The 45,194-nt window shown below is 67.9% G+C and carries 45 protein-coding genes; 30 read left to right on the top strand and 15 right to left on the bottom strand.

Going from position 1 to position 45,194, the window contains the following annotated elements:
• Positions 1-294 precede the first annotated feature (294 nt).
• Positions 295-2,070: an HNH endonuclease signature motif containing protein gene (locus tag DWV11_RS07000; protein ID WP_115788171.1), complete on the bottom strand. Its 1,776-nt coding sequence runs from the start codon at positions 2,068-2,070 to the stop codon at positions 295-297.
• A 510-nt stretch (positions 2,071-2,580) separates the two neighbouring features.
• On the opposite strand from DWV11_RS07000, the gene DWV11_RS07005 reads away from it, so the two are divergent.
• Positions 2,581-3,507, top strand: a complete 927-nt coding sequence (locus tag DWV11_RS07005; protein WP_115788172.1) for an SDR family oxidoreductase — start codon at positions 2,581-2,583, stop codon at positions 3,505-3,507.
• A 24-nt stretch (positions 3,508-3,531) separates the two neighbouring features.
• Positions 3,532-3,858, top strand: a complete 327-nt coding sequence (locus tag DWV11_RS20060) for a hypothetical protein (RefSeq protein WP_168404594.1) — start codon at positions 3,532-3,534, stop codon at positions 3,856-3,858.
• Between the two features lie 166 nt (positions 3,859-4,024).
• On the opposite strand, the gene DWV11_RS07015 is transcribed toward DWV11_RS20060, so the two are convergent.
• Entirely contained in the window at positions 4,025-5,377 is a 1,353-nt protein-coding gene (locus tag DWV11_RS07015) for a uracil-xanthine permease family protein (protein WP_115788173.1), read from the bottom strand.
• A gap of 120 nt (positions 5,378-5,497) precedes the next feature.
• Positions 5,498-6,526, bottom strand: a complete 1,029-nt coding sequence (locus DWV11_RS07020) for an NAD(P)/FAD-dependent oxidoreductase (RefSeq protein ID WP_115788174.1) — start codon at positions 6,524-6,526, stop codon at positions 5,498-5,500.
• A 77-nt stretch (positions 6,527-6,603) separates the two neighbouring features.
• Between DWV11_RS07020 and DWV11_RS07025 the strand changes: the two genes are divergently transcribed.
• The 3 genes from DWV11_RS07025 to DWV11_RS07035 all read left to right on the top strand — a co-directional run bounded on the left by DWV11_RS07025 (position 6,604) and on the right by DWV11_RS07035 (position 8,557).
• Positions 6,604-7,194, top strand: a complete 591-nt coding sequence (locus DWV11_RS07025) for a helix-turn-helix domain-containing protein (protein WP_245953480.1) — start codon at positions 6,604-6,606, stop codon at positions 7,192-7,194.
• A 129-nt stretch (positions 7,195-7,323) separates the two neighbouring features.
• On the top strand, positions 7,324-7,929 hold the full coding sequence (locus tag DWV11_RS07030; protein ID WP_115788176.1) for a malonic semialdehyde reductase: 606 nt from the start codon (positions 7,324-7,326) through the stop codon (positions 7,927-7,929).
• A gap of 103 nt (positions 7,930-8,032) precedes the next feature.
• Positions 8,033-8,557, top strand: a complete 525-nt coding sequence (locus DWV11_RS07035; RefSeq protein ID WP_115788177.1) for a 2'-5' RNA ligase family protein — start codon at positions 8,033-8,035, stop codon at positions 8,555-8,557.
• On the opposite strand, the gene pgm is transcribed toward DWV11_RS07035, so the two are convergent.
• A complete protein-coding gene (gene pgm / locus DWV11_RS07040; RefSeq protein ID WP_115788178.1) occupies positions 8,554-10,206 on the bottom strand; it encodes a phosphoglucomutase (alpha-D-glucose-1,6-bisphosphate-dependent) in 1,653 nt (550 codons plus the stop codon). The two genes, DWV11_RS07035 and pgm, sit on opposite strands and share 4 nt — an antisense overlap.
• Before the next feature lie 160 nt (positions 10,207-10,366).
• Between pgm and DWV11_RS07045 the strand changes: the two genes are divergently transcribed.
• Positions 10,367-10,993, top strand: a complete 627-nt coding sequence (locus DWV11_RS07045; RefSeq protein WP_115788179.1) for a DUF4190 domain-containing protein — start codon at positions 10,367-10,369, stop codon at positions 10,991-10,993.
• An 87-nt stretch (positions 10,994-11,080) separates the two neighbouring features.
• On the opposite strand, the gene DWV11_RS07050 is transcribed toward DWV11_RS07045, so the two are convergent.
• From DWV11_RS07050 to DWV11_RS07060, 3 genes are all read right to left on the bottom strand, one after another.
• Entirely contained in the window at positions 11,081-12,550 is a 1,470-nt protein-coding gene (locus DWV11_RS07050; protein ID WP_115788180.1) for a peptide MFS transporter, read from the bottom strand.
• Between the two features lie 105 nt (positions 12,551-12,655).
• Positions 12,656-14,089: an amidase gene (locus DWV11_RS07055; protein WP_115788181.1), complete on the bottom strand. Its 1,434-nt coding sequence runs from the start codon at positions 14,087-14,089 to the stop codon at positions 12,656-12,658.
• The gene (locus tag DWV11_RS07060; RefSeq protein WP_115788182.1) at positions 14,082-14,810 is read right to left on the bottom strand and encodes a Type 1 glutamine amidotransferase-like domain-containing protein; all 729 of its coding nucleotides are present in this window, start codon (positions 14,808-14,810) and stop codon (positions 14,082-14,084) included. Before DWV11_RS07060 ends, DWV11_RS07055 begins: the two co-directional genes overlap by 8 nt.
• Before the next feature lie 125 nt (positions 14,811-14,935).
• Here DWV11_RS07060 and DWV11_RS07070 point away from each other — a divergent pair, with 125 nt between their 5' ends.
• The 3 genes from DWV11_RS07070 (at position 14,936) to DWV11_RS07080 (ending at position 16,595) form a co-directional block, all read left to right on the top strand.
• Positions 14,936-15,262 carry a rhodanese-like domain-containing protein gene (locus DWV11_RS07070; RefSeq protein ID WP_115788184.1) on the top strand — a complete coding sequence of 109 codons (327 nt, stop codon included), beginning with the start codon at positions 14,936-14,938 and terminating at the stop codon, positions 15,260-15,262.
• Between the two features lie 42 nt (positions 15,263-15,304).
• Complete coding sequence (gene pheA, locus DWV11_RS07075) at positions 15,305-16,282, top strand: prephenate dehydratase (protein WP_115788185.1); 978 nt, start codon at positions 15,305-15,307, stop codon at positions 16,280-16,282.
• A 103-nt stretch (positions 16,283-16,385) separates the two neighbouring features.
• Entirely contained in the window at positions 16,386-16,595 is a 210-nt protein-coding gene (locus DWV11_RS07080; protein WP_115788186.1) for a hypothetical protein, read from the top strand.
• 47 nt (positions 16,596-16,642) lie between these two features.
• Here DWV11_RS07080 and DWV11_RS07085 read toward each other — a convergent pair whose 3' ends face one another.
• Complete coding sequence (locus DWV11_RS07085) at positions 16,643-17,692, bottom strand: diacylglycerol/lipid kinase family protein (protein ID WP_115788187.1); 1,050 nt, start codon at positions 17,690-17,692, stop codon at positions 16,643-16,645.
• A gap of 89 nt (positions 17,693-17,781) precedes the next feature.
• Between DWV11_RS07085 and serS the strand changes: the two genes are divergently transcribed.
• A complete protein-coding gene (gene serS, locus DWV11_RS07090; protein WP_115788188.1) occupies positions 17,782-19,062 on the top strand; it encodes a serine--tRNA ligase in 1,281 nt (426 codons plus the stop codon).
• 117 nt (positions 19,063-19,179) lie between these two features.
• Positions 19,180-20,025, top strand: a complete 846-nt coding sequence (locus DWV11_RS07095; RefSeq protein ID WP_115788189.1) for an HAD family hydrolase — start codon at positions 19,180-19,182, stop codon at positions 20,023-20,025.
• Positions 20,026-20,072: 47 nt separating this feature from the next.
• On the opposite strand, the gene DWV11_RS07100 is transcribed toward DWV11_RS07095, so the two are convergent.
• Complete coding sequence (locus DWV11_RS07100; RefSeq protein WP_115788190.1) at positions 20,073-20,813, bottom strand: GAF and ANTAR domain-containing protein; 741 nt, start codon at positions 20,811-20,813, stop codon at positions 20,073-20,075.
• 172 nt (positions 20,814-20,985) lie between these two features.
• Between DWV11_RS07100 and DWV11_RS07105 the strand changes: the two genes are divergently transcribed.
• The 4 genes from DWV11_RS07105 to DWV11_RS07120 all read left to right on the top strand — a co-directional run bounded on the left by DWV11_RS07105 (position 20,986) and on the right by DWV11_RS07120 (position 24,591).
• A complete protein-coding gene (locus DWV11_RS07105; protein WP_115788191.1) occupies positions 20,986-21,783 on the top strand; it encodes a sigma-70 family RNA polymerase sigma factor in 798 nt (265 codons plus the stop codon).
• A 141-nt stretch (positions 21,784-21,924) separates the two neighbouring features.
• A complete protein-coding gene (locus DWV11_RS07110; protein WP_115788192.1) occupies positions 21,925-23,007 on the top strand; it encodes a glycosyltransferase family 9 protein in 1,083 nt (360 codons plus the stop codon).
• A 30-nt stretch (positions 23,008-23,037) separates the two neighbouring features.
• Positions 23,038-23,736 (top strand): SDR family oxidoreductase, encoded by a 699-nt coding sequence (locus DWV11_RS07115; RefSeq protein ID WP_115788193.1) that lies wholly within the window; start codon positions 23,038-23,040, stop codon positions 23,734-23,736.
• 114 nt (positions 23,737-23,850) lie between these two features.
• Positions 23,851-24,591 carry a hypothetical protein gene (locus DWV11_RS07120; protein ID WP_245953482.1) on the top strand — a complete coding sequence of 247 codons (741 nt, stop codon included), beginning with the start codon at positions 23,851-23,853 and terminating at the stop codon, positions 24,589-24,591.
• Positions 24,592-24,745: 154 nt separating this feature from the next.
• Here the strand turns inward: DWV11_RS07120 and DWV11_RS07125 are convergent, their stop codons facing one another.
• The 6 genes from DWV11_RS07125 to DWV11_RS07150 all read right to left on the bottom strand — a co-directional run bounded on the left by DWV11_RS07125 (position 24,746) and on the right by DWV11_RS07150 (position 29,114).
• On the bottom strand, positions 24,746-25,345 hold the full coding sequence (locus DWV11_RS07125) for a MarR family transcriptional regulator (RefSeq protein WP_115788195.1): 600 nt from the start codon (positions 25,343-25,345) through the stop codon (positions 24,746-24,748).
• A gap of 79 nt (positions 25,346-25,424) precedes the next feature.
• Positions 25,425-26,057 carry a hypothetical protein gene (locus DWV11_RS07130; protein ID WP_115788196.1) on the bottom strand — a complete coding sequence of 211 codons (633 nt, stop codon included), beginning with the start codon at positions 26,055-26,057 and terminating at the stop codon, positions 25,425-25,427.
• Positions 26,044-26,670 carry a hypothetical protein gene (locus tag DWV11_RS07135; protein ID WP_115788197.1) on the bottom strand — a complete coding sequence of 209 codons (627 nt, stop codon included), beginning with the start codon at positions 26,668-26,670 and terminating at the stop codon, positions 26,044-26,046. Before DWV11_RS07135 ends, DWV11_RS07130 begins: the two co-directional genes overlap by 14 nt.
• Before the next feature lie 34 nt (positions 26,671-26,704).
• Positions 26,705-27,481, bottom strand: coding sequence for a hypothetical protein (locus DWV11_RS07140; RefSeq protein WP_115788198.1), 777 nt, complete (start codon positions 27,479-27,481; stop codon positions 26,705-26,707).
• Positions 27,478-28,455 carry a WXG100 family type VII secretion target gene (locus DWV11_RS07145; RefSeq protein ID WP_115788199.1) on the bottom strand — a complete coding sequence of 326 codons (978 nt, stop codon included), beginning with the start codon at positions 28,453-28,455 and terminating at the stop codon, positions 27,478-27,480. Before DWV11_RS07145 ends, DWV11_RS07140 begins: the two co-directional genes overlap by 4 nt.
• A gap of 170 nt (positions 28,456-28,625) precedes the next feature.
• Complete coding sequence (locus tag DWV11_RS07150; RefSeq protein ID WP_070348382.1) at positions 28,626-29,114, bottom strand: inorganic diphosphatase; 489 nt, start codon at positions 29,112-29,114, stop codon at positions 28,626-28,628.
• 136 nt (positions 29,115-29,250) lie between these two features.
• On the opposite strand from DWV11_RS07150, the gene dacB reads away from it, so the two are divergent.
• From dacB to DWV11_RS07225, 15 genes are all read left to right on the top strand, one after another.
• Complete coding sequence (dacB, locus tag DWV11_RS07155) at positions 29,251-30,777, top strand: D-alanyl-D-alanine carboxypeptidase/D-alanyl-D-alanine endopeptidase (RefSeq protein ID WP_425452048.1); 1,527 nt, start codon at positions 29,251-29,253, stop codon at positions 30,775-30,777.
• A gap of 57 nt (positions 30,778-30,834) precedes the next feature.
• Positions 30,835-31,971 carry a zinc-dependent metalloprotease gene (locus DWV11_RS07160; protein WP_425452049.1) on the top strand — a complete coding sequence of 379 codons (1,137 nt, stop codon included), beginning with the start codon at positions 30,835-30,837 and terminating at the stop codon, positions 31,969-31,971.
• Between the two features lie 110 nt (positions 31,972-32,081).
• Entirely contained in the window at positions 32,082-33,131 is a 1,050-nt protein-coding gene (tilS, locus tag DWV11_RS07165) for a tRNA lysidine(34) synthetase TilS (RefSeq protein WP_115788212.1), read from the top strand.
• Positions 33,132-33,162: 31 nt separating this feature from the next.
• Positions 33,163-33,714 (top strand): hypoxanthine phosphoribosyltransferase, encoded by a 552-nt coding sequence (gene hpt / locus DWV11_RS07170; protein WP_115788213.1) that lies wholly within the window; start codon positions 33,163-33,165, stop codon positions 33,712-33,714.
• A gap of 277 nt (positions 33,715-33,991) precedes the next feature.
• Positions 33,992-36,106, top strand: a complete 2,115-nt coding sequence (gene ftsH / locus DWV11_RS07175; RefSeq protein ID WP_115788200.1) for an ATP-dependent zinc metalloprotease FtsH — start codon at positions 33,992-33,994, stop codon at positions 36,104-36,106.
• A 10-nt stretch (positions 36,107-36,116) separates the two neighbouring features.
• Positions 36,117-36,776: a GTP cyclohydrolase I FolE gene (gene folE, locus DWV11_RS07180; RefSeq protein ID WP_425452050.1), complete on the top strand. Its 660-nt coding sequence runs from the start codon at positions 36,117-36,119 to the stop codon at positions 36,774-36,776.
• A gap of 7 nt (positions 36,777-36,783) precedes the next feature.
• Positions 36,784-37,689: a dihydropteroate synthase gene (folP, locus tag DWV11_RS07185; RefSeq protein ID WP_115788201.1), complete on the top strand. Its 906-nt coding sequence runs from the start codon at positions 36,784-36,786 to the stop codon at positions 37,687-37,689.
• 34 nt (positions 37,690-37,723) lie between these two features.
• On the top strand, positions 37,724-38,083 hold the full coding sequence (gene folB / locus DWV11_RS07190) for a dihydroneopterin aldolase (protein ID WP_115788202.1): 360 nt from the start codon (positions 37,724-37,726) through the stop codon (positions 38,081-38,083).
• The gene (gene folK / locus DWV11_RS07195) at positions 38,080-38,646 is read left to right on the top strand and encodes a 2-amino-4-hydroxy-6-hydroxymethyldihydropteridine diphosphokinase (RefSeq protein WP_115788203.1); all 567 of its coding nucleotides are present in this window, start codon (positions 38,080-38,082) and stop codon (positions 38,644-38,646) included. Before folB ends, folK begins: the two co-directional genes overlap by 4 nt.
• On the top strand, positions 38,643-39,164 hold the full coding sequence (locus DWV11_RS07200) for a DUF3180 domain-containing protein (protein ID WP_115788204.1): 522 nt from the start codon (positions 38,643-38,645) through the stop codon (positions 39,162-39,164). Before folK ends, DWV11_RS07200 begins: the two co-directional genes overlap by 4 nt.
• A complete protein-coding gene (locus DWV11_RS07205; protein ID WP_115788205.1) occupies positions 39,145-39,657 on the top strand; it encodes a PH domain-containing protein in 513 nt (170 codons plus the stop codon). Before DWV11_RS07200 ends, DWV11_RS07205 begins: the two co-directional genes overlap by 20 nt.
• A gap of 10 nt (positions 39,658-39,667) precedes the next feature.
• Positions 39,668-41,185 (top strand): PH domain-containing protein, encoded by a 1,518-nt coding sequence (locus tag DWV11_RS07210; RefSeq protein ID WP_245953484.1) that lies wholly within the window; start codon positions 39,668-39,670, stop codon positions 41,183-41,185.
• Positions 41,178-42,110 carry a Rossmann-like and DUF2520 domain-containing protein gene (locus tag DWV11_RS07215; protein WP_115788207.1) on the top strand — a complete coding sequence of 311 codons (933 nt, stop codon included), beginning with the start codon at positions 41,178-41,180 and terminating at the stop codon, positions 42,108-42,110. The genes DWV11_RS07210 and DWV11_RS07215 overlap by 8 nt, the downstream gene beginning before the upstream one ends.
• A 2-nt stretch (positions 42,111-42,112) precedes the next feature.
• On the top strand, positions 42,113-43,030 hold the full coding sequence (panC, locus tag DWV11_RS07220) for a pantoate--beta-alanine ligase (RefSeq protein ID WP_115788208.1): 918 nt from the start codon (positions 42,113-42,115) through the stop codon (positions 43,028-43,030).
• Between the two features lie 107 nt (positions 43,031-43,137).
• The gene (locus tag DWV11_RS07225) at positions 43,138-44,577 is read left to right on the top strand and encodes a DHA2 family efflux MFS transporter permease subunit (protein ID WP_115788209.1); all 1,440 of its coding nucleotides are present in this window, start codon (positions 43,138-43,140) and stop codon (positions 44,575-44,577) included.
• Positions 44,578-45,194: the final 617 nt, after the last annotated feature.

Raw genomic sequence — 45,194 nt, forward strand, 5'->3', positions numbered from 1 at the left:
CGGTGGGGCTGACGGCGGCGGCCGCGTGCGGTGGGGCTGACGGCGGCGGCCGCGTGCGGTGGGGCTGACGGCGGCGGCCGCGTGCGGTGGGCCGCGTGCGCGCGAAGGCGGTCCGGAGCTGCTGTGCTGGGCGCCTGACGACGGCCGGCGACGGCGGTCCGGCGGTGGCGCGCGGCTGCACAAGAGTGCCGAAAATAGCCAGCCACTCAGTACAAATAGCCAGCCACTCAGTACGCAATACGGTGGCAGACCAAGTGTGGTTGTCTTTCGTAGGCACCGATGCGTGGCTTGGGGTCAGAAAGGTGGCGGATCCGGTTCAGCGCTTGCGCTGGTTGCCGTGTGCATGGCCGGCGTTGGGGGTTGGTCTGTGTATCTGCGGCCTGTGAGGCTGGTCCACTCGAGGACCCCGGATCCGGCCTGCCGGACCGACCAGCCCGAGTGGTGCTTGAGCATGTGATGGCGCCGGCACAAGCCCGCGAGATTGCCCGCATCCGTGGGCCCGCCGAAAGCTGCGTCGAGGGTGTGGTCGAGATCCAATTCACTGGCCTTGATGCCGCACCCCGGGAAACGGCAGCGTGAATCGCGTGCCCTGAGCAGCCGCCGCAGGTCTTCGTTGGGCCGGTACCGGTCCACGGCCAGGACGGAACCGTTCGCAGGGTCCGTGAATATCCTGTTCCAGCCTGGTGCCATCCCGGCCAGGAATCGCGCGGTGTCTGTGTCGATCGGGTGGCGCCCGTCGAGCTCGGCCGGTAGAGGATTGACCGTCCCCGATGGCTTGGTGCGGGAACCGGCTCCGCTGGTTTGGCCTGTGCCAGATACGCCCGCTACCTTGGCCGCGACGTCTTCAATGCCGGCGCGCCGTCCAGGACCGGCGGACCGTCCAGCGCCGGTGGACTTCTCATCGGCGGATTTGTCACTGCCGGCGGGGGTCTCGCCGTTGCCGGCGGATTCTTTCTCGCCGAGCAGGGTCTGTGCCGGAACGGTGATGTCGATCCTGGCCGTGATCGCAGCCAGTACGCCCTCGACGGTGTCGTGCCCTGTGGGGGCCCCGCGCAGCATCACGTCCGCGAGGAGGTCCGCCCGGAGCTGATCCAGCGAGCGGGCCTGAGTGAACGGTCGGCAGCCCGCGTCGTCGCCAGGTCCGCGGCCTGTATTTGCGCCAGCAGGTGTGGTCGTGCGGTCACCGGCGCTCGAGGCGGCGGCCGTGGATGCTCTGCCATGGGTGCCCGTGCCAGTGGCCGTGCATGTGCGGCCACAGGTGTCCGAGGCGGCGGCCGTGGATGCTCTGCCAGGGGTGCCCGTGCCCATGCCAGTGGCCGCGCCTGTGCGGTCATCTTCGCCGCAGCGGTTGCCAGCGCCGGCAGGCGCAGTCACGGCTGCGTAGGCGCGGGCCATCCGGGTAAGCCGGTCGTGGATGCCGTACGCAACCGCAGCGGGCAGCACGGCCCCGAGTTCGGCCATGCCATCCGACAAGGGGTTCACCCACACCCTGCGTTCTTCCCGTGCCCGCTCGTGCCGACCGACCAATGGTTCAGAGTGGGCCTTCTCGGCCTCCCGGACCGCCACTCGCCGCAGCCGCGAGGGTGCCTGCCGCTCCGCGCATCCCACTACGGCCTCCTCGTACCGGACACGGGCGTCCACATCAGAGAGCACCGTCCCGGTGTCCTGGACGACCCGGGCATGCGCCAGGCTGATCCGCCCCGCAGCCAAGGCGTCGAAGGTCAACGGAAAGCCGGCAATGAGTTCGGACGCCTGGTTCATCTGGCGCTGCACGGTCCGGTCACTCATCCGGGTGGCGGCTGCGATCTCCGCCGCCACGGCGCGCTGGGCCAGCTCAGCGGAACGCGAGTCCCAGCCCGCAACCGGCACGCCGCCGTCGGGCTCCATCAACACCGCCACCCGAGAGGCCATGGCCAGCAACCCCTCACGGACCGCCTGCAAGCGGGCCAGCACAACCTCGACAGACTCCAGCGCGGATACCACCTCGGACAGCGCATCAACAGGGACGACGTCCGGCCCCTCCTGCGCTTCCCGGGTCAAAACCGCCCCGGCCTGGGTGGTGCTTTCCATGTCTTCATTCAAGCAAGGGGGTCGGACATTTTAGCGCCGCGGGCGGGGAGCGCGTTCGGCCGGAACCCCATGCTGAACTCAAGACCCGCCCCGCCCCCACCCCGCCCCGCGGCGGCGCGGCTGCCCCGCCCCCACCCCGCCCCGCGGCGGTGCGGCTGCCCCGAAGTAGTCGGCAGCGCAATGCCGAAGCCCGCCCCGGGCGGTCCCAACCCCGAAGTAGTCGGCAGCGCAATGCCGAAGCCCGCCCCGGGCGGTCCCAACGTTGCGCCGCCCCGCGCGGTGCCAACGTTGCGCCGCCCCGCGCCCAAGCAAAGCACCACCCAACCAAGCACCGCCCAGGCAAAGCACCGCCCAGGAAAATTTACTAAGTTTGCTGATTATTTTTCCGGAAACCATGGACTAGCTCCGTGCCCGCCGTTAGCGTCGAAAGGGTGGACGTGGTCCCAGCGGCAACTTCCACCGAACTCAGAATCCCTTGAGGACAGATCCCGGCAAACAAGCAGGTGGACTATGAGCGACTCGCATCAGCATGCATCGCAGACCCCCGAAGGAACCCTGGAGTCACCCCCGCAGGATCCGCGCGGCGGATACCACACAGGGCCTTTCCCCAGGCAGGCCCAGGAACAGCCAGGACTCACGGACAAGACCGATCCCACGCCGGACCACGGCGAACGCAGCTACGAAGGTCACGGCCGGCTGGACGGCAAGGCGGCCCTGATCACCGGAGGGGACTCCGGGATCGGGCGGGCAGTGGCGATTGCCTTCGCGCGGGAAGGGGCCGACGTCGCGATCTCCTATCTCCCGGAAGAAGAAGCGGACGCCAAGGCTACCGCGGCCCTCATCCAGGAAGCCGGCCGGCGTTCACTGTTGCTCGCCGGTGACGGACGCGAAGAGCAGTTCAGCACGGAGATCGTCGAAAGGACCGTGGACGAATTCGGCCGGCTGGACGTCCTGGTCCTGAACGCGGCCTACCAGAAAAACCGCGACAGCCTCGATTCGACGCCCACGGAGGAGTTCGACCGGGTCTTCAAGACCAACCTCTACAGCCTGATCTGGAGCGCGCAGGCGGCGATTCCGCACATGAAGCCCGGCGCCTCGATCATCACCACCGCGTCGATCCAGGCCTTCAACCCTTCGCCGGCCCTCTTCGACTATGCGATGACCAAAGCCGCGCAGGTGGCGTTCACCAAAGCACTCGCGCAGGAACTGGGGCCGAAGGGCATCCGTGTGAACGCGGTGGCGCCCGGACCCATCTGGACTCCTCTGATCCCGGCCACCGACTGGCCCGACCACCTGCCCGGGTTCGGGCAGGACACGCCGCTGGGCCGGCCGGGGCAGCCCGCCGAACTGGCTGCTGCTTACGTGCTTCTGGCGTCCAACGAGGGCTCGTACATCTCCGGCGCCGTGCTCCCCGTGACAGGCGGGAAAGGCCTTTAGTTGTCAACCAAAGGGAGGAACCCCATGGAGGATCGCAGGAACCCCGAAGAGGAAGCGGGCGGCTACGGAACGCCCACCGTGGAGCAGGAAATGGGCGGGGAGCAGTCCGCACAACCCCGTCCCGGGCAGGGGGGCGCCGGGCAGGGGGGCGCCGGGCAGGAGGGCGCCGGGCAGGAGGGCGCCGGGCAGGATAGCGCGGAGCCCGACGTCGACCTGCCGTCGGCCGAAGCTCCAATGGATGCCGGAAACACGGACGCTGATCCAAAGCCCGACGGCGGCGCCAGCGGCCTTCCGGCCGAAAAGTCGCCCCGTGATGACGAGGACGAAGACGAAAGGTTCGACGCCGGATAGCCGCCTGGCGTGCCCGGCACCGCCCGGCGGCCCACGCTCCCGGGCGGGCACCACCGTCCGTCCTGCAGATCAGGCGGGTCTCACGCGGCTCTGGTCGCCTGATCTGCGGGACCAATCTCCGCCTGCCGGACCCATTCGCTGGGCTCACATCGCCGCCGGGCTCGGCTTACCGCTTCTTCGGGTGCCGCTTCGCCGCCGCGTTGATCGCCGCCTTCGCAGCGGGCGGCAGCCCCGCGGTTTCCATTTCGGGCTCGGCGGCGGTGCCGCGCGCCTTCGCGACGCCCCGCATGCCGTGGTAGATCACCAGGGCCGCGGCGGAACCCAGCGCAATGCCGGTGAACTTCAGCTCGCCGATGGTCCAGGTGTAGTCCGCGATGCCGATGATCAGGGCCACGGCCGCGGTGGTCAGGTTGACCGGGTTGGAGAAGTTGACCTTGTTCTGAACCCAGATCTTCACGCCCAGGATGCCGATCATGCCGTACAGCATGGTGGCCGCGCCGCCCAGCACACCGGCCGGGACCGTGGCAATCAGTTCGCCGAACTTCGGCGAGAAGCTCAGCAGGATCGCGAACACGCCCGCCACCCAGTAGGCCGCCGTCGAATACACCTTGGTGGCGGCCATGACGCCGATGTTTTCGGCGTAGGTAGTGGTGCCTGAACCGCCGCCGAAACCTGCGAGGATGGTCGCGGCGCCGTCGGCGATCAGCGCCCGGCCGGAGACGTCGTCGAGGTTCCGCCCGGTCATGGCGGCCACAGACTTCACGTGCCCCACGTTCTCGGCCACCAGCACCAGGACCACCGGCACGAACAGGCCCACCACGCCCAGGTGGAACTCCGGCGTCTGGAAGTGCGGCAGGCCGATCCACGCGGCGGCATCCATCTTGGAGTAGTCCACCTCGCCACGCGCCATGGCCGTGAGGTAGCCGACCACCACGCCCACCAGGATGCTCAGGCGGCCCAGGATCCCGCGGAACAGCACGCTGACCAGAATGATCGTCACCAGGGTCACCAGCGCGGTGATGGGCGCCTTGTCGAAGTTCGCTTTGGCGGCCGGGGCCAGGTTCAGGCCGATCAGGGCCACGATGGCACCCGTGACAATTGGTGGCATGGTCCGGTTGATCCATTCCGCGCCGAATTTGTGCACCACCGCGCCGATCAGCGCCAGTACGACGCCGGCCAGCACCACTCCGCCCAGCGCACCGGCCACGCCGTACTGGTGCTGGGAGGCGAGAATGGGGGCGATGAAGGCGAAGCTGGAGCCAAGGTAGCTGGGCACCCGGCCCTGGGTGATCACCAGGAACAGCAAGGTGCCGACGCCGGAGAACAGCAGGGTGGTGGCCGGCGGCATGCCCGTGATGATGGGCACCAGGAAGGTGGCGCCGAACATCGCCACCACGTGCTGCATGCCGACGCCGATGGTCAGCGGCCAGGCCAGCCGTTCCTCGGGTGCGACGACGTGGCCGGGACGGATGGTCTTGCCATTGCCGTGGAGCTTCCATTTGACGCCGAGCATGCTCATGGCAGGGGCCTTCCTCAGAAGATATAACGGGGGTTCGCTGCCACTTTACCGCTGAAATGCGGGGCCTGCTCTACGTCCTTTCGGCGCGCCAAAGCACGTGGAGGAGGCCCCGCAACGAGCTCAGTACCCCAGATTGAAGCTGCGCACCGACTCCCTGATGTCTTCCTCCACCAGGTCGGCGTTGATGGCCGCTGCCGCGGCCGAGCCTTCACTGGCTGCCGTGATGACCTGGGCACGGGGGTTCGCCAGGTTCCCGGCAACGTAGGCACCGGAGACGCTCGTCTGTCCGGTGCCGTCCGTGACCACCCAGCCGGCATCGTCCATTTCGCAGGCCAGGCCGTTGAGTAGGCCGTTGTTGGGCACAAATCGCGGCGGCACGAACAGCGCGCCCCGCGGGACCAGCCTTCCGTCGGTCATTTCGACGCCGGAAAGGTGCCCATCCTGGGCCACAACCCGCCCGGCCGTCCCTTCCACGATCCCGATGGCGCGGGCCGTCAGCTCCATGCGCTGCTGGACGGTCAGGAGTCCGGGCGGGATGAAGAGGACCACGTCCTTGGCCCACTGGCGGATCAGCTGGACGTAGCGGACGGAGTCCGGGGAATTGCCCAGGACACCCAGCGGCCGGTCTCGGACCTCGTAGCCGTGGCAGTAGGGACAATGCAGCACGTCCTTGGCCCACAGCTCCGCCAGGCCTTCAATCTCCGGTAGTTCGTCGCGCAGCCCGGTCGCCACGAGCACGCGGCGCGCCGAAATCCGCCGCCCGGACGCGGCCGGATTGCCACCGGCGCCCGCCTGGCCGGTGCCCGCCTGGCCGGCGCCCGTCTGGCCGGCGCCCGTCTGGCCGGCGCCCGTTTGGCCGGCGCCCGCCAGCAGTACCCAGAAACCTGAGGCGCCGTCCGGTACCAAATCGAGGACGACGCCGTCGAGCACCTCGCCGCCGTAACCGCGCACTTCCTCGCGACCCAGGGCCAGCAGCTCGCCGGGCGGCATCCCGTCCCGCGAGAGGAAACCGTGCATATGCGCCGCGGGCGCGTTCCGCGGAGATCCGGAATCCACCACCAGGACCTTCCGCCCGGCACGGGACAGGACCAAGGCTGCCGACAGTCCTGCCGCGCCGCCACCAATAACCACCACGTCGTATTCGCTCATGGGTCCAAGGCTCGGGCCTCATCCCTAATCCGGCAACAATCGTTGCTGTTTCCGGGAAATCCGGCTTGGATGGGTGGGTGGAAGGCGAAGCAGGCAGGATCACGGCGGCATTGGACCAGGTGGGCGAACGGCTTAAACGGCTGCGGACCCAGCGCGGCATCACGCTGACGGCCTTGGCCGAAACCACCGGCATCTCGAAAAGCACTTTGTCACGGCTGGAAACCGGACAGCGCAAGCCGAGCCTGGAACTGCTGCTCCCGCTGGCACAGGCGTACCGGGTGCCGCTGGATGACCTGGTGGGTGCGCCGGAGGTCGGCGATCCCCGGATCAGGCTCAAGCCCCGGCAGGTGAACGGGCGGACTGTCATTCCGCTCACCAGGCAGCCTGGCGGCCTGCAGAGCTGGAAGATGGTGATCCCGGCGTCGAACACCGATCCGGATCCGCGCGTCCACGACGGCTACGAATGGATGTATGTGCTGTCCGGGCGGCTGCGGCTCATCCTGGGTGGGCACGACCTGGTGCTCGGGCCCGGGGAGGTGGCGGAATTCGACACCCGGGTGCCGCACTGGTTCGGCAGCGCGGGGGAGGAGCCGGTGGAACTGCTGAGCGTCTTCGGCGGGCAGGGCGAGCGGATGCACGTGCGGGCGAAGTCGGGCCCGAAGCGTTAGCCGGGGAGCGTGTGCCCAACGTCACGCGGCGTTAAGGGAATCGGCGGGAAACGCTTGAAGTTGCAACCATGGAAAGCAACAGTGCCCGGCCATCCCCCTGAAGCCACGGGCCCAGCGAAAGGTACGCGAATGACAATCGCCCACGAAGAAGCAGTGATTGACGCCGCCGCAGTCGACGCCATTTTTGCCGAAGCCCGCACCGCCAACTCCTTTGCCGGTGAAGTCACCGAGGAGCAGGCCCGGGCCATCTACGAACTGACCAAGTTCGGCCCCACCGCCTTCAACTCCCAGCCGCTGCGCGTCACCTACGTCCGCTCCGACGAGGCCCGCGCCAAGCTCGTGGACTCCCTTATGCAGGGCAACAAGGCCAAGACCGCTTCCGCCCCGCTGGTTGCCATCCTCAGCTACGACACCGCCTGGCACGAGCAGTGGGACAACTTCCTCCCCGGCTACAACGCCCCGAAGGCCATGTACGACGCCGACGCCGAAGTCACCGCAGCCACCGGCAACAACAACGCCCACCTCCAGGCCGGCTACTTTATCCTCGCCGTCCGCTCCCTCGGCTTCGCTGCCGGCCCGATGACCGGCGCCGACTTCGCCGCCATCGACCGCGACTTCTTCCCGGCCGGCGACCAGAAGAGCTTCCTTGTGGTCAACATCGGCCAGCCCGGCCCGGACGCCTTCGGCGCCGCCAAGCCGAAGTTCGCCTACGACGACGTCGTCAGCACCGTCTGAGGATCAGCACAGCAACGGCCCGGGGCCGCGCTTGCAGCGCGGCCCCGGGCTCGCTTGTTTAAGCCAGCCTGCTTGTCTAAAGGGCTGGTGGGAAACTGTCCCTATGCGGAACCTCATCATGGTGGTCTTCGTCGAGGAAGTGGCCGAGGGGCTTGTCTTTCCCCGCGACGACTGGCCCCTGCACATCACCCTGCTGAGGTTCGACCTCGACCCTGTCGCGGAAGGGCCGGACCCGTCCGCGGACGGGATTCCCGACGTCGTCGATCACCTCGCCGCGCTCGCCGCGGCACCCGTGGCGGGGGCGCTGGGGGCGGAACTCACCGTGGGCGGCGAAGAGAAGTTCGGGCGGCAGGGTTCCATCCCGGTCAGCTTGGTGGAGCCCCACCCGATCCTGCAGGGCCTGCATGAGGAACTGTTCGACGCCGTCGCGGAACTGGGCGGGAATGTCGCCACCCCGCACCACACCCTGGAGGGTTACCGCCCGCATATCTCGCACCACAATGGCAAGCGGCCGCACGAGGGCGACGCCGTCCTGCTGGACCGCGTCGCCCTCGTGGACATGGCTCCCGATGGCAAGCACACCATCCGCCGGATCCTGAAGCTGTGGCGCCTGGCGGGAGGGGACTAGGCGATGACCCCGTCCACGAGTTTCTTGGCCTCGTCCTGGACCTGCTTGAGGTGCTCGGCGCCCTTGAAGGACTCGGCGTAGATCTTGTAGACGTCCTCGGTGCCGGAGGGGCGGGCCGCGAACCAGGCGTTCTCGGTGACCACCTTGAGGCCGCCGATCGGCGCTCCGTTGCCGGGCGCCTCGGTGAGTTTGGCTGTGATGGCCTCGCCGGCCAGGGTGGTCGCGGTGACGTCCGCGGCGGAAAGCTTGCCCAGTTTGGCCTTCTGCTCGCGGGTGGCCGCGGCGTCGATGCGCGCATAGACAGGATCACCGAACTTGTCGGTGAGGCCCTTGTACAGCTGCGAGGGCGACTTGCCCGTCACGGCGGTGATCTCCGAGGCCAGCAGCGCCAGCAGGATGCCGTCCTTGTCCGTGGTCCACACGCTGCCGTCCCGCTTGTTGAAGGACGCGCCGGCGGACTCCTCGCCGCCGAACGCCCCTTCGCCGGACAGCAGCCCGGGTACGAACCACTTGAAGCCCACGGGAACCTCCACCAGCTTGCGGCCCAGGCCCGCGGCCACCCGGTCGATGATCGAGGAAGACACGAGGGTCTTGCCCACCACTGAGGCCGGGTTCCAGCCGCTCCGGTTGCGGTAGAGGTAGTCGATCGCGACGGCGAGGTAGTGGTTCGGATTCATCAACCCACCGTCCGGGGTGACGATGCCGTGGCGGTCGGCGTCGGCGTCGTTGCCGGTGGCGACGTCGTAGCGGGCGTCCCCGGAAGCGACCTTCTGGATCAGCGAAGCCATGGCCGACGGCGAGGAGCAGTCCATGCGGATCTTCTCGTCCCAGTCGAGGGTCATGAACGCCCACTGCGGGTCGACAGTCGGGTTCACCACGGTGAGGTCCAGCTGGTGGCGCTCGCCGATCTCGCCCCAGTAATCCACGGAGGCGCCACCCATCGGGTCGGCTCCGATGCGCACGCCGGCGCGGCGGATGGCATCCAAGTCCAGCACCGAGGGAAGGTCGTCCACGTAGCTGCTGAGGAAGTCGAACTTGCCCGTGGTTTCGGCCTTGAGGGCGTCATTGAGCGGGATGCGCTTGACGCCGCGCAGGCCGTCTTCCAGCAGTTCGTTGGCGCGGTTGGCGATCCAGCCGGTGGCGTCCGTGTCGGCCGGGCCGCCGTGCGGCGGGTTGTACTTGAAGCCGCCGTCGGCCGGCGGGTTGTGGCTGGGGGTGACAACGATGCCGTCCGCCTGCGGGGTTCCGGGAGCGGCTTCCCGGTTGTATTTGAGGATGGCGTGGCTGAGGGCCGGCGTCGGCGTGTAGCCGTGGCGGGCATCGATGAGGACGGTGACGCCGTTCGCGGCCAGGACCTCGAGCGCGGAGTTCTGCGCGGGTTCGCTCAGTCCGTGGGTGTCCTTGGCGAGGAACAGCGGGCCGGTGATGCCTTGGCCCGCGCGGTATTCGACGATCGCCTGCGTGATGGCGAGGATGTGGCCCTCGTTGAAGGACGCCTTCAGGCTCGAGCCGCGGTGGCCGGACGTACCGAAGGCCACCCGTTGCGAGGGATCGCCCAGATCCGGCGTGACGTCGTAATACGCGTCAAGGAGGGCAGTGAGGTCTACAAGGTCCTGGGGAAGGGCAATTGTGCCCGCACGGCTAGCCATTGCCCCAGCATGCCAGACCGTTTCATGCCGTTGAAGAGATATGACCGGGAATTGGCCCCTGTGACGGCTGGTGTCATCGCAAACGCCAGAGGATTCATCGTCCGTTTACCTGCCGGCCGGCGGTAGGCTGGGCAAAACAGCACTTCACAAGGGGGAACTTATGAGTGAGCAGCCAAACAAGCCGGACGAGACGCCGAAGGACGAAACGCCCAAGAACGACGCCCCGCAAGGGTACGAACCGCCGTCGTTCATCCCGCCGGGCTCGGAACCGTACAGTTCGGAACCATACGGTGCTGAACAGACGGGCGCAGGCCAGCAGGCCCCCGGACAGGAAACCGGCTACGGCCAGGACGCAACGTATGGCCAGCCCGCCAGCCCTTACGGCCAGCAGTCGCAGCCCTACGGACAGCAGCCCTACGGCCAACCTGCCAGCCCCTACGGCCAGGCGCCGGACCAAGCATCGTATGGCCAGGCGCCGTATGGCCAGCCGGCCAGCCCCTACGGCCAGCCCGCCTACTATGGTGTGCCCGCGGAACCGAAGGGGCTGAGCATCGCGGCTATGATCTGCGGCATCGTCGGCCTGGTATTCGGCGGGGTCCTCGGCCTGCCCCAGATCGCCGCCGTGATCCTGGGCCACATCGGCCTGAAGAAGGAACCCGCCGGCCGCGGCTTCGCCCTGACCGGCCTCATCACCGGGTACATCGGCATCTTCCTGGGGGTGCTGTGGCTGGTCCTTTTCATCATCGGCCTGACGATGGCCGCCCAGTACGGCAGCTACCGCTACTGACAGACGACGACGGCGGCAGGCGCTCCGGCGGGAATCCCGCCAAGGTGCCTGCCGCCGTCGCTGTTAACAACAGTCGGCGCCTGACCTTTAGCGGACGCCCGCCATCAGCTTCTTGATCGCCGGAGTGCCTGCGGCAAGCGCCACGGCGAGGACCACGGCCACACCGCCGACACCCGCGAAGTACGGCAGTTCGTCCTTCGGGTTGTACAGCCCGGCCAGGATGCCCGCGAGCGTGGTGCCCAGGGACACGGACAGGAAGAACAGCGCCACCATCTGGGTGTGGAACGCCTGCGGGGCGAGCTTGGTGCTCACTGACAGGCCGATGGGGGAGAGGAACAGCTCCGCCAGGGTGAAGAGGAACAGGATGCCCACCAGCGCCAACAGCGGGGTCTTGCCATCCCCGGCGAGCGGGATGAACGCCAGGAACGCCAGGCCCATCACCAGCAGGCCGGCGGCAAACTTCATCGGCGAGCTCGGCTGCTTGTGGCCCAGCTTGGTCCAGAGCGCGGCCATGACGCCGGCAAAGATGATGATGAACACCGGGTTGATCGACTGCACCCAGGCGGCCGGCATTTCCCAGCCGAACAGCGTACGGTCCAGCTTCTCCTCGGAGTACACGGCGATGAACGTGAACTGCTGCTGGAACAGGGCCCAGAACGCGGCCGAGGCGATGTAGAGCGGGATGAAGGCCAGTACGCGGCTGCGCTCCACCGTGGAAACCTTGGGGCTGCGGAAGATCAGCACGAAGTAGATCACCGAGGCGCCGATCGCGGCGTAGGCCATGGAACGGGCCAGGTTCCCGGCGTTGACGATCCCGGTGGCCAGCAGCGCGGCGATGACGGCGGCTATGGCCAGGAAGATGAGTCCGAAGCGGCCGCGCTGGGCAACGGGCAGCGGGTTCGGGACGTGGTGCGCTTCCTTCGGCAGCTTGCTGCGGTTGATCGCGTAGATGCCCAGGCCGATCGCCATACCGATCGCGGCGGCGCCGAAGCCCCAGTGGAAGCCGTTGCTTTCCTGCAGCCAGCCGGTCACCAGCGGGCCAACGAGGCCGCCGATGTTGACGCCCATGTAGAAGATCGAGAAGCCGGCGTCGCGGCGTTCGTCCTTTTCCTCGTACAGGGTGCCGACGAGGGCGGTGGCGTTCGCCTTCAAGCCGCCGGAGCCGACCGCCACCAGCACCAGGCCGGCGATCAGGCCCGGGATGCCGGGCAGCAGGGCCAAGGCGATGTGGCCCGCCATGATCAGGATGGCGGAGCCGAAGAGGACGCGTTCGGAGCCGAAGATCCGGTCAGCCAGCCAGGCGCCCAGGATCGTCGAAAGGTAGACGCCGCCGCCGTAGGCACCCACCAGGCCCGCGGCGAGGGTCTGGTCGATGGCCAGGCCGCCCTGCTCGGCGGTGAAGTACATGTAGTAGAGGAGGATTCCCTGCATTCCGTAGAAGGAGAATCGCTCCCACATCTCCACGGAGAACAGGCTGGCCAACATCTTTGGGTGGCCAAAAAAAGAGGTGTCACCCTGGGTTTTGGCCGGGGACACCGTATCTAAAGGAGTGCTCATTTACACCATGCTGACACTGAATGGTAGTCAATGTCACATTGTGGACGCCCGGGAGTGGCCCGAAACAGCGCTCCCGGGCCAGCCGAAGCAGCTCGAAACCGCCGTTCAGACCGGCAGGACCGGTGCGCCCTGGTGCTCCTCCAGCTGGGCCGCAAGCTGCAGGAGCAACAGTTCCGATCCTGCTTTTCCGATCAGCTGGATGCCGGTCGGCAGCTCGCCGGGGGCATCCGCAGGGACGTTCACCGGGATACTGACCGCGGGCAGTCCGCATACATTCACCATGGAGGACCAGGGCGCGAATTCGCATTGCCGGCGGTAGTCGTCGTCGGGATCGCTGTCCCAGCTGCCGCCCGCGCCGCTGAACCAGCCCACCGGCCGCGCCGTCTGCGCCAACGCCGGCGTGAGGATGACGTCCCACTGCCCGTACTGGGCGATCGTGTCCTGGCTGAAGCGGCGCAGGAACGCCACGGCCTCGGCCACCTTCCGCGCGCTGCGTTGCTGCGCCCGCTTCCGGAACGTCCGGGTGAGCGGGGTCAGGAGGGCTTCGCGCTGCGGCAGGATCCTGGCGCTTCCGACGGCTACCGTCCAGGCCGCGGTGAACGCGGCCGGGTAGCGGTTGTCGTAGCGGATATCGGCTTCGTAGACGGCGTGGCCGGCGGCTTCGAGGAGGGCGATCCCGCGGGTCAGCCCGGCGTGTGCCTCGGCGCTGGTTTCGAACGGGAAGGTGCCGCTCCACGGGCTGTCAAGGCTGACGCCGATGCGAAGCCGCTCCGGCGCGCGCCGGACTCCGGCGAGGTAGCCGCCGTCGGGCTGCGCCTCGCGGGGGACCAGGGTATCCAGCATCAGCGCGGCATCCGCGGCGTTCCGGGCCAGCGGCCCGGCCACCACCAGGCGCGCCGCGTCTGCCGGGCTTTCGCCTGCAGGCACCAGCCCGCGTCCCGGTTTCAGGCCGAGGATCCCGCAGGCCGCGGCGGGAATGCGGATGGAGCCGCCGCCGTCACTGCCCGGCGCGAAGGGCAGGAGTCCGGCCGCCACCGCGGCAGCGCTGCCGCCCGAAGAGCCGCCGGAACTGCGGCTCAGGGCGTGCGGATTGCGCGACGGCGGCGCGATCCGGTTCTCGCTGTAGGCAGTCAGGCCGAACTCGGGAACCTGGGTCTTGCCCAGCGAAACGGCTCCCGCACCCTTCAGCACGGCGGCCAGGGCGCCGTCGGCGGGCGCCGGCTTGTGCTCCAGCGCGGCACTGCCGTGCGTGGTGACGACGCCGGCCACGTCCGTCAGGTCCTTGAATGCCAACGGGATTCCGTGCAGCGGGGGGAGCCCGGGAAGGCGGCCTTCCCGGCGGAGCCGCGCGTGCAAACTGTCGGCCTGGCCTGCGTCGAGCAGGGCCTGCTCCGCCGTGACCGTGACGAAGGCACCCAGCAGATGGTTGCGGGCGGCGATCCGCGACAGGAAATGCGTGGCCACCTCGCGGGCCGAAACGTCCCCGGCGGCGAGGCGGTCCCGCAGCTCGACAGCACCCAGGCAGTGCAACTCAGCCAAGGAAGCGCGGCTCCAGACGCTCCTCGGCAACGGCACCGTCCCCGGCGGTGATCCGGTACGCCGCCCCGTCCTGGACTTCGGCCACCACCTCCACCAGCTCGGTGCCCCGGTACACCAACCCGACGCCGTCGTCGGTACAGTGCGTTTCACCCAGCACGCCCTCGGCCACCAGGCGGTGGACCATCGGCCTGCGGGCGGGCTCGGAATCGAAATGGACGCCGTTCGCGTAGGGAAGCAGGGCCAGTCCGTTGGTCACCGGTTGCAGCTCGGGCCCGAAGGAATCGGTGGTGCCGCCCTGGAACCAGCAGATTGACCCGGCCGAGACACCCGCCAGCACCACACCGGACTTCCACACCCTGCGGAGCACTGCGTCCAGGCCATGCGCCCGCCACACCGCCAGGAGGTTCACCACCGAACCGCCATGTACCCACACGACGTCCTGCTCCAGCAGATACCCTTCCGGGTCCTCCTGGTTGGGCATCGTGAAGAGGTTCAGGTGGCTCAGGTCGAAACCCGCGATCCGGGCGGCCTGGTCCATCTCCGCGGCGAACCAGCGCTGATCCCCGGACGCCGTGCCGAGGTGGGCGATCCGCGGCGCCCGCCCGGACACCCCGGATAGCCCGACGGCGTAATGCACCAGGCGGTCGAACTCCAGCCGGGTGCGCTGCCCTGACTTGTAGCCGCCGGAGGTGGCCAGGATGGTGGGTTCACCGGCGGGCATGACAGATCTCCTAGGCGTGTTCCATTACCTTTCCCGCCCACCCTAGCGCCGGCGGACGGGCCCCGGAAGCGGGCGTGGCTCCCGCGCCGTAAGCTGGAAGGAGTCGAAGAGGAGCGTAAGGACCGATGAGCGATTTCGAAACAATCCCGGCAAGCGAAGTCCCGGAGGGCGCAGTCATCCTGGACGTGCGGGAAGAGTACGAGTGGGCGGCAGGCCACGTGGCCGGCGCGCTGCACATTCCGCTCGACCAACTGCCGGTCCGCCTCGACGAGCTCGACGCCGACGAGGACCTCTTCATCATCTGCCGCACCGGGGGCCGGTCCATGCGCGCGGCGCAATGGCTGGTGGGCCAAGGCTACTCCGCCATCAATGTCGCCGGCGGCATGGACATGTGGTTCGAAGCCGGCCGGCCCATGGTCTCGGACAACGGCCTGAAGCCCGTGGTCCTCTGACGCCCCGCCGCCGCCCAACACATAACCACTAAGGAATATTCGATGTCGGCATCCGAGCTGCGCTACACCTTCCTGGGCCCGGAGGGCACCTTCACCGAAGCTGCCCTGTTGCAGGTCCCCGGCGCGGCCGAGGCCACCAGGATGCCATGCTCCAGCGTGAACACGGCCCTGGACCGGGTGCGCCAGGGCGAGGCGGACGCCGCAATGGTGCCGATCGAGAATTCGGTGGAAGGCGGAGTCACCGCGACGCTCGATGCGATCGCCACGGGCCCCGAGCTGCGGATCGTCCGCGAAGCCTTGGTCCCCATCACCTTCGTGCTGGTGGCCCGCCCCGGTGTCAGGATCGGGGATATCCGCCGGATCTCCACCCACGGCCATGCCTGGGCCCAGTGCCGCCTGTGGATCGAGGAAAACATCCCGGGCGCGGAATATGTTCCGGGTTCCTCCACCGCCGCTGCCGCCGTCGGACTCCTCGAGGACGAAGCGCACTATGACGCCGCCATCTGCGCGCCGCTCGTGGCCGCCGAACGCCCCGGCCTGAACATCCTCGCCGAAAACATCGGCGACAACCCCGGCGCCGTGACGCGCTTCGTGCTCGTCAGCCGCCCCGGACCGCTCACGCCCCGCACCGGCGCGGACAAGACCACCGTGGTGGTCCCGCTGCCCGAGGACCGGCCCGGTGCCCTGATGGAAATCCTCGACCAGTTCGCCTCACGGGGCGTGAACCTGAGCCGCATCGAATCCCGGCCGACGGGCCAGTACCTGGGGCACTACTTCTTCAGCATCGACGCCGACGGCCACGCCGAAGACGCCCGCGTGGCGGATGCGCTCGCCGGCCTGCACCGGATCAGCCCGGCCACCCGCTTCCTCGGCTCCTATGCCCGGGCGGACCAGGAGAAGACGGTGGTTGTTCCGCACACTTCGGACGCGGCATTTGCAGCCGCCCACGCCTGGGTGAACGGCATCCTGGCCGGCGCACCGGGTGTCGTGCCCGACGCGGAGGAGACGCCGGTCCTTTGACGAGGAATCCGGCCGGGCGGCCCCCTACCGCCGGGTAAAAACAGTGCGTATGCTTGCCTGATCCATAACGGATGGACCATGCCCCAAACGGAGGGAGCGGGCCATGACAGACAAGACCAGCGACGCCGGCGGCCAGGGAATGATCGTCAACCCGAAGCCGACAGTGGAAAACCAAGACTGGGACGGGGACGACGCCGACCGCGCCGACCGCCTGCGCTTCGAGGAAGAGCAGGCCATGATCCGCGAGCAATCGGAGGCCCGGGCGGCGGCAAAAGCGGCGGCCGAGGCGAAGGACCAGAAGGACGCCGGCTAGGAGCGTTCCGACGCGAGCTTGCGAGTGCGGGGATGGGTCTCGCCGCGCTAGCGGACGCGCACCAGCAATGACCGCGCTTCGACCTTGACGGTAACTTCCGTCGCCACGCCGGCGGGGTCGCCGTCAAGCTGTGTGGCCATCGGCTCGGAGCTGCGGATCACCACCTTGCCTGAACGGTAGAAATTCATCACCGGCAGGTTCCTGTTGTGCTTGAACAGCACCTTGGCGTACATCGCCAGCCAGCCGATGGCGCTGCGCGGGCTCATCACCACCACGTCCAGCATGCCGTCGTCGATCATGGCCTCGGGGATGAAGTCGATGCCGCCGGGGATCAGCCCGCAATTGGCGAACAGCACACTGCGGATCTTCCGCACTTGCTCGGGCTCGCCGTCCAGGGAGATGGTGACCCGCTTCCGCCGGCCCGGGAGGTGCCGCACCCCGGCCTCGGTGTATGCCAGCCAGCCCACCGCCTTCTTAAGGCCCGCGTTGGTATCGCCCACCACTTCGGCGTCCAGGCCCATGCCCGCGATGACCAGGAAGACGTGTTCGGAGGATTCGCCCGTGTGGCTGTTGGTGATGCCCATCCGGGCGGTGTCGATGTAGCGCTGGTGGCCGAACAGGGCCGTGTGGACGTTGCCGCGGAGGTCGCTGACGTCCAGGTCGAGGTTGCGGGCCAGCAGGTTGCCGGTTCCCAGGGGAACCAGTCCCATCGGGGTGGCGGTTCCCGCGAGGGCCTCGGCCACCACCCGCACGGTGCCGTCGCCGCCGCCCACCAGAACGACGTCGGCCCCGTAGTCCAGCGCAGCGCGGGCCTGGGCATGGCCGGGATCCTCCGCGGTGGTTTCAAAGAAAACCGGCGCATCCCAGCCAGCCAGTTCGCAGGCATCGGCGATCTCGCGGCGGGCCTCCTGCGAATGGCCCTTCACCGGGTTGAGCACCACGGCCACTTTTTGGGCGCCGGGCATCGGCTTGTGGGATTCGCCGCGCACTGCGCTCCTGCTGTGCCGGGCCTTGAGCCGGCGCACACCCCACCAACTGGAGACCAGGAAAACCACCATGCCCCCAGCGAGAACCGCGTAAAGGATCCAGTCGCCCATGATGCTCCAAGATTATCCCGGCGCGCCGCCCTTCCGGACCGAGGACGCAATGACCGCGGAGCTGGCCCGCGATTAGATACCCTTGTCAGGTGATCGACGTAAAAGACCTCAGCGAAAACCCGGACAAGTTCCGCGCCAGCCAGCGCGCCCGCGGAGCGGACGAGTCCCTGGTGGATGCGATCATCTCCGCCGACGCCGAACGCCGCGCCGCGCTGATCCACTTCGAGACGCTGCGGGCCGAGCAGAACGCCTTCGGCAAGAAGGTCGCCCAGGCCAAGGGTGAAGAGAAGCAGGCCCTGCTGGCCGAGGTCAAGGAACTCGCCAACGCAGTGAAGGCTGCCTCGGCGGATGCCGACGCCGCCCAGGCCAAGCACGACGAACTCTTGCGCATCATCCCCAACCTGATCGTCGACGGCGTGCCCGCCGGCGGCGAGGACGACTTCGTGGTCGTCAAGACTGTCGGCACTCCCCGTGAATTCCCGGACTTCGAACCGAAAGACCACCTCGAAATCGGTGAACTCATCGGCGCGATCGACATGGAACGCGGCGCCAAGGTGTCCGGTGCGCGCTTCTACTTCCTCCGTGGCGTGGGCGCGCGCCTTGAGATGGCGCTGCTGCAGATGGCCATGGACCAGGCGATCGAGGCCGGTTTCGTCCCGATGATCACCCCCACCCTGGTGCGTCCGGAGACCATGCAAGGCACCGGATTCGACGTGAAGCACGACGCCGAAATCTACCGTCTCGCCGAAGACGACCTTTACCTGGTGGGCACCTCCGAGGTGGCCCTGGCCGGTTACCACGCGGACGAGATCCTGGACTTCTCCGGCGGCCCCATCCGCTACGCCGGCCAGAGCTCCTGCTACCGCCGCGAGGCCGGTTCGCACGGCAAGGACACCCGCGGCATCATCCGCGTCCACCAGTTCAACAAGGTGGAGATGTTCATCTACACCACGGTGGAAGAGGCCGAGGCCGAGCACGAACGCCTCCTCGCCTGGGAAGAGGAAATGCTGGCCAAGTGCGAGCTGCCCTACCGCGTGATCGACACCGCCGCGGGCGACCTCGGCATGTCCGCCGCCCGCAAGTTCGACTGCGAAGCTTGGGTTCCCACGCAGCAGGCCTACCGCGAGCTCACCTCCACCTCGAACTGCACCACCTTCCAGGCACGCCGCCTGAACGTGCGTGAACGGGCCTTCGCCGCAGACGGTACGCCCAAGGGCACCCGCTCGGTGGCCACCCTGAACGGCACCCTGGCCACCACCCGCTGGATCGTGGCCATCCTGGAGCACCACCAGAACCCGGACGGCTCCGTCAACGTCCCCAAGGCACTGCAGAAGTACCTGGGCGGCCTTGAGGTGCTCCCGGTTCTGTAGGCGACTTGGGGGCGCCGGGCTGAACGTCCCGGCGCCCCCTGGTCTTCACGGCGAATTCATCCCCTGCTGTGGTGCCGGTCCTAGTGGCCGTCAGTGGGCTCTGCGACACTAAGGACCATGACTACTTTGACTGGCCCCTCAGTCGCTGGCATCGATGACCAGCGGAACGCAAACCATAAGCTCATGATCGCCCTGGACGTCGACGGCACCCTCGTGGACCACGACGGCCACATGTCGGCCGGGGTCCGCGAGGCCGCGCGGGGCGTGGTGGCGCAAGGTCATGACGTCCTCATCGCCACCGGCCGTTCGCTCAACGCCACCCTGCCCGTGATCGAGCAGGTCGGGCTGGAACGCGGTTACGCGGTGTGCTGCAACGGAGGCGTGACCCTGCGCCTGGACCCGGCCCTGGACGCCGGCTACGAGATCATCCACAAGGTCACCTTCGACCCCGCACCGGCCCTCAAGGCCCTCCGCGAACGGCTTCCCTCCGCCAAGTACGCCCTGGAGGACGAGAAAGGAAACTTCCTCTCGACCGAACGCTTCCAGGACGCGAGCTTCGGCGTCGAGGCCGTCGGCGTCGACTTCCAGACCATGCTGGAGGCCACGGCGGTGCGCGTCGTCGTCTTCAGCAGCGAGAACACCCCGGAGGAGTTTTCCACCGCCATCCGGCAGATCGGCCTCGCCGGCGTCACCTACTCGGTCGGCTGGACAGCGTGGCTGGACATCGCGGCCGCGGGCGTCACCAAAGCCAGCGCCCTGGAACAACTCCGCCGCCGGCTCGGTACCCACCGCAGCCGCACCCTGGCCGTCGGTGACGGGCGCAACGACATTGAGATGCTCGAATGGGCAGCCCGGGGCGTCGCCATGGGCCAGGCACCGGAGGAAGTGATCGCCGTCGCGGATGAGGTCACCGCCTCCGTGTACGACGACGGTGCGGCCCACGTTCTGCGCGGCCTGCTGTAGCTGCCGCACGGTTCCGTCGGACCCGCCTGAGCTGCCCGGGAACCGGGCTACGTGAAGTGCGTTGCGATGGGGCCGCCACCGGCCTTGTCAACGATGGCCTGGGCGACGTCCCGGAGCTTGATGTTCCGGTTGCTTGAGGCCCTCTTGATGATTTCCACGGCTTCAGCCTGGCTGCACCGATTCTGGGCGATGATGATGCCTGTTGCGACGTCGATGACCGTCCGGGACGTCATCGCGGCCCGGAGGTTCGCCGCGGCCTGGCTGTGCTGCGCAATGAGGACGGCCAGGCGGAGCCCCTTGGACGCTTGTTGTACGTAGTCGCTTGCCCGTTGGATCGCTGCCTCGTCGAAGCCGTGCACGCTTTCGGAATAGAGGTTCAGGCCGGCCTTGGCAGTGTCTTCAGGGAGCTGGAACGGCAAGGCCAACACAGAGCGGATACCGTTCGCGGCGGCTGCCTCGTTGTACTCGGGCCAGGTTTCATCCTTTTCAATGTCGGGGATGTGGATCCGGACCCCTGTCCGGGAGGCGGTGAGGCACGGTCCCTCCGCGAACTGGTACTGCAGTTCATCGAGCAACCGGGCCCGCTCGTCGCTGCTGGCCACCGTGACGGCGGAGCGATGGCGGAGCATGGTGACCCCACAGAAAACCCTGGCCTCGGGCGAACCGAGCATGGCTGCCGAGTGGCGTGCCAACTCAGTAAGGAATGCCTCGACGTCGGGTGTATCGAGAAGCAGGTCCTGGATGTCCGCGGCCACAGGCTGCGTGTCTGTTGCTGTCTGTTCGTCCATATGGATCTCCGATCCCCGACTGAGGCCCCTCTTGATAACTGCTCTTCTTGATAACTGCTCTTCGAGAAGAGACTTGGACAACCGTTGAAAACCATTGATAAGTATGCTTCCCTTTTAGGGAGTCTTGCAACCGGCTCACCCTTCTTACGCGCATGCCTAAGGGTGAACCCAAGTGCAACAAGACCAGTCATTGCCTACCCCCGAAAGTACCATCAGGCGGAGCTTCCGGGATGGTTTGGTGTTGGATCACCTGAATCTCGCGAAGGCCATCGCCTCCCGGTATTCGGCCCACGACCACGACTTCGAAGATATTCGCCAGGTTGCCTACATGGGCTTGATCAAGGCGGCCCGCCGATATGACGATTCCAAGGGGGTCGGCTTCCCGGCCTATGCCATTCCAACGATTGCGGGCGAGGTGAAGAGGTACCTCCGGGACCACTCCTGGGTGGTGCGGCCGCCACGGCCCGTCCAGGACTTGCGTCGCCACGCGCTGGCCCGGGCCGAGGAGCTGACCCAGTCCTTGCAGCGCTCCCCATCGCCGGAGGAGGTGGCGGCCGACCTCGGCATGGACCCTTGCCACGTGCGCGAAGCGCTGTTGGCCGGCACCAGCAAGCGGCCCGATTCGCTGGACGCCCCGGCGGCAGAAGATGGGGACGGTCTCCAAGGTCTGTTGTCCGGCGCCGGTGGACCCGCCGACCAGCTGGAGGACCTCCTTGCCCTGCGGATTGCGATCCGGAGCCTCCCGGCAGAGGACCGCCGCTTGTTGTACCGGCGGTATTACCTGGAGGAAACACAGTCCGCCATCGCCGGGACGCTGGGGGTGTCCCAGGTCCAGGTCTCCCGGAAGCTCGCCAGAATCCTGGTTGGCCTCCAGGCCCAACTGCTCGACGACGAAGCCCGCCTCCACGAACCCGCCGCGCCTCAGACCCGGGCGCCGCGGGCCCAGCTCCTTCAGGCTCCCGGTCCGTAGCAAACCGGCCTCTCCGCGGATCCAGCAGCACGAAACTTTCCTGTCGTCGCGATGTTTAGCGTGCGGTGAACCAGGGAACGTTGCGGGTATGGGAGGAACTGGAACGCGCTTGCGCGTGAATGAGCTCTTGGGTGCGCCTGGATGAGCCGCGTCCTGGTGGCGAGGCTGGACAGCATGGGCGACGTCCTCGTTTCGGGACCGGCGCTGCGCGCCGTCGCCAACGGAAGCAGGACGGACGGCAGCCGCCCCAACGACGTCGTGCTGCTCTGCGGGCCGGAAGGCGCGGGCGCCGGGGAAATGCTCCCGGGTGTCACTGAAGTCCACGCGTGGTCCTGCCCTTGGAACGTGAACCCGTCACCGGCAGCGACCGCCGGAGTGACCGATGACCTGGTTGAGTTCGTCCGCAGTTCCCGGATTGAGGAAGCCGTAATCCTCACGTCCTTCCACCAATCGCCGCTTCCGCTGGCGATGCTCCTGCGCCTGGCCGGTGTCCGCCGGATCACGGGTGCGGCCACGGACAGCGCGGGGTCCTTGTTGGACATCCGGCTCACCCCCGGTGAAGACTTCCCCGAAGATCAGGCCGAAGCCGTCCGCGCCCTGGCCATCGCGCAGGCTGCAGGCTTCGAACTTCCCCAGGGTGACGACGGCAAACTTCATATCAACCGGGCGCCCGACGATTTCGTCAATGAACTCTCCGACGAAGGGCCCTACATCGTGGTCCATCCCGGCGCGGCAGCACCGGCCAGGGCATGGCCGGTGCTGCATCACGCAGCCACAGTGGAACTCCTCGAGGCCCACGGCCATCGGGTCGTGGTCACGGGAAGTCCGGCCGAAGCTTCCCTCACGGCAACGGTGGCAGGACCTTCTGGCCGCAACCTCGGCGGCAGGACCAGCCTGCGCACGCTCGCAGCGCTCCTGGAGAGGGCCGCCGTCGTGGTCACCGGCGATACGGGACCCGCACATCTGGCTGCCGCCGTCGGGACGCCAGTGGTGTGCCTCTTTTCGCCGGTGGTTCCGGCCATCCGCTGGGCGCCGTACGGGGTGCCGATGGAACTCCTGGGTGACCAGGAGGCGGCCTGCAAGGGGACCCGGGCGCGGACGTGCCCCGTTCCGGGCCACCCCTGCCTGACTTCAGTGACGCCGGATGAGGTTTTGGAGGCCGTGAAACGGCTGCTGGGAGGCGTCTCCTCCCTCGCCACCCGACGCAGGGTGCGCAATCCATGAGAACCAGTCTTCACCAATGAAAGGAACCGAATGAAAAAGCAAGCACCAGGCCGCGTCATCGTGACCGGGGGCGGATCCGGCCTGGGCGCCGCGATCGTCGAAGTCATCCTCGACGCCGGCGGGACACCCTTCGTCTTCGACTTGGACGTCAGCAAGGTGACCGCTGCTAAGGCGTTGCAGGTGGACGTTTCCGATCGGGATGCCGTGGAGCGGGCAGTGAAAGAGGCAGCCGATATCCTCGGCGGCCTCGACGGCGTGGTGACGGCGGCCGGTATCGACCGCGGCGGCAAGCTGGGCGAGGTCCCGGCGGACGAGTGGGAAAAGGTCATCGGAGTGAACCTCCTGGGCACTGTTTCCGTGGTGCGTGCCGCTCTGCCATACCTCAGGGAATCCCGCGGCCGCGCCATTACCATCGCATCCACCCTCGGACTCCGGGCGCTGCCGGATGCCACGGCCTACTGCGCCTCGAAGTTCGCCGTGATCGGGTTCAGCCGGGCGCTGGCCGCAGAAACCGCGGGAGTCATTGGCGTCACCACCATCATTCCCGGCGGCATGAGCACGCACTTCTTCGATGACCGCAATGAGCAATACAAGCCGCAGGACGACGATTCCACGCTCAATGACCCGGTGAACGTGGCTCACGCCGTGGTCTTCGCGCTGGCCCAGCCATTGGGCAGCGAGGTCCGGGAACTGATCATCTGTCCGGCGGAAGAAGGAACGTGGCCATGAGGCCCCGGATGGCCGATTGAACCCGCGCCGAGAGGGTACAGGTCCACTGATAGCAATCATGCTTACTGTCCCGGCTGTTGCCCGCAGCCTGCCAACTGTGGAAAGAGAGCGAAAATGACCGAGAGCCAATCGCCGCAGGACGGAAGCGTCGCGGTGCCGCAGACAGCTGAGGAGGCCGGCGGTGATGTGATTGGCGGCGCCACGTCCCAAGCTCCCCAAACGGCCCAGGACGTGAAGGTGGATGCCCGGCGCCTGCTCACGCAGGCCAAGGACGACCTGGCGGAGCAAGCGGCAATACAGCAGCAGCGCGTGGCCGTTGGCCTGCGGTCCATCTCCGACGACCTGTCCGCCATGGCCGACGCATCCCAGGACGGTGGCGTGGCCACGGACTTGGTACGGCAGGCAGCCCAAGGTTCCTCCTCCCTGGCCGCATGGCTGGAAAATCGGGATCCAGGATCGCTCCTTGCCGAGATGAAGAGCTTTGCCCGCCGCAGGCCCGGCGCCCTCCTCCTGCTGGCTGCGGGCGCTGGCGTGCTGGCGGGCCGGCTCGGCCGCGGAATGGCGGACAACGGTTCTGCTGAATCTTCGGACACCGTCACGGCCACACCCCGCGCCGCCTACGAGCCCAACGCCGGTGGCGCAGTGCAGCCGCCCCCAGCGGACCCGCCCGGACCGCAAACCACCACGGCCGGTGCAGCCGGGGTGGCCGGAACGGTTGGCGCTGCCTGCTACGGCGCCGGCACTGGCGGCTACGACCCGGGAGTTGTGTACGACGCCGGCACAGCCTCAGGCGCGGAAGGCTCACCTGCCGCGTATCCCGGGGCGGACCCCGGCAGGGTCAAGGCCCATGGCTAGCCGCTCGCGGGCTCCTTTGACTCCGGCAATCCGGAAGACGGCGGTTCCCGATGAGCAGTCCCGTGGACCTGCCTCCCACGGAAGCCCGGATCAAAGCCGAAGCGATGCCCCTTCGGGAACTGCTGGGTGGGCTGGCGCGGCGCAGTAGCCGGGGTCAGCGCACCTCGAGGATCAGCGACAGCAACCTTGCCGCGGCCGGACGTGCCGCGTGCTCCTCGGCCCATTGGGCCCTGGCCAGGGCCTTGCTGACCGCCTGCGTGGTGATGCCAAGTTCCTCCGCCACGGCTTTCTGCTGCCCCCGGACGCCCGGCGTCAGGAGATCCAGCACCCGCCATTCGGCAGCGGTGCGGTGCTGCACCACGTGCCCCAGCAGGCGCAGCACGGCCTCGGATTCTGCCGCCAATGCGGCCACCGGTCCCTCGACCGCCACTGTCACCCCCTCCTTGCCGTTGCGCAGCCGGTCGACAGCCCGCCTGGCGTAGACCAGCCCATGCCCCGAGGCGTCCTTGATCTGGTTGGGCAGCGGTTCGTTCACCGGTCCGACGCCGATTCCCACGTACCAGTGCCCGCCCCGCAGGGCGATCAACGCGACCTCCACCGCCTGATGCGGACAGTCCACGATTCCCTGGACTTCGTCCTCCACCGAGCGGTCGAAGTCCAGCCGCGCGGGAATGTGCCGCAGGTCCTTGAGGAGCTGCGGCACGAGGTCGCCGTCGTGGCGACTGTCGCGTTGATTGATCGTCAGGGTGAACATGTGGATCACAGCCTACCGGCAGGTAGCTATGCGGCAAACGCCGGGAAACGCGGCGTCACCGGGCGGGTCCGGAAGCGCGTCAGTCCAGGCTTGTGTGGGTGCTGACGACGGCGGGCGGCAGCGCCCGGGACGCGACGCGCGCGGCGCCGGGAACACCGGCGTCGAGCATTGCCTGTTGAATTGCGAGCACGAGCGGGGCGGTCCCGCTCCTGCTCTCGAAGAGCCAGAAACCGGTGCCTGCGCGGAAGACCAAGGCGTTCCTTCCCGGGACGCCCAGGGAAGTTTTCCTGCCCGCGGCAAGCATCCTGGAAGGGGTGGTGCCTTCCGCGGTGGTCACGGCCTTGATGGTGGCAGGGTCGATCTCCGACCAGCGGAAGACCAGAGTGGTGTGTCTTCGCGCGATGCGGGCCGCGAGACCGCCGTCGAACACGAGCAGCTTACGGAAGCTCATCAGCAGCGTCAGCGACCACAGCACCAGGCCTGTAAGCAGGCTGACCAGCACAAACAGCGGAACATCGCTGAAGAGCCCCGGCTCCCGGCTTGACCGGGGCGTCACGAACTCGCCGACGGCACCGTAGGCAAACCCGACAGCCAAACACGGCAGCAGCGCCTTCCAGTACACCTTGCTGGACGTGGCCACAAAGCGGAGCGCGCCGAGCTCAGGACCAAGCCTGCGTGCGGCGCGCCGGACCAGCCAATTACGGCCGCGCATCGGGCTGCCGGCCGTACAGCTTGGGCAGGCCCTGATCGTCCTTGTGGCCGGCTGCAGCCTTGGGGTCCGGAACAGGGGACTGGCCGCGGGCCAGTCCGGAGCGCAGGTCGATGGCGGTGAACTTGGCTTCGAAGCTGTCGCCGCCGCTGCCGCTGAGGGCCGCGGAGATCGTCAGGACGACGTAGAGGGGGGCGAAGGACCAGCAAACGGCCCGCCAGCCGCCCAGCCAGGCCCCGGAGGTGGTGCCGTCGCTGATCCGCACGCCACGCATGCCGGACGCCGCATCGCCCAGTCCGCCGAAAGCCCCGCAGACCATGCCATAGCCGAAGAGCACCAGGAACCAGATCGCCGCCACGGCTCCGTAGAACGCGCCGGTGCTGGAGGCGAGCGTGTAGGAGAGCGGGCCCAGGGCGTAGTTCTGGACCATGCTGTTGAAGACCACGATCAGGACCCCGGCCACCGCGATGACCGCCAGCGCGTCAAGGACCCTTCCCCAGAAGTGGGGCCAACCGGCCTTGCGCACGTAGTAGTTGCCGGTCTCGGTGTGGCGCCGGACGGGCAGGCCGTTGGCGGCGTCGACAAGGCCGGTGGACTGGGGGTGTTTGCTGCTCATGAGGGACTTTCGGGACGTCGGTATGGTCGGTCGGCTAGGACAGGCCTGCGAGGCCGCCAAGAATCCCGGCCAGGGTCTCCCGGGACGTTTCACGCAGTTCCAGGGAGACGGAGCCGTCCTGGGTGGAAGGCGTCAGCAGGTGGACGGCGGCCGGGGCCGTGTAGACAGTGACGGTGGGGAAGTCCTCGGCGTCGGAGCCGAAAGCAACCACGTTGCTCGCCGCGCGGGCGTCGGCCAGCACAGTCGGTGCGTTCGCCTCGAATTCGGCCTCCGTGAAGGAAACGGCGTCGGTGTCGTGGGCAGCGGATCCTTCGGGGTCCACGAACCCTGCCAGCCGGTCGGCCAGCACGCCGCGGGAGACCACGGTGAAGCCGTGCAGGCCGCCGTCGTCCACTTCCTCCAGCAGCGCGCCCTCGGGGTGGACATAGGCGTAAAGCCAGCGCCGTCCGGTGGAGACCGTGCGCTCAATCGAGACGACGGTGTTTCCGCTGCGGCGCAGGGCAAGGGCGCCGGTGATGTCTTCGGTGGCGTGCAGCCGTGTCGGCTCGCTTTCGCCTTCGAAGATCACGGGGTAGACGAGCTCCTTGGCCAGCAGTCCGCGCAGGGCCACCGCGCACATGACATCCTTGCCGGCGTCCTGGGCCGTGAGCCACGGCAGGGCGACGATCTGCTCGCGCTGGACGCCGTCCAGGGCCACGACCTCTTCATCCGTGAGCGTGGGCAGGGCGAAGCCGTCATCGGACGCCTTGCCCAGGACAGCAGCCGCGCAGCGGACGTCGCGCTCGGTCCAATTGATCGTGTTTGCAGTCATCCGAAAATCCCTCCGACGAACTTACCGACTGATTTGGCCGCGTTACTGACCCCGTCTGCAACCTTAGTGCCTACGTCCTTTGCGAATCCGGCCACCTCCTTGGCCCCGTCGGCGATGTAGCTGCCCGGGTTCCTGGCGAAGTTGCTGATTGAATCCCAGTTGTCCGCCACGAGGTTGCCCAGTGCCCAGGCGCCGGCGACGAGCCCGGCCCCGACCACGATCGGCGCGCCGATCGGTCCCAGCATCGCCGCACCCCCGGCTGTCATCAGCATGATGCTGCCCACGCCGCCCACCACCGAGAGGCCGCCCGCCACGCGGTCTCCGGTGCCGCGCCAGCCGTCATGCTCGGGACTGATGATGTCGCTGATGCCGCCCACGATGTTCAGGGGAGCTGCCAGTGCCCCGGCCATGCGCAGGCCTTTGGAGAACTTGGTGGCGTCCTGGAAAGCCTGGCTGTAAGGGATGTTCGCCTTGAGGTCGGTGATGACATCCGTGATCTTGCCGCCGCTGCGCAGTGCATCGAGAGCCTCGCGGAGTACGGTGCCGCCGGCCCGCCAGTTGGTGAGGACTTCCTTGGTCTTGGCGAACTCCTGCCACCCGAGCTTCCCCAGTTTGTACGCCTGCCACAGCTGGGCGCCCACTTCCTTGACGCCGGTGGCGGTGTCGTACACGTCCTTGATGACGCCCACCGAACTTTCGCCGCTCTTGTGGCTGGCGAACTCCTGCTGGTTGGCGTGCTTCTTCAGTTCGCTCGCACCCGATCGCAGCATGGACGCGGCCTTGATGAGGCTCTGGCGGTGCCTGCCGTTCCAATCACTCTTGAACTGGGCGGCGTCCTGGCCCTTCCACGAGGTGTTGGAGTTGATGAGCTGCGTCAGTTGCGAGCCCTGCAGGGCGATCGTGTCTGCTGCCTTGCCCATGACCCCGGCCAGCGACCGCAGCTGCGCGACGTCGGCGCCATAGAATCCCGCCATCCGGATTCCCCCGTTCTCCGTGGTTTGTCAGTTCCGACCCAGCCTATGGACCGGCCTTCCGCCCCGTCGATGGGGATCCCTCCCCATGCGGACAGTGCTTAAACAAACGACGGCGGCAGGCCAGGTCCCATGGAACCCGGCCTGCCGCCGTCGTGCAAGTCAAACGGGCGTTAGTGGCCCTCTGCCTCGAAGCGCTTGATGGAGGCTTCCAGTTCGGCCTCGGCGGCCGCGCGGTCGGCCCAGCCTTCGGCCTTGACCCACTTGCCCGGCTCGAGGTCCTTGTAGCGGGTGAAGAAGTGCTCGATTTCCTTGATGAGGAATTCGCTGACGTCCGAAACTTCCTGGATGTGGTCGAAGCGCGGGTCCGCGGGAACGCAGAGGACCTTGGCGTCTCCGCCGCCGTCGTCGGTCATGTTGAAGACGCCGATCGGGCGGGCCTCGACGATCACGCCGGGGTGCAGGTCGAAGTCCTGCAGGAGCACCAGGGCGTCCAGCGGGTCGCCGTCCTCGCCCAGGGTGTTCTCGAAGAAACCGTAGTGGGTGGGGTACTGCATGGACGTGAACAGGATGCGGTCCAGGCGGACGCGGCCGGTCTCGTGGTCAACTTCGTACTTGACGCGCGATCCCTTCGGGATCTCGATGGTGACGTCATGCTTCATGGAATGCTCCTTGACGGTATTGGCGTGGGCGCGGCAAAAGAACGGCCGTCGCCGCCGACTACTATTGAGGATATAGCGAGAGGTCCAGGTTTCTTGAAACGGGGGACGTCCAGGAAGTCAAAGGACCACAAGCCAGATGAAGGGCCAGAAGCAGGCTGCCGTGCCGGAACCCCAGTCGGATGACCAAAGTAAACCGGCAACCCACGGCCCGGAGAAACCCCGCGGCTCCCGCGCGATCAGTTCCCGTGCGATCAGCGCATTGCGGTCGCTGGGCCTCGCCGCAGCGATTGCCGCGCTCGCCGTCCCGATGGTCCTCAACCTTGCCCCGGCCTTCATTGCGCCGCAGCACGCGCCTGCCGCCGGGCTTCCCCTGTGGCAACGCGCGCCGGAGCAGCTTTCCGCCTCCCGCGGCGTGGCACCGCTGGACCCTTCCGCGCCGCGTCCCCTGCCCGCCAGGCTCGCCGCGCAGCTGGACGCTGCCCTGACGCCCGACGGCGGCGGCAACTTCACGGCGGTGGTCCAGGATGCGCTGAGCGGCGACGTCCTCTACGAGCGCGACGGCGGCAAGAACCAGGTGCCGGCGTCCAACATGAAGCTGCTCACCGCCGTCGCCGCCCTGCGTTCCCTCGGCCCCGAGACCCGTTTCAGCACCCAGGTCCTGGCCGGCCCGAAACCCGGCACGGTGGTGCTGCGCGGCGGCGGGGACGTGCTGCTGTCCGCGGGCCGTTCCGCGCCGGAGGAGGTCATGGGCCGGGCCGGGCTGCAGACCCTCGCCGCGGAAACCGTTGAGGCGCTGTCGAAAGAGGGCGTCACGGGTCCCGTTTCGGTGCAGCTGGACGACTCCCTGTTCACGGGCAAGGCGCTCAACCCTGCCTGGAGCCTGGAAGACGTCGACGCCGGCGAAACCGCGCCGCTGTTCCCGCTCGCGATGAACGGCGGCAGGGACACTCCCGCCGCAGTCGGCGGACCGCGGCCCGAAGACGCCGCGCTTGATGCGGCGCGGACTTTCACCACCAAGCTGAAATCGGCAGGTGCCGCTGCGGGCATCACTGTCCGGACCGCCGTCGTACGGGCCAAAGCGCCTGCCGACGCCGGGGTGCTGGCCGCCGTCGAATCCGCCACCGTCCGCCAGCAGGTGGATCTGATGCTGGAGACCTCCGATAACTACCTCGCCGAAGTGCTGGGCCGCATGGCCTCGTTCGCTACCGGCGGGCCCGCATCCAACGACGGCGCCACGGCGGCCGTGCGGACGCAGCTTGGCCAGCTGGGGATCGACACCGCCTCGATGCGGCTCTCCGACGTGTCCGGACTGTCCTTGGCGAACCAGGTGACCACGCGGCAGTTCGCCGAGGTGGTCCGCGCGATCACCTCGGGACCGGACACCCGGCTCCGGGCCGCGCTCGCCGGATTCCCGGTGGCCGGCCTGACGGGAACCCTGGACGACCGCTACGTCGACGCCAGCACCGCCAGCGGGGCCGGCCTGGTGCGGGCCAAGACGGGCACGCTGAACTCCGTCCTCGCCCTGAGCGGCTATGTGGTGGACGCCGATGGCCGGCTCCTGGTGTTCTCTTTCATCGGCAACGGACTTACCCCCGGCGCAGCAGGCAATAAGGTGGCGCTGGACCGGGCCGCGTCCGCACTGGCATCCTGTGGCTGCCGCTGAATCCAGGCCTCCGCGTGCAGCGAACTTAAGGGACGGCTGTCAGGGGGCTGTGTTCGAATGGGAAGCATGGAGTCCCAGCAGCATGCCAATCCAGCCGGCACCAACTCCCAGTCCCTGATCAACTGGGAGCTCGCCGCGTCCACGGCGGCCCGGCTCGCCCCGCCGGGCCCGGCCATGAGCCCGTCGGAAATCGGCCGCGCGGTGAACAGCCTGCGCCGCAGCGCCGAAATCTCCGTGCCGTACGTCCACGAGATCACCGGCCTGGAAGCTGCCCGGGACCTTCACGACTCCCACGTCCTGGTGGTGGACCGGGCCTCCTGGTCCAAGGCAAACACCCAGAGCTTCGCCGTGATGCTCCAGCCAGCCCTGCAACAGATGCTTGACTCCCGCCGCGGCGTCACCCTGACCCCGGCAGCGGCGGCCACCAGCGGTGCAATCACCGGAAGCCAGCTCGGCGCCGTCCTCGCCTTCCTGTCCAGCAAGGTCCTGGGCCAGTACGATCCCTTTGCCGCACTCGCCCCGGAGTCCAAGGCCCCTTCCGGCGGCCGCCTGCTCCTCGTGGCGCCGAACATAGTCTCCGTGGAACGCGAACTCAACGTCGACCCCGACGACTTCCGGCTCTGGGTCTGCCTGCACGAACAGACGCACCGGGTGCAGTTCGCCGCAGCGCCCTGGCTGCGCCACCACATGCTCGAGGAAATCGAGAAGCTGAGCAGCAACCTGCTGGGCAACGTCGACTCGCTCATGGAGCGTGCCAGCGCCGCCGCCCGGTCCCTGCGCGACCGCTCCGCCCCCGGGGACATCCCGCGCCGTGGAGCCATCCTCGACCTGCTGCAGAACCCCGAGGAGAAGGCGTCCCTCTCCCACCTCACGGCTGTCATGAGCCTGCTGGAGGGCCACGCCAATGTGGTGATGGACGCCGTCGATTCCTCCCTGGTTCCGTCAGTGAAGACCATCCGGCAGCGCTTCAACGCGCGCGGCAAGGACCGCGGCGTGATCGAGAAGTTCATCCGCAACCTGCTGGGCCTGGACGCCAAGATGCGCCAGTACAGCGACGGCGCCAAGTTCGTCCGTGCCGTGGTGGCCGTGGTGGGGATGGAGGGCCTCAACCGGGTCTGGGAGTCCGCCGAGCACCTGCCCACCGAAGAGGAAATCCACGACGCCAAGCTGTGGCTCGAGCGGATGGGGCTGTGAGCGACGGGGCTGTGAACAACCGGCCCGCAAGTGATGGCCCGGACGGCAGGACCAGCGGCCGACGGCGGCCCGGCCGCCTCGCGCCGGTCGTCGGCAAGGCGCGCAACCATCTGCGGGACGCACTGGCGGCAGCCGGCTACCCGGAGCGGGTCCTCGTCGCTTGCAGCGGCGGCCCCGATTCCCTGGCGCTGGCCGCTGTGGCCGCGCATTTCGCCCGCCGCGGCACTGTGGACGGACACCCGGTGTCCGTGGCCGCCGTCGTCGTTGACCACCAGTTGCAGGAAGGGTCCGCAGGGGTTGCCGCGGAAACCGTCGCTGTCCTTCAGGAACTGGGCCTTTCACCGGTCCAACTGCGCACCGTCGAGGTGGCCGCCACCGGCTTCGGGCCGGAGGCCGCTGCACGCGACGCCCGGCACGCCGCCCTCGAGGCCGCGGCCGATGAACTGGGCTGCGGCGCGATCCTGCTCGGCCACACCTTGGATGACCAGGCCGAACAGGTCCTCCTCGGCCTCGCCCGCGGTTCCGGGACCCGGTCCCTGGCCGGGATGCGGCCCGCGCGCGGCAGGCTCCTGCGCCCGTTCCTGGGCCTGCGCCGTGAAGAAACCCTTGAAATCTGCGCCGTCGAAGGCCTGGATCCCTGGCACGATCCGCACAACACCGACCCCGCCTTCGCGCGCTCGCGGACCCGGGTGGACGTGATGCCCCTGCTGGAGGAGAAGCTCGGGCCCGGCGTCGCCGAATCCCTCGCGCGCACCGCAGCCATCCTGCAGCAGGACGCCGACTTCCTGGAGGAACTCGCCGCCGGGCGCTACGCCGGGCTCGTGCAGCGCACGGACGACGGCGTCTGGCTCCCCGAAGCCGCGGTCAGGGAACTGCCGCCGGCCCTCAGGTTCCGGGTGATCGCCAAGGCGGCGGCCGACGTCGGGGGCCAGCAACCCGGGTACGGGCGCCTCCAGGCGGCCGAGGCACTGCTACGGAGGCAGGGGTCCGCGGGGCCGGTCCAGCTGCCGGGCAATGTCAGCGTCTACCGGCTGTCGCTTGCCGGGCAGGCGGAGGAGAAACTGGCACTGGCGAAGCAGCCCGGGCAGCCTGACGTTCCCCGCGGAGGGGATGGCTGTGGGAAGCTAGTATTCCGGCATCACAAAACGCCCCAGCACTAGCCGCAGACCCGCATCAACACAGGAGCCATTGGTGGATTCAACCGACGTCCAGGCAGACCTCAAACACGTTCTCTACACCAAAGAGCAGATCCAGCAGCGGATCACCGAACTCGCAGCACAGATCGACAAGGATTATGAGGGCCGCGAGCTCCTGATCGTGGGCGTCCTGAAGGGTGCCGTCATGGTCATGGCCGACCTCGCACGCGCCCTGCACAGCCACGTCAGCATGGACTGGATGGCCGTCTCCTCCTACGGCTCCGGCACCCAGTCCTCCGGAGTGGTCCGCATCCTCAAGGACCTCGACACCGACCTCATGGGCAAGGACGTGCTGATCGTCGAAGACATCATCGATTCCGGCCTGACCCTTTCCTGGCTCAAGACCAACCTGGAATCCCGCGGCACCTCCTCGGTGGAAATCTGCACCGCGTTCCGCAAGCCGGACGCCGCGAAGGTCGAGCTGGACGTGAAGTACGTCGGCTACGACCTGCCCAACGAATTCGTGGTTGGCTACGGCCTGGACTACGCCGAGAAGTACCGCAACCTGGAGTTCGTGGGCACCCTGGCCCCGCACGTCTACGAGTAGCGAGCACGTGCCGGGCATCCGGACAGCATGAAGGCGGCTTCCCTCTCGGGAGGCCGCCTTCATTTATTCAAGCCTTTGTTCCAGCCCTGACGCCCGGAGACACCGGTCTCCGGCTGGGTGGTCCATCCGTGATGTACGCCGAGAGGGAACTTTTCCCAGGAGCTATGCGTGAATTACTCGGAACGGTGTAAACCTAGAATTGTCGCAGCACCGCACGCGCATAGAACGCTGCGCCGTACAGCACTACCAGGAGGGACGGGGCCTGGCCCCGGAATAGATGAAAGCTAAGAATTTCTTCAAGGGCCCGGGCATCTGGATTGTTGTCGTGGTCGCCTTGCTCCTGGTGGCCTTCGCGACGCTGTTGCCTGGCGGGTCCACCCGGATCGACACCGACCGGGGCCTGGAACTCCTCACCCAAAGCGGCAAGGTGGAGCAGGCCAAGATCTTCGATGCGGAGAACCGTGTGGACCTGGTGCTGAAGGACAACCTGGTCATCGACGGCCAGGACAAGGGCAAGAATGTCCAGTTCTTCTACGTGAACCCGCGCGGCGCTGACGTCGTCAAGGCGGTGACCGACGCCAAACCGAGCAAGGGCTTCACCGACCAGCCCGTCGAGAACAACTGGTTCTCCGGACTGTTCTCCCTGCTGGTTCCCGTGCTGCTGCTCGGCGTGCTGTTCTGGTTCCTGCTCTCCCGCATGCAGGGCGGCGGGTCCAAGGTCATGCAGTTCGGCAAGTCCCGGGCCAAGATGATCAGCAAGGACATGCCGCAGGTGACCTTCGCCGACGTCGCCGGTGCTGACGAAGCCGTAGAGGAGCTTCAGGAAATCAAGGAATTCCTTGCGGAACCGGGCAAATTCCAGGCAGTCGGCGCCAAGATCCCCAAGGGCGTCCTGCTGTTCGGCCCTCCCGGTACCGGCAAGACCCTCCTCGCCCGCGCCGTCGCCGGCGAGGCCGGGGTGCCGTTCTTCTCCATCTCCGGTTCGGACTTCGTGGAAATGTTTGTCGGTGTGGGCGCCTCCCGCGTCCGCGACCTCTTCGAACAGGCCAAGGCCAACAGCCCGGCCATCATCTTCGTTGACGAGATCGACGCCGTCGGCCGCCACCGCGGTGCCGGCATCGGCGGCGGCAATGACGAACGCGAGCAGACCCTCAACCAGATGCTCGTTGAAATGGACGGCTTCGACGCCAAAACCAACGTCATCATGATCGCCGCCACGAACCGCCCGGACATCCTGGACCCGGCCCTGCTGCGCCCGGGCCGCTTCGACCGGCAGATCTCCGTGGACGCCCCGGACCGGCTGGGCCGCGAACACATCCTGCGGGTCCACTCGAAGGGCAAGCCGCTGGCTCCCGGTGTGGACCTGAACGCCGTCGCAAAGAAGACCCCCGGCTACACCGGTGCGGACCTTGCGAACGTGCTGAACGAGGCCGCCCTGCTGACGGCCCGCTCCAACGCCCAGCTCATTGACGACCGGGCCCTCGACGAAGGCATCGACCGTGTCATGGGCGGCCCGCAGAAGCGCAGCCGCGTCCAGAAGGAGCACGACCGCAAGCTCACTGCCTACCACGAAGGCGGCCACGCCCTGGTGGCGGCGGCCCTGCACAACGCGCCGCCGGTCACAAAGGTCACCATCCTGCCGCGCGGCCGCGCCGGCGGCTACACCATGGTGGTGCCGGACGAGGACCCGCAGGGCTACACCCGCAACGAGCTGCTGGACCGCATGGCCTGGGCCATGGGCGGCCGCGTCGCCGAGGAAATCGTCTTCCACGACCCCAGCACGGGTGCGTCCAACGACATCGAACAGGCCACCAGCACCGCCCGCCGCATGGTCAGCGACCTCGGCATGAGCGAGAAGGTCGGCACCATCAAGGTCAGCGGCGGCGACTCCGATCCGCTGACCGGCCGCGGCGGCGCCGGCTCCGCACCGATCATCTCTAACCAGTTGGCCGCCCTCGTTGACGACGAGGTCCGCCGGCTCCTCGATGAAGCGCACGACGAGGCCTATCAGATCCTCACCGAAAACCGCGACATCCTGGACCAGATCGCCCTGGAACTGCTGGAACGCGAAACCATCAACCAGGCCGACGTCGAGCGCCTCACCGCTGGTGTCCGCAAGCCCGTCGTCCGCCCGATCTGGCTCTCCAAGGAGACCCGCCCGGTCCAGCACATCGCCCCCGTCCTGTCCTCCCGGGAACGCGCCCAGCTAGCCGCCGAAGCGGCCGCACGGGCAGCCGCCGGCGAAGACGGCGAAGGCGAACTGCTGCCCCCGGCACTGGCCCACCCGGCAGCGGAACGGCCGTACGACAGCGGGGTTCCCGGGCACGAGTCGCAGCGTCCGGCAGGTCACACAGAGCCCGAGGCGGGCACCGACGTCGTACATCGCGGCTAAGCTTTCTGCTGTGACTCACATCGACGATGACGACTTCAGTGGTGCCTTCGGCGTGGTGTCCGCCGGTGAATCCGGCGGTTCCCACGGCCACGGCAAGCACTCCCACAAGGTGGACCGGCCCCGGATCGAGGCCGCTGTGCGCGAGATCCTCCTCGCGATAGGGGAGGACCCGGACCGCGGCGGACTGGTGGATACGCCCAAGCGCGTCGCCAAGGCCTACGCGGAAGTCTTCGCCGGCCTGCACCAGGACCCGGAAGAAATCCTGTCGACCACCTTCGACCTTGACCACGAGGAACTCGTGCTGGTCAAGGATATTCCGTTCTACTCCACCTGCGAGCACCACCTGGTCCCGTTCCACGGTGTGGCCCACGTCGGCTACATCCCGTCCCACGACGGCAGGGTCACCGGGCTGAGCAAGCTGGCCCGCCTCGTGGACATCTTCGCCCGCCGCCCGCAGGTGCAGGAACGGCTGACCACCCAGATCGTTGAGGCCCTAGTGGAGCACCTCAGCCCCCGCGGCGCCATCGTCGTCGTCGAATGCGAGCACATGTGCATGTCCATGCGCGGCATTCGGAAGCCCGGCGCGAAGACCGTCACCAGCGCGGTGCGCGGTCAACTTCATGACCCGGCTACCCGCGCCGAAGCCATGAGCCTCATCCTCGGAAGGTAAGAAGACCATGGACTCCCTCGCAGCAGCACCCGGAACAGGACCAGCAACCAACCCCCTGCCCATCCTCCGCAAACCGCGTGCGGCGGCCCGTTTCGAAGACCTGCCGGTAGACCGCACGGTGGTCATGGGGATCCTGAACGTCACCCCTGATTCCTTCAGCGACGGCGGCAAGCACCCGACGGCGGACACCGCCATCGCTCACGGCCTGCGGATGTTCTACGCCGGGGCGGACATCATCGACATCGGCGGCGAATCCACCCGCCCGGGTGCCGAGTCCGTCACCCCCGAAGAGGAACAGCGCCGTGTCCTGCCGGCCATCCGGGCCCTGGTCAAGGCCGGCGCCCTGGTCAGCGTCGACACCACGCACACCTCCACCGCGGCGGCCGCGATCGAGGCCGGCGCGGCGATCATCAACGACGTGTCCGGCCTGACCATCGAGCCCGGCATGGCCGAACTCATCGCCGCCAGCAAGGTGAAGTACATCCTCACCCACCGCCGGGGCGACGCCGAGAGCATGGACAGCCTGGCCGAGTACGGCAGCGTGGTGGACGAGGTGATCGAGGAACTGGAAGGCGTCCGGGGCAAGCTGTACGCGGCCGGCGTCGCGCCCGAGCAGATCATCGTGGACCCGGGCCTGGGCTTTTCCAAGAACGAAGCCCAGAACTGGGAACTCCTCAAGCACATCGGCAAGCTGGACGCGCTGGGCCACCCGATCCTCGTCGGGGCCTCCCGCAAGCGCTTCCTGGGCAGCCTGCTGACCGTCGCCGGCAAGGCGGCCGCCCCGGAGGAGCGGGACTACGCCACGGCGGCGATCACCGCAATCAGCGCCGCACGCGGCATCTGGGGCGTGCGCGTGCACGACGTCGGTCCCAGCCTGGATGCGGTCAAGGTCGCCGCGCGCATCCGGCACTGAAGCTCGCGTATCCGAACTGAATGAGGGGAAGCGTTTGGACAAGATCACGCTGACGGGAGTCACCGCCGTCGGACACCACGGGGTGTTCGATTTCGAACGCCGTGAAGGGCAGCCCTTCGTGGTGGACGCGGTGCTGTACACGGATTTCTCCCAGGCGGCAGCAACGGACGACGTCGAACACACCGCGCACTACGGCGAAGTGGCGGAGTACATCGTGTCCGAAATCAGCGGTGAGCCGCTGAACCTGATCGAGGGGCTCGCGGTCCGCATCGCCGAAGGCATCCTTGCCGGCTACCAGGTGTCCGCCGTCGACGTCACCGTCCACAAGCCGAAGGCGCCCATCGAGGTGCCCTTCAGCGACGTGACGGTCAGCGTCCACCGGGAGCGCCCATGAGCGGACCCACCAAAGCCATCCTGGCGCTCGGCAGCAACCTGGGGGAGCGGAACGACACCCTGTCCACCGCGGTCGCGGACCTCGTGGACAGGCCCGAGGTGCGCCTGCTCGGCGTTTCCCCCATCGTCCAGACCAAGGCGGTAGGCGGGCCCGCGGGCCAGCCCGATTTCCTGAACATGGTGATCGCAGTCGAAACCACCCTGGGCCCGTACGAACTGCTCGAGCACTGCCACAGCGTCGAACAGAAGCACCACCGCGTCCGCGAGGTCCGCTGGGGTCCCCGGACCCTGGACGTTGACATCATCACCTACGGCGAACTGCGCAGCGATGACGAAGAACTCACCCTGCCGCACCCGCGGGCCGCGGAGCGCGCGTTCGTGCTCTACCCGTGGGCGCAGTTGGACCCGGCCGCGCGCCTGAACGGCGAAAGCGTGGCCGAACTCGCGGTGAAGGCGCAGGATTTCCCGGGGCTGCGGCCCTTCGACGGCTTCGACGGCGACAGCGCTGGAAGCAGCACGTCCGAGGCCGTCGCCGGCAGCGTTCCGGGGGTGGAGCCGGCATGAAAGCGATGCGCCCGATCGCCTTGCTGATCATCGCCGTCGTCCTTGCGGGCGCAGGCTGGCTGACGGTGGTCGCCACCAACCGCTACGGCCTGGCGTCGCCGGTCCTTCCGGCCTCGGCCCTCGTCACCATGGGCGTCATCGCCGCGATCACCCTCATCATGGGCATTCGCGTACTGCGGTGGCGCAACGGCAAGAAGAAGTCAATGCTGAACCCGATCCTGGCCGCACGGACGCTGATTCTGGCCCAGGCCTGCGCCTATGTCGGCGCCATGCTGCTGGGCTGGCATGCCGGGATCGTGGTGGAGCAACTGCGGATCTGGAACTTCCGCAGCGACCAGCCGGTCCTGTGGCTCGCCCTCATCATGGGCGGCGGCGGGCTGGTCATGGTGGTGGTGGGCCTGGTCGTCGAGCGATTCTGCCGCATCCCCCCGGAGGACCTGGAAGGCGGCGGAACGGCCGGAGGACCGCGGCGCGGAGACGCCAAGGGTGAAGGTGAGTATGCATACCTCCGCGATTGATCCACCCGGTATCGAATGGCAGCGGGTCTCATCGAAGTACGTGACCGTGCGGCTCGTCGAATGGGCCGTCGGCAACCTGCTGTTGGTGGCAGTGCTCAGCATCCCCCTCCTGTTCGTGCTTCTGGGTGGGTGGCAGTTTCCGCCGCTGTGGCTGGCTGCGATCGTTCCGGCGGCCATGTTCCTGCTCGCCCTCTGGCGACTCGTGCTGATCCCGCGCCAGGTCCGTGCCATCGGATACGCCGAACGCGACGAGGATCTCCTTATCCGCCGCGGCATCTTCTACCAGCGCACCATGGTGGTGCCCTACGGGCGCATGCAGTACGTCGACGTCGCCGTGGGCCCGGTCGAGCGGGCGCTGGGCCTGTGCACACTGAAGCTGCACACGGCGTCCCCCGGAACGAACGCCTTGCTGCCCGGGCTCCCGGCCGCCGAGGGCGCCCGCCTCCGCGAACAGCTCACCGCCCGCGGCGAAGCGCGACTGGCAGGTCTGTGAGCGGGTGTCCGTGGACGTGAACCGGGACCGGCCCGCCGTCGACGCCGACTGGCACCGCGTGCACCCGGCGTCGCCCTTCGTGCGGGGTTGGGTGGCGCTGGTCGCCGTCGTCGTCTTCTTCGGACGGGACATCTTCGAACGCGCGCTGCAAGGCCGCGAACTGGTCGACGAGGGCCTCAACGGGCGTATCCTGTGGCTCCTGGCCGGCGGCGCCGCATTGTTGTTGCTCACCGTGGCCGGCTTCGTCCTGAGCTGGTACTTCACGCGCTACCAGCTCAGCCAAGGCTACGTCCGCGTCAACACCGGGTTCCTCTTCAAGCAGCAGCGCCAGGCCCGGCTGGACCGGGTGCAGGCCATCGACATCGTGCAGCCGCTGCTGGCCCGGATCTTCGGGCTCGCCGAACTGAAGTTCGAGGTGGCCGACGCCGGCGAATCGGCCGTGCGCCTGGCGTACCTGCCGATCGAACAGGCCAAGCAGTTGCGCGCCACTATCCTGGGCCGGGCCGCGGGCGTGGCCGACGGCGCCGAAACCGCGCCCGTGCCGGAGGCGCCGGAGCATGTGGTCCTCAGTGTCCCGCACGGCCGGCTGGTTGGCTCCCTCCTGCTGAGCGAACAGAGTTTCTTCGTGGTCCTTGGCGCGATTGCCTCGGTGGTGTTCTCGGTGCTCACCGAATCCGGCGCCGTGGTCCTCTACCTGATCCCGGCGATCCTCGGCCTCGGCGCCGCGTACTGGAAGTCGTTCAACAAGGGCTTCAACTTCACCGCGGCGATCTCGCCCGACGGCATCCGGCTCCGCTACGGGCTGCTCGACACCCAGGCACAGACCGTTCCGCCGGGCCGGATCCAGGCCTTGCGGATCACCCAGCCGCCCCTGTGGCGGATCCTTGGCTGGTACCGCATCCAGGTCAACGTGGCCGGCTATGGCGGCAATCCGGGGAACGAGAACGCCGCCCGCACCACCTTGCTGCCCGTGGGCGGGATGGGTGAGGTCATGCAGACCCTCGCCCTCGTGCTGCCTGATCCCGGCACCCCGGACCCGTACCGGGTGTTCGCGGCGGCCGTGAACGGCCTGGATTCCGACGCCGGATTCACCACCACCCCGCGCCGGGCCCGCCTGATCGCCCCGCTGGGCTGGCGGCGCAACGCCTTCCTGGCCACCGGTACCGCCCTGCTGCTGCGCTCGGGCCGCTGGTGGCGGCAGCTGGTGCTCGTGCCGCACCAGCGCACCCAGTCCATGGCCCTGAGCCAGGGACCCCTTGCACGCCGCTTCGGGGTGGCGGACCTGGTGCTGCACACCACCGCCGGTCCCGTGGTGCCGCGGCTGATCCAGGCCGACGTCGGCGAGGCGGTGGCGTTGTTCGACCAGCAGGCCGCCCGCGCCAGGGAAGCCCGCAAACGCCAGACCAGCGAGCAATGGCTCGCGGAACTCTCACGGGCCGGCTCCCTGCCGGTGCCCGCGCCGTTGCAAGCAGTGCAGCGGCCCGCGAACGCAACCACGACAACCCAGGAGGAACCCCGCAATGGCTAGGCCCGGACGACTCGGCGTCGGAATCATCGGTGCCGGCAAGGTGGGCGCAGTGCTCGGTGCCGCCCTGCGCGGGGCCGAGCACGCCGTCGTCGGGGTGTCCGCAGTCTCGGAGGCCAGCCGGGAGCGCGCCGAAATCCTGCTGCCTGGCGTCCCGGTCCTGGAAATCCAGGAAATCGTGGAACGTTCAGAACTGGTCCTGCTCGCGGTCCCGGACGATGTGCTCGGCGGGCTCGTCGACGGACTGGCCAAGCTCGGTGCCTGGCAGCCGGGACAGCTGGTGGCGCATACCTCGGGCCGGTACGGCGTCGGGGTCCTGCAGCCTGTCCGTGCGGCCGGGGCGATTCCGCTCGCACTGCACCCGGCCATGACCTTCACCGGCATGAGCCTGGACCTGACCCGGCTCCAGGACTGCACTTTCGGGGTCACCGCGGACGCCGCGATGCTGCCGATCGGCCAGGCCCTGGTGATGGAAATGGGCGCCGAGCCCGTGGTCATCGCCGAGGCGGACCGCACCATCTACCACGCGGCCCTCGCCCACAGCTCGAACCACATGGCCACCCTCGTTGCGCAGGGCTCCCAATTGCTGCGTGAGATCGGGGTCGAGCAGCCGGAGAACATGCTCGGCCCGCTGCTGCGCGCGACCCTCGAAAACGCCCTCGCGTCCGGCGAATCCGCGCTGACCGGCCCGGTGGCGCGCGGCGACGCCGGCACTGTCGCCGACCACGTGCAGGCCCTGCGCGACCACGACGCCGCCGGCAGCGGCGATATCCTGCCGGCGTACATCGCGATGGCGCGCGCCACAGCGTTGCGCGCCGCGAAACGCGGACTGCTCACCGACGGGCAGTTCAGCGGGATCGACGCCGCACTCGGCGGCCCGGACACCTCCGGGCCGGGAACTGACGGCACCACCTCGGAAGGCAACTGACCATGGCAATCAAGCTCGTCACCACCGCGGCGGAACTGCGCGCCGAGGGCGCCCGGCTCCTGAAGGAAAAGGGCGGCAGCTCGCTCGGTTTCGTCCCCACCATGGGGGCCCTGCACTCCGGACACGCTACCCTTGCGCGCACCGCCGTCGCCGCCAACGACGTCACGGCCGCGTCCATCTTCGTGAATCCCCTGCAGTTCGGCGACGCCGTGGACCTGGACCGCTACCCGCGCACCCTCGAGGCGGACATGGACCTCCTCGACGCCGAGGGCGTGGACCTCGTGTTCGCACCCTCCGTCGAGGAGGTCTACCCGGACGGGCAGCCGCTGGTCCGCGTCACCTCCGGCCCGTTGGGCGAAAAGTGGGAGGGCGCCTCGCGTCCCGGACATTTCGACGGCGCGCTCACCGTGGTCGCGAAGCTGCTGCACTATGCCCTTCCAATCGGTGGGCTTCCGGCCGGTTCCGCGGCCGACGGCGGAGCTGCCGCGTACCGCGCCTACTTCGGCCAGAAGGACGCCCAGCAGCTCGCGCTCGTCCGCCGCATGGTGGCCGACCTGAACTTCCCGGTGGAGATCGTGGCCGTCCCCACGGTGCGTGCCGAGGACGGCCTGGCCCTGTCCAGCCGCAACCGCTTCCTCAGCGCGGAGGAACGAGAGGCGGCCCTTGTCCTCTCCCGTGCCCTTCGCCTGCTGGAGCAGCGCGCCGACGCCCACGAACCGCTGGACCTGCCCTCCGCCGTCGAACTTGTCCGCTCCCAGCCGCTCGTGGAACTGGACTACTTCGATGTCGTGGACCCCCGCACGCTCGAGCCGCTGGCCGAGAACTGCCAGGACACCCCGTTCCGCGGAGAAGGCCTCGCGATCATCGCCGCGAAGGTGGGCCCGGTCCGGCTGATAGACAACATTCCGCTGAATTCCTAAAACGAATTTGCTGTTGCCTGCTGACGGGAATGCGGCAGCGTCCTAGACTGTTGCAGTTTTCAAGGTTGATCTCCGGCCGACTCCGCACCCGAACCTGAGGGACCCTCATGTCTACCGACATCACGTCCGATGCCCACGGCAATCCCGTGCAGACCACAACCACAACAGAGAAGATGCCGCGCGAATCCGTCACGGTCATCGTCACTCTCCTGGTCGCCACCTTCGTGGTGATCCTCAACGAAACCATCATGAACGTTGCCCTGCAGCGGCTCATGACGGACCTCGCGGTCGACGCGCCCACCGTCCAGTGGCTGTCCACCGGCTTCATGCTCACCATGGCCGTGGTCATACCGACCACCGGCTTCATCCTGCAGCGCCTCACCACCCGTGCGGTGTTCCTGCTTGCCATGGGCCTGTTCAGCGGCGGAACGCTGCTGGCCGCCCTGGCGCCGGGATTCCTGGTGCTCCTGCTTGCACGGATCGTCCAGGCCAGCGGCACCGCGATCATGCTGCCGCTGCTGATGACCACCATCCTGACCTTGGTTCCGCTGTCCCGCCGCGGCGCCGTGATGGGCAACGTGACCATCGCGATCTCGGTGGCCCCCGCCCTCGGCCCGACCGTGTCAGGGATCATCCTGGACCACTTTTCCTGGCGGTTCATGTTCATCTTCGTGCTTCCCGTGGCCCTGGCTGCCTTGGGTATCGGCGCACGCTACCTGAGCAACGTCGGTGAGCAGGGCTCCATCAAGCTCGACTTCCTTTCCGTGCTGCTCACGGTGCCGGCTTTCGGCGGCGTGGTCTATGGCTTGAGCCAGATCGGCGGCAACGGCGGAGCCACCGCTGTGCCCTTGGCCGCACTCGCCATCGGCGTGGTCTGCCTGGCGGTGTTCGTGCTGCGCCAGCTGAAGCTGCAGAAGGAGGATTCACCGCTGCTGGACCTGCGCGCCTTCAATTTCCGCATGTTCACGGTGTCCACCCTGCTCATGGTGGTGGCCATGATGGCGCTCTTCGGCGGGGTCATCCTCCTGCCGCTGTACCTGCAGAACGTTCTCCACCTGCTGCCGATGGAAACCGGCCTCGCCCTGCTTCCCGGCGGCCTGGCAATGGGCATGCTGGGACCGGTCATCGGCCGGATCTTCGACAAGGTGGGTCCCCTGCCGCTCACCGTCACGGGCTCCATCCTGATGGTGCTCACCCTGTGGCAGTTCAGCACCTTGAACCAGTCCAGCCCGGTCTGGTGGGTGATCGTCCTGCATGTCGCGCTGAGCTTCGGCCTGGCGCTGCTGTTCACCCCCGCCTTCACCACCGGCCTGAACCCGTTGCCGCCGCACTTGTACTCGCACGGCTCGGCAATCATGAGCACCCTGCAGCAGGTGGCCGGCGCCGCCGGTACGGCTCTGCTGATTTCCATCTTCGCTGTCGTGTCCGCGGCGTCGGGATTCGTGGCCGGCATGCAGGCCGCCTTCTTCACGGCCGCCGTCATTGCAGTCATCGCCGTGGTGCTTTCCGCGATGATGCGCAAGACCGAAGGGGCAGCGGGACACTAAGGCGCCACCTTCCAGTCAGTACCCGATGGCGTTAGTGCACGACGGCGCCGCACACCAGTGGTGCGGCGCCGTCTGCATGTCCCGGCCGCGGCTGACAGGGCTTGACTGCCGCAGCCGGCCGCCGCCCCCGGTGGACATGTTCTTTCCGTGGGGGCGTGGGTTGGACATATCGCTGTTATGCGAGCTTTCCGTTGCACGAGCTGGACTTGTCCGGCGGATGTGAGCGGCTTCATAGAGGTGTTTTCGGGCCGCCCTGGTCCTTGGAATGGCCCGATTTCCCCCGTTTTCCCCGGTTTTCCGCGGAACCACTGGGCGAGGAGGAGCTGAGACGGCGATTTGCCGGGGTGCCGCCGGGGCGTGTAATGTTTTCTGAGTCGCCGCCGCTGAAGCGGAAAAATTGCGACAGACTCCCTTTCAAACGGAAGCCAATTACTGGTTCGCTTTACCGCGTCCGGTGGTGGTTCCGGGAGTATCCTGACTGTTTTGCCCCGCACGGTTTCCGGATTCCGGAAGTTGCGGCGGAGAGGCCGGTCTGGTAAGTTTGGAAAGTTGCTCCGGAGCGATCCTGAATGTTTGGTTTGGGTGGTGCCGGGTGTGTCTGTTGTTTGAGAACTCAA

Origin of the sequence: Arthrobacter silvisoli (genome assembly GCF_003369445.1) — a bacterium.
GTDB lineage: Bacteria > Actinomycetota > Actinomycetes > Actinomycetales > Micrococcaceae > Arthrobacter > Arthrobacter silvisoli.

Coding starts and splice junctions, on each gene's coding strand:
- DWV11_RS07000 (WP_115788171.1), bottom strand. CDS start 2,070: ATGGAAAGCACCACCCAGGCCGGGGCGGTTTTGACCCGGGAAGCGCAG.
- DWV11_RS07005 (WP_115788172.1), top strand. CDS start 2,581: ATGAGCGACTCGCATCAGCATGCATCGCAGACCCCCGAAGGAACCCTG.
- DWV11_RS20060 (WP_168404594.1), top strand. CDS start 3,532: ATGGAGGATCGCAGGAACCCCGAAGAGGAAGCGGGCGGCTACGGAACG.
- DWV11_RS07015 (WP_115788173.1), bottom strand. CDS start 5,377: ATGAGCATGCTCGGCGTCAAATGGAAGCTCCACGGCAATGGCAAGACC.
- DWV11_RS07020 (WP_115788174.1), bottom strand. CDS start 6,526: ATGAGCGAATACGACGTGGTGGTTATTGGTGGCGGCGCGGCAGGACTG.
- DWV11_RS07030 (WP_115788176.1), top strand. CDS start 7,324: ATGACAATCGCCCACGAAGAAGCAGTGATTGACGCCGCCGCAGTCGAC.
- DWV11_RS07035 (WP_115788177.1), top strand. CDS start 8,033: ATGCGGAACCTCATCATGGTGGTCTTCGTCGAGGAAGTGGCCGAGGGG.
- pgm (WP_115788178.1), bottom strand. CDS start 10,206: ATGGCTAGCCGTGCGGGCACAATTGCCCTTCCCCAGGACCTTGTAGAC.
- DWV11_RS07045 (WP_115788179.1), top strand. CDS start 10,367: ATGAGTGAGCAGCCAAACAAGCCGGACGAGACGCCGAAGGACGAAACG.
- DWV11_RS07050 (WP_115788180.1), bottom strand. CDS start 12,550: ATGAGCACTCCTTTAGATACGGTGTCCCCGGCCAAAACCCAGGGTGAC.
- DWV11_RS07060 (WP_115788182.1), bottom strand. CDS start 14,810: ATGCCCGCCGGTGAACCCACCATCCTGGCCACCTCCGGCGGCTACAAG.
- DWV11_RS07070 (WP_115788184.1), top strand. CDS start 14,936: ATGAGCGATTTCGAAACAATCCCGGCAAGCGAAGTCCCGGAGGGCGCA.
- pheA (WP_115788185.1), top strand. CDS start 15,305: ATGTCGGCATCCGAGCTGCGCTACACCTTCCTGGGCCCGGAGGGCACC.
- DWV11_RS07080 (WP_115788186.1), top strand. CDS start 16,386: ATGACAGACAAGACCAGCGACGCCGGCGGCCAGGGAATGATCGTCAAC.
- DWV11_RS07085 (WP_115788187.1), bottom strand. CDS start 17,692: ATGGGCGACTGGATCCTTTACGCGGTTCTCGCTGGGGGCATGGTGGTT.
- DWV11_RS07095 (WP_115788189.1), top strand. CDS start 19,180: ATGACTACTTTGACTGGCCCCTCAGTCGCTGGCATCGATGACCAGCGG.
- DWV11_RS07100 (WP_115788190.1), bottom strand. CDS start 20,813: ATGGACGAACAGACAGCAACAGACACGCAGCCTGTGGCCGCGGACATC.
- DWV11_RS07110 (WP_115788192.1), top strand. CDS start 21,925: ATGAGCCGCGTCCTGGTGGCGAGGCTGGACAGCATGGGCGACGTCCTC.
- DWV11_RS07115 (WP_115788193.1), top strand. CDS start 23,038: ATGAAAAAGCAAGCACCAGGCCGCGTCATCGTGACCGGGGGCGGATCC.
- DWV11_RS07120 (WP_245953482.1), top strand. CDS start 23,851: ATGACCGAGAGCCAATCGCCGCAGGACGGAAGCGTCGCGGTGCCGCAG.
- DWV11_RS07125 (WP_115788195.1), bottom strand. CDS start 25,345: ATGTTCACCCTGACGATCAATCAACGCGACAGTCGCCACGACGGCGAC.
- DWV11_RS07130 (WP_115788196.1), bottom strand. CDS start 26,057: ATGCGCGGCCGTAATTGGCTGGTCCGGCGCGCCGCACGCAGGCTTGGT.
- DWV11_RS07135 (WP_115788197.1), bottom strand. CDS start 26,670: ATGAGCAGCAAACACCCCCAGTCCACCGGCCTTGTCGACGCCGCCAAC.
- DWV11_RS07140 (WP_115788198.1), bottom strand. CDS start 27,481: ATGACTGCAAACACGATCAATTGGACCGAGCGCGACGTCCGCTGCGCG.
- DWV11_RS07145 (WP_115788199.1), bottom strand. CDS start 28,455: ATGGCGGGATTCTATGGCGCCGACGTCGCGCAGCTGCGGTCGCTGGCC.
- DWV11_RS07150 (WP_070348382.1), bottom strand. CDS start 29,114: ATGAAGCATGACGTCACCATCGAGATCCCGAAGGGATCGCGCGTCAAG.
- dacB (WP_425452048.1), top strand. CDS start 29,251: ATGAAGGGCCAGAAGCAGGCTGCCGTGCCGGAACCCCAGTCGGATGAC.
- DWV11_RS07160 (WP_425452049.1), top strand. CDS start 30,835: ATGGGAAGCATGGAGTCCCAGCAGCATGCCAATCCAGCCGGCACCAAC.
- ftsH (WP_115788200.1), top strand. CDS start 33,992: ATGAAAGCTAAGAATTTCTTCAAGGGCCCGGGCATCTGGATTGTTGTC.
- folP (WP_115788201.1), top strand. CDS start 36,784: ATGGACTCCCTCGCAGCAGCACCCGGAACAGGACCAGCAACCAACCCC.
- folK (WP_115788203.1), top strand. CDS start 38,080: ATGAGCGGACCCACCAAAGCCATCCTGGCGCTCGGCAGCAACCTGGGG.
- DWV11_RS07200 (WP_115788204.1), top strand. CDS start 38,643: ATGAAAGCGATGCGCCCGATCGCCTTGCTGATCATCGCCGTCGTCCTT.
- DWV11_RS07205 (WP_115788205.1), top strand. CDS start 39,145: ATGCATACCTCCGCGATTGATCCACCCGGTATCGAATGGCAGCGGGTC.
- DWV11_RS07215 (WP_115788207.1), top strand. CDS start 41,178: ATGGCTAGGCCCGGACGACTCGGCGTCGGAATCATCGGTGCCGGCAAG.
- panC (WP_115788208.1), top strand. CDS start 42,113: ATGGCAATCAAGCTCGTCACCACCGCGGCGGAACTGCGCGCCGAGGGC.
- DWV11_RS07225 (WP_115788209.1), top strand. CDS start 43,138: ATGTCTACCGACATCACGTCCGATGCCCACGGCAATCCCGTGCAGACC.